Below are 57,671 nucleotides of genomic sequence, written 5' to 3'. Positions count from 1 at the left end.
TAAGCTCGCTAATTTATTAGAAAAGCACATAAACATAGAAGCTATAATCTTAGAAATGCAGTTAACATCATGATCTACGGACACGGCGATGATGGATATCGATATGCAACAGATTTTAAAGCTAATTTTAGTTCTAATGTTTGGTATGAAAGAACTTCTGAGAAACTCTTATCTCATCTTAGAGAACATCTGCCCGCTATAGCAAATTATCCAACTCCTAATGCAGATGAATTGGCAGAGAAAATAGCATCACATCATCAGTTGAAACCGGATAACATATTAATTACGAATGGAGCAACAGAAGCGTTCTATTTAATTGCTACTTTATTTTATGATAAGAAAGCAGCAATAGGCGTTCCCACATTCTCTGAATATGAAGATGCCTGTGCAAGGAACAAAATGCATCTTCGTTATTATAAACGAGTAGATCTACAGCACACAAATTTTGAAGACGATTTAGTGTTTGCTTGTAATCCGAATAATCCAGATGGTTTTAGTACTACAATTTTAGAAATACGAGCATTATTAATCAAATATCCTGATACAATATTTGTAATCGATGAAGCATATATAGATTTTACTGTTCAGATTACTTCTTGCATTCCTTTATTAGAAGAATTTGATAATCTTATTATCGTAAAATCGTTGACCAAATTGTTCTCTATACCGGGGTTAAGATTAGGGTATATCGTATGTAATCCAGAAACAAAAAATAGACTTCAACACTCTAAAATGCCATGGAGTGTTAATGCAATGGCGATAGAAGCTGGTAAATATATCTTTGATAATTACGATACAATATACCCAAATATGGAGATACTCCTAACATATAGTAAAACCTTGCAAAAACAAATTGACTCCCTAAATCATTTTACGGTTATACCTTCAGAAACAAATTATTTTTTAGTACAACTAAAAACACCAGATGCTTCAAAATTGAAAGATTATTTAGCATATACTCATCAATTATTAATAAGAGATGCTTCAAATTTTAGAGGTTTGGATAAGCATTATATTCGAATTGCAAGTCAAGATTCTAAAAAGAATGAACTACTGATTAATGCTTTGAAAGAATGGAGTATACATTAATAATAGTTCCTTTAATCATTGGATACGTGCTTGATTTAATACTTGGAGATCCAAGATGGCTTCCGCATCCAATACGGTTATTTGGAAACACTATTGCGATCGGAGAAAAAAAAATGAATACAGGCTCCTTTATTTTTGTCAAAGGAATGTTACTTACATTATTATTAGTAAGTATTGTATTACTATTTTTTTATACGGCTCAAAAATTGTTGCAACTTTTTCCGATAGGGTATTATATTTTTACCTCCGTATTTGTGTTTTTTGCTCTGGCAAATAAGAGTTTGATCGATGAAGGAAAAGCAGTTTTTAAAGCCTTAAAACAAGGGGTAAATCAAGGTCGAAAACGATTATCCTGGATAGTAGGACGAGAGACAGATCAGTTAAATGAACAACAAATAAAAACAGCCGTTTTTGAAACGATGTCAGAAAACCTTAGCGATGGTGTTATTGCACCACTTTTTTATTATGCGTTGTTTGGAATTTCTGGGGCTATGGGGTATAAAATGATTAATACATTAGATTCTATGATTGGATATAAAAGTGAACGCTATATCAATTTTGGAAAATTTGCGGCTAAGTTGGATGATGTTGTTAACTATCTACCGGCTAGAATCACTGCAATTTTAATGCTAGTGGTAACTGCTAAACTTCATAAGATTTCTTTTGTGCTTAAATACGGGAAACAACATGCAAGTCCAAATGCGGGATATCCAGAAGCCGCATTGGCAGCAATTCTGGATTGTAAATTTGGAGGACCAAACTATTATCATAAAAAACTGGTAAATAAACCTTATATAGGAACAAATGATAGAATGATAGAAGATCATGAGATAAAAGCTGTAGCAGAAATTAACCAAAAAGTGACTTTTGTTTTTGTTGCAATAATTTGTAGCATATATTTTTTCTTACCATGAACAGAAGATATATCATAACTGGAGCTCCTGGTACAGGAAAGACAAGTTTAATTAATGAGCTACAAAAAAATGGATATTTGTGTTATGAAGAAATATCAAGGAAAATAATCAAAGAACAACAACAAATAGGAAAAAATAAAACCCCTTGGGGAGATCTTTCTGGTTTTGTAGATTTAGTATATCAACAGACAATAAAAGAGTTACAAAACCCTGTTAATCAAACTACTTTTGTAGATCGGGGATTACCTGATACTATTGCTTATTTAAAAACAAAACTCTGTTCCACTCCACAATATCTGTTAGATTTTCCTTATACAACATATTACGCTAGTACTGTATTTCTGGCACCACCTTGGGGAGAAATTTATATTAATGATCCTCAACGTCCTCAATCTAGAGAAGAATCAATACAAATCCATAAACATCTTTTAGAAATCTATGAAGAATTACACTTTAATATAGAAATATTACCAAAAACAACTTTAACAAAACGTGTTGATTTTATAAGATCAATTATTTAAACAAAAAAAGTATCTTCGCTGTCGATTTATGGTTCTTTTAGAGATAAAAGATGAAAAGGGAATTTGGTGAAAATCCAAAACTGTTCCCGCAACTGTAATACATACTTAAAAAATTATGATCGGTATACCACTGTAGTAACCCTATGGGAAGGTGATTGTAATCGTGTAAAGTCAGGAGACCTGCCATAATATCATTTTAATAATAACTCTCGGGTAAAGAGTTAGATATAACTAAGGATCGTTCTTTAAGATTATAGAAGGATTCTTTTTATTTCTATAACTTTTCCCACTTAACTTAACTTTTTAATGAAAAAAATTATGTTTAGTGGCGTATTGGCATTTATGGGGCTTTCCGGCTTTTCACAATCCAACACTATTTTAAAAGGAATTATAAAAGATGCCAATACTGGTTCTAATATTCCAGACGTTTCTATTCAAATTGCAGAATACAATAATACAGTCAATAGCGATTTAGATGGACGATATCAAATAACCTTACCAAAAGGTCAACACAATATTCAATTTTCTGCCATTGGATATAGCACAATTACCAAAAAAATTAATTTAAAAGAAAAAGAGCAAACTTTAAATATTGGTCTTCCCCATTCTATTACAGAATTATCAGAAATAGTTATTCAATCTGATAAAAAGAAAGAGATTGGAGTAAATCAAGTATCCAAAATATCATTAAAACTGAGGCCTATTAACAGTGCTCAGGATTTATTAAAAGCAGTTCCGGGTTTGTTTATTGCTCAACATGCAGGAGGTGGTAAAGCCGAACAAATTTTTTTACGGGGTTTTGATAATGATCACGGTACTGATTTTGCCGTATTTGTTGACGATATACCTGTTAATTTAAGTTCGCATGCTCATGGACAGGGATATGCAGATTTACACTTCCTTATTCCTGAAACAGTAGAAGATGCAAACTATTATAAAGGTCCTCATGAGACATCTATAGGGAATTTTGCAGTTTCTGGAGCAGCTTCATATACTACAAAAAGAAGACTTAATAAAAATTCGATTAAACTTGAATATGGGCAGTACGATTTTGTTCGAGCATTGGGAATGGTTACACTGTTGGACAAAAAGAATTTTTTATCCAAAAATTATGAAAATGCTTACATAGCCATAGAAGGAACATACAACAAAAGTTTTTTTGATAGTCCACAAAACCTAAGACGATTAAATACTTTGTCTAAATATACTTTAGATATAAATGATCAAAATACATTAACTACTTCTATATCTACCTTTCATAGTAATTGGAATGCTTCTGGACAAATCCCTTTAAGAGCTATTCAATCAGGGAGTATTGATCGATTTGGTGCCATAGATGATACTGAAGGTGGAGATACTGAACGTATCCATATAAACTTTCAATTAGAGTCACTTTTATCAGATAAGGTATCCTTTAAAAATCAAATATATTACTTATCGAATCTATATAACCTCTACTCTAATTTTACATTTTTCCAAAATGATCCAATTTTTGGGGATATGATACATCAATTTGAAGATCGTGATATGTTTGGTTATAATGGGGAACTTTCTTGGAATACCAAAATCGGAAACCTGGGGAGTAAAACAGATTTTGGATTAAGTGTGTTATACAATAACAATAGGATTGGATTAAACAATAGTATTCGAAGGGAGACTTTAGAAACAGTCAACACATTCAAAATTAAAGAGACCAATTATAGTGTATATATAAAAGAGCAATTAAAATTGACTAATAAATTTTCGATTCTAGCAGGTTTGAGAGTCGATTATTTTACTTTTGACTTGGAGGAACTAGTTCCAGAACGGACTAAAGGTAAAACAGATGCTTTTAGATTTAGCCCTAAGATAAGTCTTTTCTATGACCTTACCGAAAAAATGCAATTATATGCAAAGGCAAGTTCTGGTTTTCATTCAAATTACTCTCAGGCAGCGGTAAATCAAAAGTCAATACACCCTTTGCCTAAAGCTGTAGGGTATGATCTTGGAACAGAATTTAAGATCGGAAATCGATTTATAGCGAATATTTCTGCTTGGTATCTTAAAAGTGATGCCGAATTCGTATTTGTTCCAGATGATGGCTTTGAATTCGAAAACAAAGGACGATCAGAAAGAGTTGGAGGCGAAGCCTCCTTTCGTTATCAACCATTATCATTTTTTTGGATAGATACTGATCTAAATTATAGTTATGGTACTTTGCTAGATGAACCTGAAGATGCCAATAAAATACCTTCTGCTCCTAGGTTCACTTCAACAGGTGGTGCTACTTTAAAACTTAAAAACGGGATTAAAGGATCTCTTAGGTATAGGTTTCTTGGAGAGCGACCGCTGATAGAAGATGAATCTGTAATTGCAGATGAATATTTTTTGATGGATGCAGTGATTAATTATACTCAACCCTCTTATGAGATTGGATTATCGGTAGAAAATATATTTGACCAGGAGTGGATAGAAGCATTGTTTTATGATTCTTCGCAACTTCAAAACGAACCTGCTCCGGTTGATGATTTTCATTTTACGCCGGGGAATCCTTTTTTAGCTAAATTAAGTCTAACATATTTCTTCTAATCATGGGAAAAAACATACCAAAAGTAACAACTACCTTTCAATTTTGTGATGGAGGTTCTTGTCAAAAAGCTAAGAGCGAAATAGCAGTGCGAGAAGCAAGAGCATATCTTCGTAATGAAGGGTTGTGGGATAATACACACACCATAAAAACCAGGTGTAACGGTAGATGTGAAGATGCACCTACCTGGATAGTACAACCTGGTAATTTTTGGTATAAAAACTTAACTCCTGAGAAAGCAGTAGCTATTATGAAATCTCATACCCAGGAGAATCAACCAACAGAAGAATATCTATTGTATCAGGAAGGATGGTCTGTATTATTAACAGAAAATGAAAAAACAGTATCCCCTCCCGTTTTTAAATGTAAAACTGAAGAGATACATGGTGAGATCTTAATAGCAAGAGCATTTGCTTCAGACCAACATTTATATCCATTATTTCAATATTTCTTTCAAACTCCCAGGCCAATAGCTGTACAAGTTGGAGAAGACTCTATGTTGAATATTGATCAACCTCATCAAGTAGATTATAGTGATAAATACGAAGTAAAAATAACAGGAGAACAATTAAAATTAACATTAGCTATTGCCGGCATTCCTAAAGATATTCCTGAAGAGATAGCGGATCGCAAAGTAAGCGTTGCAGAAGTGATCTGGCTGAAAAAAAAGGCTATCTTTACCAAGGCATTACGTCTTAAAAACAAAAAAGGAAAACATTTGGTGACCATGTGGATAAAAGAAGAAGACAATAAAACTTGGGAGCATATCCTGAAAATATATTTGTCAATGTCACCAGATCACATTAGAATAGTAGAAGATGATTCCTAAAAATATAAGCATATTAGGTTGTGGATGGTTAGGATTACCACTTGCTCTTGATTTAATTTCAAAAGGGAGTACTGTAAAAGGTTCTACAACAACCGCAAGTAAAATTTCAGAATTTCAAGCACAAGGAATTACAGCATTTTTACTGAAGTTAAGTGAAGCCTCTGAAGAAATGTATAAGGATTTTCTTTTAGATAGTGAAGTAGTTATTATCAATTTCCCACCTAAACGTATTCCCAATATCATAGAAATATACCAACAACAGATACAAAGTATACTTCCATACATTTCATCAACCCAGAAAGTTATTTTTGTTAGCTCTACTTCTGTATATCAGAATACAAATGATGAGGTTACTGAGACTATAGAAATTCAACCTGAAAAAGAATCAGGAAGAGCGGTTGCTATTGTAGAACAGCTATTACAAAAAGAATTAAGAGAAAGATTAACAATTATTCGATTATGTGGTCTTATTGGATATGATCGTTTACCTGGGCGATTCCTTGCGAATAAGAAGGAGGTTCAAAATGGAGATGCTCCCATCAATGTTATTCATAGAGATGATTGTATCGGACTTATTAATGCTGTGATAGAAAAAGATGCTTGGGGAGAAATTATTAATGGTTGTGCAGACCATCATCCATTGCGCAAAGATTTTTATACCTTGGCGGCAAATAAAATTAAACTTACCCCTCCAACTTTTGTCAAACAAAAAAACATCGCGTATAAAATTATCTCTAATACGAAGAGTAAAAAACTACTGGAGTATACATATATACATCCTGATCCATTAAAATTAATTTAGAAATGTACCCTGTATCTATTGTTGGCGCCGGTCCTGGAGATCCGGATTTATTAACTGTAAAAGCACATCGACTTATAGAAGAAGCAAATGTTATTCTTCATGATAATTTGGTTTCTGACACAATCATGACTATAAATACAGATGGAGAAAAAATATATGTAGGACATAAATTTGGAGATACTTCTGATCAAATAGAACGTCAACAAAAAATAAATGAGTTATTAGAAGCAAATTATCTTTTAGGTAAAAAAGTAGTTCGTCTTAAATCAGGAGATCCTTATGTTTATGGCAGAGCAGCTGAAGAAGCAAGATATCTTACATCAAAAAAAATTCCTTTTCAAGTTATTCCTGGTATTTCTGCAGCATTAGCAGCTGCTAATATTTTTAATATCCCAATTACAGAAAGGAATAAGTCTAATGCTATGCTTATTTGCACAGCGCATACCGCAGATTATTCTTTTGAGCAACTCACAGGAATAGCGCATATGCTCAAAGCTGGAAATACAATTTCTATATATATGGGACTAAAAAGCTTACATAGAATTATCCCTAAACTGTTAGAGGTATGTAAAGATGATACAATTCCTGTAAATGCGGCATCTAATGTATCCCGCGTTCATCAGGAAATAATCACAGGGACTTTGGGCAGTATAGAAGAACAAATTAAAAATAGCGCATTGCAAATGCCTGTTGTTTTAATTATTGGAGCAAATCCAATTTTATAAGTAAGTTTGTTATTCCAGGGTAGGCTGGAATCCATTTTCGATGTTGTTGAATATTTATTTTAATCAAGTGTATGAAAGAGGGTATATTACTTTGCGGACATGGTAGCCGAAGAAAAGCTGCCATTACTTCATTTAAAAAATTAGTAACGATTTTAAAAGATCGTTATCAAAATGATTATGAAGTTGATTATGGTTTTTTAGAATTTAATCATCCTACCTATGAAGCCGCCGTAGAACGTATGTATCTTAATGGAATTCGAAAAATATATGCGCTCCCGGTTATTTTATTTGCAGGATCCCATGCAAAAAATGATATTCCTTATGAACTCAATACTATACAAGGATATCATGAAGATTTAACCATTACCATGGGGAAACATATAGGTGTGAATTCATTTTTACTGGATCTTGCTGTAAAGCGAATTCAGGAAACTGAAGCCACATTAATTCCAATGGATAGAAAAGAAACCTGTTTGGTTGTTGTTGGTAGAGGTACAACTGACCCAGATGCAAATAGCGATGTATGTAAACTAACCAGTATGCTGTGGGAAGGAATGGGATTTGGGTTTGCTACCACAGCATATAGTGGTACTGCATATCCAAAGGTTGATGAATCTCTGCAAATGATCGAAAAGCTAGGTTTTAAACGTACGATTGTCATTCCTTTTTTCTTTTTTACCGGAGTTTTGTTAGAGCGTATTTATGGTCATGTGACCGATATGAATGAAGCCTCCGATCAAGAATATGTGTATACTGCTCCTTTTGGTACTGATGAATTATTGATGAAGGCTTTTGATGAGCGGTTGGAAGAAGCCAAAACAGGAACAGCCTTTATGAATTGTCAACTCTGCAAATACCGAAAACAAGTAGTAGGGTTCGAACAAGATTATGGCAAAGAACAAGTGGGGCATCATCTTAATGTAAAAGGAATTCTTTTTGAGGAAGACGAAAAACCAGGTGAGGTTAAAAGCTCTTTGGGTAGTAAAATTAAAAAGGTATTGGGGATTTGAGTCATAAAATTTGTATAGTTATATTAAAAACTCATGAGTGATTGTATATTCTGCAAAATTGTAAAAGGAGAAGCCAAATCCTGGAAAGTATATGAAACAGAGGATACCTATGCTTTTTTTGATATATATCCGGCAACTAGATATCATACTTTGGTCATTCCCAAAAAACATTATACTACTATTTTTGATATTCCAGAGCAAGAATTACGTAGCGTAATTACTTCTGTAAAGAAAGTTGCTAAGCTATTTGAAGAAAAACTAGGAATTCATAATATCCAAATTATTAGCAACTCCGGAGCAGTTGCACAACAAGAAGTATTTCATCTTCATTTCCATATTGTTCCCAGAAAAAGAGGAGATGGTCAAAATATTAAATGGAACAAAGACTCAGAATTAGTAAAAGATTTTGATGATATGCTGGATAAAATTAAATGAAACCTAAATTGTCGACAGTACGGGGATAATAGAAAAAAAATTTAAAAGTAAAGAACCTATTCTTTACAGCTATTTGTTACTGAATTCTTTAAACTAATATTTATCCATATATATATCTAAGGTTTCCAAAATTTTATTAATTGGTGTCGAAACATCAGGGTTGAGTACAGCATCTTCTAATATATTAGTCATAAAATAATATCCTTTATTTGTAGTAGGGTTAAAAAGACAAGATGTAACAATTCCCAGACCCCCTCCCGAATGCTCAATATTACCTTTGTTATTAATTATCCAAAATAATCCTCCTGTAGTATCCTTTATTTCTTCATGAGTTGTTTGAGGGGTAAATATTTCTTTATAATGCTCTGTTGATAATAATTTTCCTTTTCCATTATACCCTTTAATCATTTCTATAAAATACCTGTTAAAGTCTGAATTGTTTGTTGTTAACTCCCCAGATGCTACTGCTATTCTAGTATAGTTAGGGATTTCTAAATCTTTATTCAAATATAATGTAGCATGGGTATCAGCAGTTATGTTATCTTTTCCCCAACTGGTCGTATTCATTTCTAAAGGTTTAAATATGTATAGGTGGGTATATTCTTCATAGGAAATACCTGTTGCGTGTTCGATAACATATGCTGCTAAATTTGAAGCTATATTACTATATTCATATTTTTCTCCAGGTGCATTCATTGAAAAATTAGAGACGTCATACCATTCGCCATCTATAGCAAGTGCTTTTTCTAAATAGGTAGCATCATCTATATCAACATTTGCTTTTACAAAGTCAAAAAAAGGTTTAGATTCTGGAGGATAAATAGAAAGATCAATTTCAGAAAGATTTTCAAAAATATAAGACCTATAATCTATTTCTTGAACGCCTTTAATTCCTGAAGTATGTGTAGCTAAATGGCGGATTGTGATAGGTTTCTCTAAATAATGTGGATGTTTTACTTCAAAAGGTAAATATTGGTTAATATCGGTATCCAAATCAAGTTTTTCTTGTTCGACAGCTTTCATTAATGCTAACGCAATAACCGTTTTAGAGATGGATGCAATAGCTTGTGTAGTATATTCTGTATATTTTTTGTCTTCCTTTGTGTCAGCATATCCAAATGAATTTTGATATAAAACATCATTATTATCTACAATAGATACAGAAAACCCAACTAGAGGTGATGACTTGTATAATTGTTCTAATTCGAGATTTAATTCCTCATCCTTCTTTGAAACGATATCATCTGATTGACAAGATGGAATCATAAAAAGAATAGATAATAGTAATATTACCTGTTGTATCTTTTTTAGGGTATTATCAAACGGAATTGAAGTCCAATTTAGAAATTTAAAACTTAAAGAATTAGTATCGATTTCTTTTAAGAGAAAGTACATGATGATGTTTATTGATTTATTAAATAACAAATCAATAAAAAACTAAACTTATAAATGAACCAATAGAAGCATTGGTCTACCTTTCTTTAAAAAAAAATTATTCTACAATACCCTCACCTTTAAGATATAAATCTTCTAACTCCTGTTTCATCTCATCTGATGGGTTTTTCCACATGCCACGTTGTATAGCTTCGAGCAGACGCTCACTCATGTCTTTTAATGCCCAAGGATTATTTTGTTGTATAAACTCTTTGTTTTCTGGAGCTAATAGATAACTTTCGGTAATACCTTCGTACATAAAATCATCAATGAGATTGGTAGTCGCATCATAAGCAAATAGATAATCCAAGGTAGCAGCCATTTCAAATGCCCCTTTATATCCATGTCGTTGTACACCTTTAATCCATTTTGGATTAACCACCCGAGATCGATACACTTTTAGTAGTTCTTCTTTTAAGGTTTTTACTTTAGGAGTTTCGGGTCTGGAGTTATCCCCAAAATAAATCTCGGCATCATCTCCTTTTACAGTTTTCACCGCATTCGCCAATCCACCATGAAACTGGTAGTAATCATCACTATCCAAAATGTCATGCTCTCTATTATCTTGATTCTGCATTACGATTTGCATGGCCTGCAATCGATTCTGAAATGATTCATGAGCAGATACTCCCTTTTTAGAACTTCCATACGCATAACCACTCCAGTTAATATACACTTTGGCTAGATCTTCCTGAGTTTGCCAGTTTTTTTCATCAATCACAGCTTGTAGTCCTGCTCCATAGGCACCAGGTTTAGAGCCAAATACTCTATACAAAGCTCGTTGTGAGGCTTCTTTCTCTGGTAATCCTTGTGTTTGCCATTGTTGTTGCTCTGTTAAAAAACGTTTACGGATTGGATTATCCTCAACAGGCTCATCTAGATTTGCCAATCGTGTAACCACAGCATTAAATAGGTTGATCACATCAGGGAAAGCGTCTCTAAAAAAACCTGAGATACGTAAAGTTACATCCACTCGAGGTCTTCCTAATTTGATTAATGGAATTACTTCAAAATCAGTGACTCTACGGTTTACGTTTTTCCAAATAGGGCGGACACCCATCAAAGCAAATGCCTGAGCAATATCATCTCCTCCTGTTCGCATAGTCGATGTTCCCCATACAGAAATCCCAATAGTTTCAGGGTAATCACCATTTTCCTGTAAGTATCGATCAATAATCAATTGTGCGCTTTTTTTGCCTAATCGATATGCAGTTTCGGTAGGAATGGTACGCACATCCACAGAGTAAAAATTTCGACCGGTAGGTAATAAATCTAATCGACCACGGGTTGGAGCTCCAGAAGGACCAGAAGGTATGTATTGACCGTCTAATCCAGAGAGTAAAAAGTCTAATTCATCAGTTGTTTTTTGAACTTTTAGTAAGGTGTTAAATTTAATGTATTCTAACATCTGAGCAGTCAGAGGGTATTGTTTTGGGATGTTACTTTCTTCTAAATAAGAAATCAATAATCGTTTTACAATATCTTCTAATTGAGCAATAACCTGACCTGCTGTTTTACAAAATATACCTTCAATAGTTAGGTTCATCACCTCTGTATATGGGATCTCTAAGATATTTTCTGTAATATTGAAATCTTTGGCTAGTGACTGGGTAATACCTTCCTTTCCATATCCAGGGACACGATGCAAAGCGATTAATAAGTCAATCAACTGTTCGTCAATAGGTGCTTTTCCAAAAATATGCAATCCATCTCTAATCTGTGCTTCTTTCAATTCACATAAATACCCATCCAGCTTCACTAATAGTTCATCCACATCATCAGAAGCAATTCCTAAATCTACATTCAGTTTTGTTTCTTTAACCAGTGTTGCTATTTCTTTTTCTAATGCACGAGATCGTTTAGGGTCTAAGGAAGCAGCTTCATAATATTCATCTACCAAATGTTCTAACTTCATCAAACTACCATAACTTTCTGCACGAGTCATTGGCGGAATCAGATGATCTATAATCACAGCTTGATTTCTTCTTTTCGCCTGTGTTCCTTCTCCCGGATCATTAATAATGAAAGGATAAAAATGGGGTAATGCTCCAAATACTGCTGCTGGAAAGCAAGTCTCAGGATCCAACGACACACTCTTACCAGGTAACCATTCGAGGTTACCATGTTTTCCTAAGTGGATCACCGCATCAGTACCGTATGTTGTTTGTAACCAAAAATAATAGGCTAAGTATTGATAGGTTGGAGGCAAATCAGGAGAATGATAAATTGCTTGTGGATCCTGATTATAACCTCTGGAAGGTTGAATACTTACGAAGATATTTCCCAATAAAAACCCAGAAATGATAAACCCTTTTCCTGTATGATATGGGTCGTCTTCTGGTGTTCCCCAATGCTCAGTTATTTTGTTTCTGAGTTCTTCTGATAATGCAGAGAAACATTGTTGAAATGCTGTATGGTCAAATACCAAAGTATGTGGTCTGGTTATTGTTGTGGTTACATCGTTGGTAGTTACTTGTGTGATCCAATGCATTAACTCGGTTCCACTTTTGGGTAACTGTTCTCCTACGTTATATCCTTTCAATTTGAGAGCGTTTAGTAAAACAATACAACTTTCTGGAGTATCTAATCCTACACCATTAGCTAGACGGCTATCTTTATTAGGATAGTTGGGTAAAATAATGGCTATTTTCTTTTTACTATTTTTTTTATACTGTAGTGTTGTCCAATGCTGCGCCAATTCTGCCATAAATTCGCAGGCAGGAGTATAGGCTTCATATTTTAGAATAGAACTGTCAGTAAGCGTATCCTTTTCTATTTCTTTTTTAAAAGATACTGCACGGCCTATAATACGTCCGTCAATTTCTGGCAATGCAATATTCATGGCAATATCTGTAGGAGGTAATCCAAAAAGGCCATCCTTCCAAACATCTTTATTAGATGTAGAAAATATAGCTTGTAATACAGGAACTTTTAGATTTTCAAAAATAAAAGTGGATCCATCCATCGGTTTGATGGTAAACCCTGTAGTATTAATAATTGTATGGACTTCTCGCTTCCCTGAATGTGTCATTAATTGCTGCACTTGTTCTACTAGTTTTGCATCTCTTAAGTTACTGGCGAAAACTACAAAAGTATTCATTCCTCGAACATGTAATGCTTCACTCATCTCATGTATTGGAGCTACATTATCAGAAAGATAATGAGTGCGATATGCCAATATCACCACGTTGGGTTTGCCAGTATCCAAAGAAGTTTCTAAAGCCTCTTGGGTAAGCATTCCTTTATCCGCAGTATATAAGAAAGTATCGACTATTGATTGAGCAGGAGTGATAGTGAGTTGTGCATCAAAAAAGGTATGCCGTAGGTAATTGAAAAGCGCAATAGTATTTTCTTTTCCTCCTTCTTGTAAATATTGTCTGCACTGGTGCACAATATGAATATCTGCAGAGGATAATTTCATCAATTCAAAATCGGGTTCATGAGCGGGTAAAAATAGTACAGTATTACCAATTCGTTCTTGCAATGCAACCAGGGATTCTACCAAATATTTATAATAACTAATGCCTCCTAACATGCTGCATACAATTACCTTAGCCTTTTCAAGTACTTCATCCAGATAGGTGTCGATTGTTAATTCTTGTTTAAGATATACCAGGTTGGTCATACGCAAACTTGGCAAGGATTCTCCATCTATTTCGTATAATTGTTTATACGCTTCATTCAGCGTATGAATTTCGGTATCTCCTGCACTTAAAAATACAATATCGCCCGGTTGCTGATCTATATAAAAAATTTCATCATCATTTGGATTCCATCCACCGGGTATGGTTGCGACTAAATGCATAGGTTTTCTTGTTTTAACCCAAACTCTGTATTGGGATTTTGTAATGAAAACCAAATATACAATAAAGAGTGGTGCTCCAAATCTATTTTAATTCGAAAGCGCAGCCAATAGCTAAGGTGAGAATCAAAATTGGTTTATGTATCAGTATTTGAAGTAGATTTAGATTGGAATAAAAAACTTAATATAGAATTTGGGTTTATTGCCGCCCAATATAAATGAATATAGCTGGCATATACGTTTTGATAGGTATATATTTTTGTGGGAACTTCTTTTCCTCTTGCAGAAAATACTTTCCCCGTACTAAGAATGGTATCATCACCTGAGACCTTGGAATAGTGAAATTCATGTCCCCATATTTCCAAATCATTCCATACTACTTTTCGATACCCTAAAGACAACTTTTTGCCTTCCATAGAAGTATTCAATGGAAAAACCCCGACCATAGGGTATGCGACTGAATCCTCATCAATAATAGTATTTCCCAAATACATCATCCCTCCGCATTCTGCATAAATCGTAACCCCCCGATCAGCTGCTGCCTTGATCTGAGCTCTCATAGCTGTATTTTTAGATAACTTTTGAAGATGTAATTCTGGATACCCACCTGCTAAATAAATATAATCAGCATCAGGAAGTTTTGTATCGTGTATTGGGCTAAAATAGATGACATTTCCTATCGTTTCAAGCCATTTCAGGTTTTCTAAATATGTAAAACTAAAGGCTTCGTCTTTAGCAATAGCAATCGTTTTTGTTTTAGGAATTATCTCTTTTACTGGTTTTTCTTTCCTACCATTTTTAGTATCTTTTATAGATTCTAATAGTTTAGATATAGAGATGTTATTTGCTATATGAGAAGCTGCTTTCTCAATAACATTTTCAAAAGTATGATCAATATGTAACCCCAGATGACGAGATGGAATAGCAATTTCTTCGTTAGGAGGAATATATCCTAAAGATGGAATTCCAACAACATCACATGCCTCTTTAAGAAAGACATAGTGTGACTCAGTTTTCACAAAATTAAAAATTACTCCAGCTATGTTAACTTCGGGGTCAAATGTTTTTAATCCATGTAAAATAGGAGCAATAGTATAAGCCATACTACTCGCATTAACAACAAGAATTACGGGTATGTCTAAAAGTTTGGCAATTTCTGCCGAGCTTCCCTGATCTTTAACAGCACCATCAAACAATCCCATGACACCTTCGATAATACTAATATCAGAAGCTTGTTGATATTTGTTAAAAATGGATATCACATGCTCCTTTGGCATCATCACCGTATCTAAGTTAATAGCTGGTTTTTTGGCAGCAGTACTATGATGAATGGTATCGATGTAATCAGGTCCGCATTTAAAGGGTTGCACTCTATATCCTTGATTAAGAAACCAACGTAGTATTCCTAAGGTAAGTGTTGTTTTTCCTGAATTACTCCATGGAGCAGCTATTAAAAATGCTTTGGACATTTGTATAAATATTAAAAATCAGAAACGACCGAATAATTGAGTTTTAGTTGCTCTGCTAGTTGTTTGGCTTTACCTAATTTTAAAAAACCACGCTCTGTATCTATAACGGTAGTTTTTGGTATTTTACTAAGGTATGTTTTGTATGTAGTTATAGCATATTGAAATGGATCTTTAGCTCCTGTATTTGCTTTTCCGTCTGTAAAAATAAATAACTGTGTAGTCTGAGTATTTAAAGATCTCAATAATTCATATACTTTAAAAAATGCAGCACCCAAATTGGTTTTTCCACCAGTTTTTAATTGATAATTAGTTGTAACAATTTGCTTAGTATTAGATGTGAATTCTTGTAGAATTTTAGCGGTTGTATTGTGTAACCCCACAATAGCATATTGTATCTTTTGTAGTGGATATGATATTATTGTTTTTTCAATAATTCCTTTTAAATACCCCATTTGGTGATCTAAAGCCATAGAAGTACTGGTGTCGACCAAAAATACAATACGAGCCGTTGACTTTTGAATGAGTTGTTTATAAACAGGGTTAAATATTCCTGTTTTTAAATATGCTTTTACAGATTTTACTATAGCAAGTTCGGTATGTTGTTTTGCAGGATAAGAAGCTAATGAAACGGTATCAAGGGCATCCAATTTTATCTCTTGTTTTTTGTTATTTTTTGGTGCAGAGAATTGCAGGCCTTGTTGTACAGATTCGGGTAATTGAAATTCAGAATTGTTAGATGATTGTTGAGGTGTTGTTTCCTCTTGCGATTGCTTTTTTTCCTTATCATTATTATCGTTAGTACCTGGATCATTTGGTGGCGTATATTCCTTAGCTCTGTGTTGTAAAACGAAAGGAGCAATGGTATTTACCATTTCTGAAGTCACTTCTGAGAGATTATAATAAGCCGCATAGGCTCTGGCAGTTTTGAGTAACAAAATATCTGCGCGCATTCCTTCTACCTGGTTAGTAATTGTTAATGCTGAACATAGTTCTTGAACACTTTCAGGAATTTGGATGGTTCGTAATTGCTGTTTTGCTAAAAGGACCTGTTCTTTAATAGATTGTTCTTTTTTTTCAAATTGTTGATAGAATCCAACAGGATCACTATCAAAGGTAAGACGTTGCATAGCTATCTGAGAACGTATTTTTTTGTCTGTAGGGGTTTGAATTGTAACACTCAAACCAAATCGGTCTAATAACTGAGGACGTAACGAACCTTCTTCTGGATTCATAGTGCCTACCAGGCAAAAACGACTGTCCATCCATTGGGAGATTCCTTCTCGCTCCAGATGATAACCACCTGTTGCGGATGCATCTAGTAAAACATCCATTAAATAATCATTTAATAGATTAACCTCATCAATATATAAAAAACCTAGATGAGCTTGTGCTAATAAACCTTTATCGACAACGGTTGTTTTTTGATTAATTAAAGCTTCCAGATTAATACTCCCCAGTACTCTATCCTCTGTAGCACCAATGGGTAGATTCACAAATGGAAAATCACTTCCCATTAATTGACTCAATCCACGTACCATGGTTGTTTTAGCGGTTCCTTTATCACCTGTAGCCAGAACTCCTCCTATACTAGGATCTACTAGGTTGAGTAGTAAACATAATTTCAAATCTTCTTGAGCTGGTATTGCAGTAAAAGGATAACTATATTTTGATGGCATCTGTATCTTTATATGAAATGTAAAAATACGGATTTATAACAGTTATGAATTAAGGTTTTTTATAAGTTCAATCATTTAATCTTTCTAAAATCTTTGATGGAAAATAATTTATTCCTGTTTTGATAGAACTTTCATCAATTGAAAAGTTTGGTGCATAAGGTATAAGCAACACCCTTTTTTCAAAATTAGGGCCTTTAAGATAAAAATAAACACACCTGGCACCATACTCTTTCTGAAGAATATAGAACATCCATTATTTTTTGAATAGTTCGAATTTTCTTTCCTCTTCTTTTTTGTTAAACAAATTAAATTAAAAAAAAAGCTAGAGGACAAACATGACGCTGTTTTTCTGGTTAGCGCTTTAAAACCTGGGTATTCTTGATTAGGAATTTTACCTTTATTAAGAAATAAATTGAAACACATCTCTAATTTTGATTTAAATACGACAAAAATTAAGAAGTGTTTTATAAAATATAAATACTTTACAAACTTAATTCCCCAATAATTTCCTATTTTTAGAATAGTTATTACTTTTCTTTGATAACAAAGAGTTAGTCATTTCTTGTCAAAATGTAAACGAATACGGAAGTCGATAAGGTTCGTGTACGTTAAAATCCCTGTTTTTTTAATTACCCCTATTTAGTTTTTGAACAACGATATATTCTGTATTAATGTATAGGATGGTTATATCGTAAAACCTACTTTGAATGAAAAAAATTTTGGCAATAGATGATCAACAACTTGTTTTATTATCCTTAGAAAAACATCTGTCTGATATAGGATACACTATTAAATGTGCCAGTGATGGGCAATCCGGATTAGAACTTTTTGATAGTTTTAAACCAGATATTGTAATCGTTGATATTAATATGGATGGAATGTCTGGTCTTGAAGTAATTGAAAATATTCGTCAAGAAAAAAAGTCAGATGTTAAGATTTTGGTGATGTCTGGTAATACCAATGAGGATACTATCGTAGATGGATTTGATCTGGGGATAGATGATTATATGAAAAAGCCATTATCTCTGAATGAAATTTCGGCACGAATAGCGAGAATATTTGGTATAAAATCGAAAAAAAAGTTAGACAATAGTTCTAAAGGTCAAATGTTACAAAGACATTGTGTTGGTGTTGTAATACCTTGTTATAACGAAGAAAAAAGAATTTTAAGTAAAGAATTCATTGATTTTACCCATAGTAATCTAGGATACCATTTATGTTTTGTTAATGATGGAAGTACAGACAATACATTAGAAGTGTTAAAAAAATTATCTGAAGGTAGAGAAGATAACATTAGTGTCTATAATTGTGTTAAAAATGGTGGAAAAGGAGAGGCAGTAAGACAAGGGGTTCTTCATCTTGCCAAGGACTCACAGTTAGACTATATAGGATATTTGGATGCTGATTTATCAACAGATTTTAAAGATTTTGATGATTTGGTTAAAACTATAGAATCTTCCAAGTTTAAAATTGTAAGCGGCTCCAGAATGAGTAGGATGGGAGCAAACATTACCAAAGAGTCAGCACGAAAAATTATCAGTAAAACCATTAATTTGATTATTCGAAATATCTTAAGCATGTCTTTTAATGATACACAATGTGGAGCTAAAATCATGGATAAAGAAATAGCGAATGAAATGTTTCGAGAGAAGTTTATAACAAAATGGTTGTTTGATGTAGAGATTTTTATGAAGATGCGTAAATTTTATGGAAGAGAAAAAGCAATTTCCTATATATGTGAGCAACCTCTTAAACGTTGGATACATGCAGATGGTTCCAAACTATCTATGAAAGATTCTGTGAAAATTGTAGGGCAGCTTGCCCAAATTGCTTATTATTATAACTTTAAAGTCAAATCCAAGGTTAGGTAAGTGGTATGGCTAAAAGGAAATAGGTATAAATTATAGTGTATTTATATATTCTGTGATCACTTGTAGAGTTTTTTCAAAATCTTCCTTTAGTTTGTAACTTCCTTTTTTTAAATTGTTTTCATAATCAGTAGCAATTTCATAACTTTTTTCAAGTCCGAGAATACTGATCTTGTGCTTTAATTTATGGACGTCTTCTGCAGCTTTTATAAGGTTTTTATGCTCTAAATTACTGAAGTATTGATCTTTTTCTAACGGGAATTCTTTTTTGATAACATTAAAAATTTTTTCTTCAAAAATTTTATCCCCATTAGATAGCTTATTAATCTCTGATAAGTTTGGTTGTTCCATTGAAGTGATTTTTTGATTAGAACGTGATAAACAAAATTATTTGAATTATTAAAAAAGTACACTTTGTAATACCATCAATCCAACTAGTATAGAAATAATACCAATTACACCATTCATCCATTTAAAAACGGATATATTACGTTCTATAAAACGACTCATGGTAAAAATAAGGACATAGCTATAGACAGCCATAGAGAAAATAATACCAATAGACTCTACAATTAGGATTAATATTGCATCGGATATAGTATCAGCACTAATAATAAGTGCTGAGGTAAGTGCACCTCCAGTTCCAGCTAACCCATGGAGCATACCGATCCAAAAAGATCGATTGATAGGATTCATAGCTATTTCTTCACCGGTTTTACCATGTAAATGAATTGGATTATTAGCAAGATGTTCATGGGCTTCTATTTTTTTATGATCAGCCATCATTGCATTGATCTTATGATTTCTACGAATTGCCATTACGCCTAGCCAAATCATAATAGGACCAACAGAAAATTCTGCCCAGAAGGAAATACTTTCAACAAAAGTGAGCAACGCCGCTCTAAATACTAGCGCAATTCCACCAAACATTAACAAAGTAACAGAATGTCCTAATGCCCACTGAGATGCTGTAAATACAGTTTTGAAAGATACTTTTTTCTTCTTAATAGCATTTTCTGCTGCCAATACAGAAACCGCGGACATATGATCGGGTTCAAAAGAATGTAATACTCCTGCGATTAGAGGTCGGGCAAGATTCATTATGTTCATAAAGTATATGCTATATGGATTCCATCATTATTGATCAAATATATTTGAAGCTGCACTTTTGGAGCTATTTTCTGACAATGGTAATGGCATCGTTCTATTAGTTTTTGATAAAATTTTTCTTGGGTTGTAAAAGTAAAAATTTCCCTTAGACGTCCTGCCATATTTAGTGATAAAACTTTGTTGGCAATTTCTATTGGATAGCCTGCTTCTATCGCCAGTTGATGGATGAAGTTTTTATCCCAAGTTGTTTTTCCGCTATGGGTGTTGGTATTACCTTGTGCTAATTTTGCTGCTTTACCTAACATTATACCCATAAATACTTTAGTAATCTGCGGGGATTTGTCAATTTTCTCAAAAGTTTCTTGTATCCAATTACCATAGTGCACACATGAAATATCATCAATTTCAGGAAATAATGCTTTCAACATTTTTTCACTACGTGCCCCCGAATTAATTAACAATTGAGTTTTTCCATTAGCTATGGCCACATCTATTCCTTGTCGAATACTAGCAATGTAAGAGGCAGCAGAAAAAGGAGTCACAATGCCGGTGGTTCCTAAAATTGAAATTCCATGTAAAATCCCCAGACGACTATTAAGTGTTCTTTTTGCTAATTGTTCGCCGTTTTTTACAGATATTATGATTGTCACACCATTAGTTTCGAGTTGGTAATCAGATAGTATTTTTTTGCAAACGATGCTCATCATTTCCCTGGGTACAGGATTAATAGCAGGTTCTCCTACAGAGATTTCTAACCCGGGAAGTGTTACTAGTCCAACCCCTTCTCCTCTTTTAAAAATAATGTCCCCAGTGGTATTAAGATTGACAGTAGCCATAATCTCTGCCTGATGGGTTACATCAGGATCATCACCAGCATCTTTTATGGTAGAATATGTAGCTTCTTTTTGGGTGAGTGAAACTAACTCAACCAGAAATGTAACCGTTTCCCCAATAGGTAATTGTATTTGTGTTTCTTTGATTTTTTGTTGAGTGACTAAACTTAATAAAGCTGCTTTTGTACAAGCAGTTGCACAAGCTCCTGTAGTATAACCTCTACGTAATGGTTTATCTGGTATGTCTTTTAGTTCTCCCAAAAATTAAGTTACTAACTTGTTTAATTCATCTGCTGCATCAACACAAAGATACCGATTAGAAATTTCTGGTTTTTTTAAAATAACAATAGGAATGTTTATAGCCAATGCAGCTTGTATTTTCTCTTCTAATTTTCCATTATTTCCACTTTCTTTGGTAAAAATTACTTCTGGCGCTATTTTAGTAAACAAAGCTATTTCTTCATTTTTAGTTTGTGGATACCCAAATAGTAAATGAGTTTTAGGAAAGTTAGTTGCTGTAGCTATTGCTCGGGAAGAATCTCTATCCAAAATTCGAAACCAAGTAGGATAGGTTTTCCAATACATTTTTAACTTTATAATAGTTTGTACTCCAGATAGAGCAAGTAATGATTGATAGTGGTTTTTATTAAAATGATGTATGGCTTCTTCAAAGGTATCAACATAAGAAACAAGTCGATGTAAAGTTCTGGGAGAATGCTTTCTCTGAAAACGTATTAAAGGTAATTCCAGAGAAATATTAGCAATGGTTTGATGTAATTGTATCGCAAAAGGATGAGAAGCATTGATGATATGAGTAATATTCTGTTTCTTACAGAAAGCTTCTAATAACGTTGTAGTCATTTCACCAAATATCGGAATTCCTTTTCCAATATACTCTACTTTGGTTTTAGTAGAATAATAGTATTGAATATCTAGTTCATCCAATGTTTTAGCAACACATTTACCTTCTGTAGTTCCGCCAAATACAAGTATCATCAGGATTGAATTGTTTTTTCTTTTTTTCTAAAAATATGATGCCATTTATCATCGTACAACCAAGAGCGATTTTTTCGAGCTCCAATAGCTTCTCCTACTACAATCATAACCGTTCTAGTGAGTTTATTTTCTTTAATTATTGTAGTTAACTCTGAAAGTTTACCTGTCCATACCTGCTCATCTGGCCAGCTCACTCGATACAATATGGCTAACGGAGTGTCTTCTGGATAATGTTCTAAGAGTTGCCCCTGTATTTTTTTTGCAATACCTACGCTTAAGAAAATACACATGGTAGCTCTCAATTTTGCCATATCTGCTATTTTCTCATGCTCTGGCATTGGAGTATTACCTTCACCTCTGGTAAGGATAATAGTTTGCGCTATTTCGGGAATAGTAAATTCTGATTTTAGATGCGCTGCCGCAGCCTGAAATGATGAAATCCCCGGAACGATATAATATTCATATCCTTTTTCGTCAAAAATAGTCATTTGCTCTTGTATCGCTCCATAAATTGAAGGGTCACCAGAATGTAAACGAACAATGGATTTTCCTTGTGCATAATATTGATCCATGATCGCTACTTGTTCTTCTAGGGTCATAGAGGCAGAATTGCGAACCAAAGCTCCTTCTTTTGCCATATGAGTTAATGCTTCTGGGACCAAACTACCTGCGTATAAAATACAATCTGCATTTTCTAAAATATATTGCCCTTTTAGAGTTAATAATTCTGGATCTCCAGATCCAGCACCTACAATAGCAATACTAGCTTTACGTTCATATACGCTTAATAAACTAAAAGCATAGGTGAATTTCTTACCTGATTGAGTCAACACTTTTGTTTTTTCTGTAAGCCAAGTTGACTGATCAGCAATCAAAGCAGCTGCTGCTTCAGAAACGCCATATACTCCAACTTTCTTTTTTACTACTTCTGATGGGTTAGCTACGGTAATAGTATTAAGTTCTTCGCCTGAATATGTTATAAATGGGATGTTATATTGTTTTGCAAAATCAAGGTAAGCCTGCTCTTTATTCTTGATTGTTGCAGATCCGATAGCATATACACTTTCTATAGCTACATTTTCTTTTTCTAATGCAGATTCTAATCCCTTGATTAATAATGAAGGTTCTATGTCTTTAGCACAACCACTTCCTATTGCAATACAAGCAGGATAATATGAGATTATTGGAGTTTTACTATCAAAAACTTCATACCCTATATAAATTAGTAACTCGTATTCGTTTATATCACAATCATCGAGGTTGTAAAATATGTCAACAAAATCTGGACATGTTTTTTCGAGGTATTGAGTTCCTTTGTCTTTGGTTTTTAGGATCAGTGCAGTTGATTTTCTATTTACAAACAAAGAGATAATTTCATTGGTGCTAATAGAACTTTTTACTTTCCAGCGATATCTTTCTGCAAGTGTATCTAATGCCCATAATTCTTGCAAATCACTCGAAGTAGATATCACAGCTTGTGCATCTAGTATTTTACTTATTTGTTTGGTAACAACATTTGCTCTACCAATATGACCACTTAATACCGACTGGACAAATTTACCTTGATCATCTATATTAATAACAGCTGGATCTGTAGTTTTGTCCTCGATATGATGTGCTATACTACGAACACAAATACCCAAAGCTCCTATAAAAATCCAAGCATCATAGTTGTGAAAAGAATTTTTCATTAGCTCGGCTACAGAATCAATCTGTTTGATATCCTTACTGGAAGTAGTATCTCTGGTTGTGAGAATTTTGGAACGATAAAACTCTTTTTGTAATGTTTTAGCGATAGATAATCCTTGATCTGTAAAACAGAGTATTGCAACTTTTATAATGGGTTCTGACATGCGTATGTTATTAGGACCTTTTAATTGTCAAAGATATTGGTTAAGGATATCTTAGAAAATGTTTATTTAAATTAAATACAATCGAAAATTGATGATTCCTTATTCTAGAAAAAGGGGTGTTATTTGTAGATATATTATATCCATAAAATATATTGGCATCACCAAATATACCTAAACCTATTTTTGGAGTGATTACAATATCATTTATTTTAAAATCTGTTTGATATTTTATTTCTAAGCCTGTAATTAATAATAAAGCACTTGTCTCGTAACCGATTTTTATGCCATAAATATCATTGTTTTGATCAGGCATCCATTCTAAAGCTGCATAATAAGCTTTAGAAAAATAACCTGTATCTCCATATCTGCAGGTATGTAATGCTGCTCCAACTTCAGAATAAAAATCATTTTGTAACCCTGCACCTATACGTACTGAAATTTGCCTTACTGTGGTGAAGTTTCCAGGTTGAAAATGTAGTGTATCTACTTCTTGTTTAAGAACTTCTTTTTTTACAATATCCTGCCCAAAAACTGTATATCCGATTAAAACACAACCCCAGAAGAATATTTTTTTTATCATTTTATTTCCCTTTTGGCTTTTAGTAAGGTAATTGTATTATGTAAATCCAAGCTTATTTTATGAGTATTATTGATACTGTATCCGATTTTTGAACAACCTTTTTTAAACAGTTCTATTGAGTTTTCTTTGACTGTATTAATGACAATATTGGTTTCTGGTTTTAGAAAAGGATGAATTTTGAGAAAGAGTTCTTCTAATTTACCACCATGTCCGCCAATAAAAATAGCATCTGGTTTTGGAAATTGACTAAGGTCTTGTTCAAAAAAATCTCCAATTATTATCTTAACATCAGGAACACCAAAACGTTTCTGGTTTTCTATGATAATACGTTCGCATTCTTGTCTTTTTTCGAAAGCAATGACTTCGAGGTTTGGATTTTTTAGTTTTGCTTCAATACTTATAGATCCGGTACAAAATCCGATATCCCAAAGTATGTTACTATTTATAACCTCTAAAAGATGTAATGTTGTTAGTCGAATAGGCATCTTAGTAATCATATTTGGCCTATTCGGCAAACCTATAAAATGAAGATCCTTTATTCCAAAATCAATAGTACGATGAAATTTCTTTTTGAGGAGCACACAGTTTAATGGATGAAACATTCTTTTTGAAGCTTCTATTAATGTCAACTCATGAAATTGTTCCCGATCTCCTTCAATATCTTCTCCTATAATGATTTCATAATTCGAATAACCATATTCTAACATGCGTTGCACAATGATGGCCGGAGTTTTTTCTGTATCGGTTAATACACCGATCAATTCTTTTTGCTGAATTAGAATAGCATCAAAAGCATTCCAGTTTCTTCCATGAACACTTACAGTTTGTAATTGATTACTATTTGTATTTGTTGCATTGGCAAGTAGTTGAATTGAACTAAAATACGGTGTGGTTATAATTTTTGCATTAGGAAATTTATGTTGTAATGTGTTTGAAAATCCATAAAATAAAGGGTTTCCAGAGGCAAAAATGACAATAGGTTCGTTTGCTTTTTGATAAGCATTAAATACATCTGCCATTGGTGATGCAATGTGAATCCATTTATGATTTTCCGGAAGTTTGTTTTTGACTAATTTATAATGGCGTTTTCCTCCACTGAATATTGCAGTGTTAAGAATCACCTGTTGCTGCTCTATCGTGAAACTGGGTGTCTTATTTGCGATACCTATTACATGAAAAATCATCATAATGTCAATATAATATTCTGTAATCTAAGGAGATTTATACTTTTCTTCAAAGACTACGTCTTTTTGGAGTTTTTTGCGATCCCATTTTTTGAGTTCTAATTCAGGTTGATTATAAAACATATCAGTATATCCAAAGCATAAATAACCGATTAATTGATTCTCAGAGGGAGCGTTAAGTACGATTTTTACTTTTTCAGGATCCAAAATGCTCACCCATCCCATTCCAATATTGAGGGATCTAGCCATGAGCCACATATTTTGTATTGCACAAACTACACTGTATTTACCCATATTAGGCATGCTAGTTTGTCCTAGTACAGGGCCATCTTTTGGTTTGTAAAATACAGCTATGTTTAGAGGAGATTCTACAATCCCTTCTAACTTAAGTTTGATATATTCTTTTTGTTTTTGGTCTTCAAACAACAGAGCTGCTCGTTGTGTCTCTTCAGAGAAAGTTGCTTTTATTGCTTGTTTTGTGGTTTGATCTTTAATTAATACAAATTCCCAAGGTTGTGAGAAGCCTACAGAAGGAGCTGCAAGCGCAGCATCTAAAATAGTGTCAATAGCGTTTTGAGGAATAGGAGTATTTAGAAAATGATTCCCTCGAACATCTCTTCGATGTGCCAAGATTTCTTCGAGTAACTGTTGCTCTTCTTTAGTAAATATGCGTTGTGGTTGTTCCTCCATAATACTTATAGTTTAGCTTCTTCAAGAGTAAAAGCTGCATTTACAATAGCTGCAGCAAAATTACTTCCTCCTCGTTTTTCTGTAATCAGAGCATATGGGATCTCTGTTATTGTTTTTAATCTTTCTTTAGATTCGATGACATTGATAAACCCTACAGGCGCTCCGATAACTCCTGTTGGAGATAGGGTGCCTTCCTGGATTTGATCCGTGATTTCAATTAATGCAGTTGGAGCATTGCCAATAACAAATAATGCCTTTGGATATTTTTTCGCTGCTAGTTTTATACCAGCTTGTGTTCTTGTTAAGCCTTCTTCTTCAGCTAATTTTAATGTTTCAGGATCATTTAATAAGCATACTACTTTATTGTTATATTTGGAAATATACCCTTTTGTGATACCAGCTTGAACCATAGTAACATCGGTCACAATCGTACCTCCAGACTGAAGATATTTATGCCAAATTGTTATTGCCTGTTCTGAAGTTTTCAAATACTTGATGTACTCATAATCTCCCGAAGTGTGAATGCATCGTATAGCCGCCCAAAGGGCATCTTTTTCTAGTGTGTTTTGAGGTATATTATTTGTTATTTCAGAAAAACTAGCTTGTTGAATTTCTGATCCTGTTTCTGGTTTCCTGTTTAAATAGCCTCTTGGAGTGATCAAATGATCTCTATAGTTAAACGTTTGACTGTTCCCTATAAGTACTACACAAAACATATCCACATCATTGACATCAAAATCTCCTAAGGTTGTGATCTTGATTTCTTCTTCTGTTCTTCCTAATTGTTTACAGATAGCAACTGGTGTTTCAGTGGAGCGATACTCCAGATAAATACGTTGCAAAGTTTGAAGTTGCCAGTATCGTTTTTTGCTTTTAGGATTATATAGCCCTGTTACAAAATCACCCATTGCCGCAGCGCGAATACGTTTCTCAATAGTTGTCCATGGTGTCATTAAATCAGATAATGAGATACAACAAAAATCGTGACCTAGTATTGCACCCAGTTTACTCCCTGCTGTAATAAAAGCAGAAATCCCAGGTACTGTTTCTATAGGAATATCTAATGCTTGCTCAGCAACTTTTTGATATACGATAGATGCCATTGCATATATACTAGCATCTCCAGAACCAATCACGACCACATGTTCTCCTTCTAAGGCATGTTGTATTGCAATTTCTGCTCTTTTTTCCTCCTCACTAAGTTCTTTTCCGATGCATAAAGCATCCGGATGAACCAGATGTTGTATGAATTGAAAATAATAGTGATACCCAATTACTACCGTAGCTTCAGAAATTGCTTGTGTAGCCATCGGGATAATATAGTCTGAATGTCCAGGGCCAAGCCCTACAACTTTGATCATTTTTTAATAATTAATAAAGAGAAATATGGTATTTCTCTATGAGTCAGTGTCGTTAAATCTGTTGTTATATATTCCTGCTTGGTTCCTAAACGTTCACAATAGTAACATTTCCAATCTTTTTTTGCTAATTCTGATTGAAAATTACTCCACCCAGATCTTATTTTCATTAATATCACGGTATCAAACTCTAAAAAATATGTAGTGATTTCTGTGATATGTTTAACTCTGGGGATAACAACTATTTTATCATTGAGCAAACTTAACGGAATCTTATGTTGCGCTGCTCCTAAAGAAAAAGAATTGATTCCAGGGACTAATGATACAGGTAATTGTAAGTTTTGAAGTTCGGCCAATATATAGGAGAAAGAGGCATATAAACTAATATCTCCTTCACAAACAATGGCTATTTTTTTTCCTGAATGATACGCTTCCTGAATTTCTTTTGCTGTGGAGTCATAAATTTCTGAAGCCTGTTTTCTATCATTCGACATTTTTAAAAAGAAACCTCTTAGTTCTTTGTTTTCTAACTTGTGGTATTGTAGAATAGGAAACACAAAACTTTTTTTTATTCCGTCTGTGATTGATCCGGGATAAAAAATAAGATCTACTTCTTTTAATATTCGTAAAGCTTTTAGGGTAAGGAGCTCTGGATCTCCTGGCCCTAAGGCAATTCCGTATATACTATTCAAAATTATGTCGTTTTTTTCTTTTTTCGCTTATATAAGAAGAGTTGCCATTTTTCTTCTGCAACACCTGCTTTATCCATTTCGGCTCTGGCCATGGTGAAGAACAAATCTGACAATCTGTTAATATAAGCGACTACATATTCTTCTACAGATGCAGGATCTTCGTGCATTAACGTTACCAATCTGCGCTCTCCTCTTCTAATCTGTGTGCGACATACATGGCATAGTGCTGAAATTTCGTTTCCACCTGGTAGTAGAAAATAATCTGAAGGAGAGCTTATTTTAGATTCCATATCATCCATCCATTGTTCGCAAAAATCGGCTCCATCTATAGGTTTTGGATTAGGGTTTTCTTTTTTAGAATCAGAGGGTCTTGCCAAATGAGACATCATATCCATTAAATCCTTTTGGATTTTATGCAAGTTTTGTTGCCATTCATGATCATTGCCTAATTTTGATCGCAGTAACCCGATAGTAGAGTTGACTTCGTCTAATGCTCCGTTACATTCAATACGAGCTGAATCCTTAGATTCTCTTTTTCCTCCAAAAACACCTGTCATGCCAGTGTCTCCTTTTCGTGTATATATTTTCATAGGACTAGGCTTCTATAGTTGTCATTAGTTTTTGTTCTAACGCTTGCTGTAATTTTTCTTCTTCTATTTCTTCTCCTATTATTACTAATCGTGTAGCTTTTATTTCATCATCAGCCCACTTTCTGTCAAAATAATTCTCAAATCTATCAGCTACTCCTTGAACTATCATACGCATAGGTTTTCCAGGAACATGAATAATCCCTTTGATTCGATAGATATGATGCTCAACCACTAGTGATTTTAACGTATCAACTAATTGTTGGGGAGTATGTGGGGCTTTCACTTCAATTACTATAGAATTGATGGTTTCGTCATGATCGTGATCATGGTGATGGTCATGATCATGATCATGGTGATGATGATTTTCATGGTGAGAATGTTTACTATCCACATGATCTTCTGCCTTAGCATCGATTCCTAATAATACTTCTACAGGAATATCTCCTTTTACAGCAGAAATTAATTTTATGTTGTCTCCTACACGATTCTGAATAATATCATGTACTTGTGTATATGCTGAATCATCAATCAAATCAGATTTGGTCATTACAATAAGATCTGCACAAGAAAGTTGGTCTTCAAATAATTCTTCGATAGAAGATTCGTGATCTAAGTTTTCATCATCCAAACGTTGAGATTGTACTTTATCTCGATCACAAATTTCTCCAGTCGCTTGTCCTACACAATCTACAACTGTAATTACTGCATCTACTGTTATTTGAGGTTTTAAATCCGGCCAATTAAACGCTTTCAATAATGGTTTAGGCAATGCTAACCCCGAAGTCTCTATAATGATATGGTCAATATCTTGTTTACGCTCCATTAACTGAAGCATTGTGGGGAGAAATTCTTCTTGAACTGTACAGCAAAGACATCCATTACTCAATTCGAGTATATTTTCCTCTTCACATCCACAATCATTTCCTTTTAGGATCTCACCATCCATTCCTAATTCTCCAAATTCATTAACGATAATTGCTAATCGTCTACCATTGGCATTTTTAGCGATTTTATGTATTAACGTTGTTTTACCAGATCCTAGAAAACCAGTAATTATCGTTACTGGTATTTTTTGAGTGTTTAAAGCCATAAATTTTGTCAAAAATGATTCCTAACAAAACTATCTATTATAACTTAAATGAAAAAGGAAATTCTAATATGTTTATGATAACAATTTTGATGTGCTCGACTTCTACATATCAAGTCTCATAAAAACTAAACTTGCTTCAAACAGTTGGCTTTTTTTATTCTGTGGTATCTAAAATATAATAGGTGTTAGAAATATTTAAGATTTAATTTGGAAAATAATACTAGAATCATTAATATTTGTAGAACACAATGAAACCAAATAGTATACATATCATAATAAAGTCACTGTTTAATACAGGTGATACTCGATGGATTACTGAAGTATCTATCGATGATCGGACGCTATGTAGCTATTTTAATCATTTTTTAGAATGATATAAATTAGAGAACTAATACAGAATAGCAAGCGTCCAATATATTGGACGCTTTTTTTATGGAGTATTTTTTGATGCAAAGTAAAATAAAACCTTAAGATCTATTCTAAATCATGAAGTAGAATAGTAAGTATACTATAAAAAGAATTGAAATGTCAATTATAATTAAATGAATTAAAACAAAATTGTAAAACTTTTTAAATGAATGAATAAAGATTGATTAGTACATAAAAAATAGAAATTGGAAAGTAAGTATCATATATACAGATAATTACCAAAACACCCAAAATTCGTTGTAAAACGAACAGGGATTTCTATGCTTAATTTGTAGTTTAACTATTTGATTTTCAGTAAAATAAACTCAAAAAATAGTTGCGTATATTAAAAAATATTCGCATCTTTGTAGAACAATTAACAATAACAAAAAAAGACAAAAACAATGAAGTATAATAAATTTTATAACAAGGAGCAGGAGATCAGAAATTGCCTGTTAGCCGATGTATTCGGAAGCATCCTTGGAATGGGTTTATATACTTCGGTTGTAAATCCTCTTCCAGAAAAGATGACCCAATCTGATGGTAACAAAGAACTGGAAAAAACACTTCACTTTATAAGTAAGAATTTCCATGAAGATGAAGTAGTAATCAAAGGCAGTTACACTTCTTGTAAAGCTATAGTTTCATAAGCTTTATAAGAGTAATTATTATAAGCGATTGAGTTTGTCTCCCAAGACAAATTGAAAAATAGTAATAAAAACAACGATTTCTTTAGGAGCAATCAATAGATCATATTAGCATGCTAATTTGAAGAACGAACCAAGATAATCAATGATATACCTACTATTTAGAATCACTTAGTATTTGATTATGTACTCTAACTGTTACCGACATCAATAGTCAGTATTTTTTATAGCAATGTAGATTTTTTAGATCTATATAACGTTTTCTTGGGATAAATGGCCCCTAAAAACGGAGTATATCTAAAAATCGATACCCACAGTATATGTGAGCCTAACAAAATGTTTGGTTTACACCTGGATTGTATAGAGAATACAGAAAACTGACCCACCAAAAAATCCAACTACAGCTCGCTGCTACCCAACAGGGGAAAGTAGGGTATGGTGACTGTATAGGATTTCACTTTCCCAAAAACGATCAATTAATTCCCATAGGTATGGGTATACAGTAGTATATCAATCTGGGGTTGACACCTATGGGCGTACCCCAAACAATTGGAAAACAAAAAATTTAGCACAATGAAAACCTTAAAACACATATTATTAATAGCTCTACTCCTATGCGTTAACCTTACTTCTTGTACACCCGATGATAGTGTGACAGAAAATGAAAAACTACATACTGAGGTGTTAAGTACTAAAGGAGATCAAGACGTATTGGAAGATGATGGCGATATAGATTAAATTCAAATAATTTAATTTAGTACTTTTGAGGGATGAAACGATATACGTTTACGTCCCTCTTTTTTTTAGGTGTTTTTTTCATAATACTTTGTTATTCATGCCGTACTGATACTAAACCTAATAATTTATCTTCAATACCAATACAAAAAAAAATTGATACTTTAAACACATATTTTAATCGAGCTTCTCAACGATCCAATACGGAAACTGAAAAATTAGAAGCGATTGATAGTTTTTTAAATGCTGCTAATAATCTTAATATGGACTCATTAGTATATAAAGGACTTAGATTGAAATCAAACATTTTATTCAAATCTGGTCATTATCAAAAAGCAATTGGACAAGCTAATTTGATGGTAAAACTCGCTCAAAAAAATACCGATAGTAATAATCTGGGAAAAGCGTATTATAAAATCGGGTATTTCTATAAAGAAACTGACAATTACTTGGAAGCTTTTAAATATTATAACCAATCGTTTAAGATTCTTAGAAACCTTAAAGACAGTATCAATGCAGGTAAATGTTTAAAGTCTATGGCTAATATTCAGATTGCTTTAGGAGATTATAATGCCAGTAAAACAACCGCTACAGACGGTTTAAAGTATGTAGAAAGTTCTTCTCGACATAGAATTATATCTGGATTATATCAAAGTATAGGTCTATCTTTTTATGAGCTAGGAAATCAAGAGGAAGCTTTACTTTGGAATTCTAAAATTTTAAATCTATTTAATGATTCAATTGCTAAAAATAAAATAGGGGTAAAAAATTTACCAATTTTTAGAAACTCCCGGGCTAGTATTTTGGCAAAACAAAAAAAATACAAGGAAAGTATTGATATTTTACAAACCTTACTAAAAGATGAAAATGTAATTCAAAAACAAACACAATACGCACAAATCCTAAGTAATCTTGGTCATGTCAAATTTTTAGATAATCCTGAAAATTTTGAAAGTGAAGAGATGCTTATAGAAGCCTTAAGCATTAGACAAAAAGAAAATAATCAGTTCGGTCTATTTGCTAGCAATATACATCTCACTAAATACTACAGAAATAAAGATCTAGAAAAAGCAAAATATCATGCTCATGAGGCTTATCAAACAATAAAAGATTTTGGTGATTATGAAGCATCATTAGAAGTGTTGACTTTGATTACAGAACTGGATCCAGATTCTTTAGAAGACCATCAACGTTTTAAAGAAGCAAGCCTTCAGCTCATGGAGCTTAGAAAAAAGACACGAGAAATCTATGCACCCACACGGTTTGAGAATGAAAACCTACTAAAAGAGAATGAACGGAAAAACAGGAAAATCTCCAGAGTTCGTAATCAAAACGCAATATATCTACTTGGGATTTTATTATTGCTTACTGGTATTGGGTTTGTGGTTTACTTTTTTAGACAACAAATGCGTCATCTCAACCAGCAAAATAAAATAGCACAATTTGAAGCTAGTTATGAAACAGAGACTCGTATTTCTAAACGCTTACATGATGAGCTGGGGAATGATATTTTCCAGGTGATGTTGCAATATCAGAATGATCCACATGACCCCCAAATTAAAGATAAACTCAATAGTACTTATATAAGGGCACGAGATATATCCCGTGAAAATAATGAATTCGAAACCGGAGAGGCCTATGCTGAAGAATTGAATAACATGCTACAAAACTATGCGCAGAATGGTATTCGATTGATTGTTATTGGGTTTGACAAAATGGATTGGAATGATATGGATAAAACCATAAAACTAACTGTATACAGAGTGCTACAGGAATTAATGACGAATATGCAGAAGCATAGTCAAGCGAGTTTAGTTAAATTAATGTTTTCTAATACAAATAATACATTACAGATTAAATATTCAGATAACGGTGTAGGGATGGCAGAAGAACATGTAAAATCCAAAAATGGACTTCGGAATACAGAAAAGCGTATTGAGGCTATACGTGGAACTCTTATCTTTGATTCAGAAAAAGATAAAGGCTTCAAGGCCGTGATACAAATCCCTAATTAAAAAGTTAGCAAAATGTTTACTAAAGTATTGGTGGCAGAAGACTATGAAATTGCCAATCAAGGCATTATAAAAATACTTAATGATAAAATTGGAATTCATAATATCCAGGAGGCCAAATACTGTGATGATGCTTATCTAAAATTCAGAAAAGCCTATAATGACAAGGAAGCATTCGAATTACTAATTACAGATCTTTCTTTTAGAGAAGATCATAAAATTCAAACCAGAGCTTCGGGGATCGATTTGATAAAGGATATTAGAAGTGTACAACCAGATATCAAAGTGATTGTATATTCTCAAGAAAATAGACCAGACAAAATTAATATGTTATTCGAAAAACTGGACATCAATGGATATGTCTGTAAAGGTCAGCACGCAATAAAAGAATTAATAGCATGTGTGAATGGAGTATATAAGAATAATACTGTACGACCACCAGAACTAACTAATAATACAGCAATAAATACAATGATTCATCTTGATGATTTGGATATGATGTTGCTAGAAGAATTATCACAAGGGTTTACTAAAAAAGAAATCAGAATCAAGCTTAAAAAACAAAAAATATCTCCGAATAGTGAAAGCGCTATCGACAAAAGAGTCAGTAAACTTTTTGATGATTTTAAAGCCAAAAACACTACTCATTTAGTGGCTATTGTAAAGGATTTAGGATTGTTATAGCAGTGTAAACAATACTAATTAAATTCTAGAATAGACAACGAGTTGTGTAAATGATTTCTACAACAATTATTTGATACTTTGGATCATTAGGTAAAAGAAATTCTTCCTTCTTACCAATTTTTAAAATTGATTGATAAAGTATTAAACATGATTAATAAATGTATAGGGTACGTTTTTTTTCAAAAAAATAGACCATATTACAGAAATCTGTAAGGACATATGTTATAGTCAATTTATGTTTGCATCGTAAAAGCAAGTGAATGATCAATGGTGAAGAGCTTATCTATAATCTCGAAACGGTATAAACTAACTATAACGATGAACAACGATCAAGTAATCATAGCTGGAATTATTGAAGGAGATGAAAGAATACTAACTTGTTTTTACAGGGATAATATACGATATATCCAAGGGTATATTCTTCGTAATTATGGAAACCTGGAAGATGTAGAAGATGTTTTTCAGGACGCTTTGGTTGTATTATATCAGAAGTTAAGATCAGGTCTTTTAGAAATCAGAGTACCTATAAAAACTTATTTTTATGGTATTTGCAGAAACCTTTGGAGAAATCGGTTAAAGAAAAAAGAAAAACTTATTATCGATGACGGACAAAATCGTTTTGAAGAAGGAATTAATGATCCTTTAATAGCTAATATTGAAAATCAAGAACGAGAACACCTCTATAGAAAACACTTTCAGAAGCTGAGTGCAGATAATAAGAAACTATTATATCTTTTTTTTGAAGGGAAATCAATGAAAGAAATATCGATAATCACAGGATATTCTGAAGGGTATACTAGAAAAAAGAAATTCGAGGCAAAAAGACAATTATTAAAAATGATCGAAAAAGACCCAATGTATGAAGAGTTAAGGGCCATATGTTAATTCAGATTAAAATTATACTACCCTTAAGTTTATTTATATTTAAATAGTACTATTTTAAACAAAAAGAAAACTATAATGTAATGGTGATTTTTAATTGAATCATTTTATTTTTTGTTGCTTTCTTGACTTTTCATTGATTCCAGAATTTTTACAGTCGTTTCAGAAAATACTACAAACTCATTATCTTTATCCTTATAAGCTTCGCATAGTTGTATATAGCTAAGAATGATGTCTACAGGAGGTTTGCGTAATAAGGCTAAAAGTTCTGGTTTATCATTATATTTCTCAATTAATTTAATCATATGATATCCTACATAATACATTGGACTTTGGTACATTCCACTAAGACCAATATTGTAAAGCAAATCGATGTTTACAGTAGCATCATGTTTTGCCCGGAATAGAATTGTCTCCAGAAGAGCAAAGTTAGTTTCCATTCGTCTAAAATTTCTACTATATTCCTTTTTACTAAAATCAATATACGGTCCAGAAGATGAGATTTTTGAAAAATCGGCTACATATGTAGCAGTTCCTTCTCTTATCATTTGATCCAAAAGAGAATTCACTTTATCAGAACTTTGTTCTGGAGATTCATTCATGTATTGATATTGGACTAAATGAAATAGTTCATGTGTTGATAAGTATGATAATCCATTATAATCACCTTTCATAGAAGCAAAATCGACATAAAATGAATTAGGAGCATCATCAAAAGTCCAACCACCACCAATAACACCTAAAATCATATATACAGTAACATCCAACTTTACATTTTTAGGAGAATATTCTTTTAATAGAAATACTGAATTTTTGGCAAGTTCTTTTTCTTTTTGAATCACTTCTGCAAGGAGTTTTTGTGCATGTGGAATAAGAGGTGTCAGTTTGCTAAACATAAAAGGGTCTTTGTCCAGATATTCTCCTTTTAATGCAGCTGTTAAACTTTTTTTAAAGCTAGATTCATTAATCCCTGGAAAAAAAGTAGACAACTTTCTTAAATAAGCTTTGGTACCATGCAGTGCAACCAGTTCTTTAAAATCCTTTTCATTAAGCTCATCACTATCCAATATCTCTATTAGTTTTTTCACAGAAGAATAATCATATGAAATATTAATCTCTTGCGTATATAGTTTTGGAAGAGATAAAAGAACCATCAGGATAAGGTATATCTTTTTCATTACTTTTTTTGAATTGAGTGTTATAAAGTATAGATACATATAAATAAGTAAGGTTACAGTTATAGACTGGTTTTATTTTATAAAAAGGAAAGCAGGGTGGTTTTTATTAAAGGGATTGATCCTAAAAATACATTTAACATGCTTTGGTAGATGAGTAATTTGATACCTCTTTTAGTATCAACCTGCAGGGTCATTCATTATTTGGACGAGCACCATTTTGGATTGAAAGAGAAATGTTACGATTCAAGTGGATTTAACGACGGTTGAACTTAAACTCATTTCATTTTCTGTCAAACCATTCCATATTTGAACCATCAACTAATCAAATTATACCTTTTTTAAAAATAAATAAATATGACACCCACAGAAGTTTTTTCACTTGCAAATATGACTGCTATGCCCATGTGGATCTTGATGATCCTGTTACCTAAATGGAAAGTCACTAGGTTTTTAATTGATTTTAAAGTAATTCCATTGCTGTTATCTGCAGTATATGCCATCTATATTTTTCTAGCGATACAGATAGGTGGGATGATGGATTTTGGTAGCCTTAGTTCGGTCATGGCATTATTTACAGAAGAAAATGCCGTTCTCGCCGGCTGGGTGCATTACCTCGCTTTTGATCTTGTAGTAGGTATGTGGATGCTAGATCAAAATAAAAAACTAGGTATTCATCAATTAATAATGGCTCCCTGTCTTTTTGCAACATTTATGTTTGGTCCGGTTGGGTTCCTACTTTTTATGATTATCAGAGCATTTAAACAAAAACAATCATGATCTACATTAAAAAAATATTTAGCACAGTAAAAGAAGAAAGTCCAATATTATATTGGATAGTAATTACCCTTCTAATTTCTGCTATTGGATGTATAATAGGACTTCTGGTAGATGATAGAACACTAATGGGAGTGAATGTTTGGATTAAACCACTGAAATTCTCAATTTCTGGTAGTATTTATATCTTGACGGTAGGATACCTTATGACATTATATCCTTTTTCTAAAAGGAAGAAAAATATCTTAAATAATATCAATTCATGGACCTTATTATTAGAAATAGGTATTATCATTTATCAGGCATCTCGAGGGGTACAATCTCATTATAACCAATCTTCCTTGTTCGATGGTTTGCTTTTTGCAGCGATGGGTATTTTGATTGGAATAAATGTTTTAATCATGGTATTGTTTATCTTCGAAACTATTAGGTTAAAATTAAAAACTACCGCATCGGTACAATGGGCAATATTACTAGGTTGGATAATTATAGTTATAGGCAGCTGGATAGGTGGTCAAATGATAAGTCAATTGTCTCATAATGTTGGTGTAGCAGATGGTGGAGCGGGGCTGCCATTGGTTAATTGGAGTACCGTTGGAGGGGATTTAAGGATAGCGCACTTTTTTGGATTGCATGGCATACAAATAATTCCGTTATTCGCATTATGGCTATCTAAGAAATGGAATACAAAAAGTAGAAATCAGATTATTGCTGTAACTATTTTTGGATTATTATATGCAACATGGATTGGGTTTACTTTCTATCAAGCCAAACAAGGTATGGCTTTAATTAAACTGTAATTAAATTATAATGCTAATCAACAGGGAGAAACGTATAAAATATTTAGGTTTTAATGATTTTTGGTTTGTTGTGATTGGTATTTTAGTCCTAAGTTTTATTACAGACTTTCTCTTTAATAATTCATTTGTTCATTTTCCTTTTGCAGAAGCTGTTATGAATTGGAGTACATCGCTATTCATGACCATTTGTGATTGGTTTATTATACGTGCGATAATCATTCTTTTACGAAAGAAATACCCTGATTTAAAAGATGACTTAAAGCGACTTATACTATTGTTTATTGCCATTGTTAGTACCGTAATATTGGTGGATGTATTAGGAAATAGACTGTTGTCATTTATTTTTGATAAAAATTATAATCCTATTAGCGCCTCTAAAGTATTATTACCTATTATTATAATTAGTACAATGACTATGGCAATATATGAAGCCATTTATTATAATTTAAGACTTAAAAAGTCTATTCGAGAAGAGGAAGAGGCAAAACAAATAATTGTACAAGTGCAATTAGACACACTAAGAAATCAAGCACAACCTCATTTTTTGTTCAATACACTCAATACACTTCGAGATATTATTGATCAAAACTCTAAGAAGGAGGCAAAAGAATTTGTAGATAAATTATCAGATGTATATCGTTTTATATTAGAATCTGGAAGGATTAACCTTACCTCGCTACGAGAGGAATTAAAATTTGCTCAAGCTTATATCCATATACAATTAGAAAGGTTTGGAGACAATTTAAAACTGAATTGGAATATTTCTGAAGTTTCATTAGATGAGATGATTGTGCCAATGAGTTTGCAACTTTTATTAGAAAACGCAATTAAACACAATGTAATTTCTAAAGCAAAACCATTAGTAATCAATGTAGGAGTAAAGGATAACCATTTAATAGTTGATAATAAGATGCAACCAAAATCTACTCAACTACCATCAACCAAAGTTGGGTTAAAGAATATTAAAAAACGATACGCATTAATTTCTAGTAAAACACTTGAAATCAAAAATGAAGGAAATCGATTTATAGTATCCCTTCCGTTATTAAAATTGTCTAATCAAAAAAATAACTATGCATATACTGATCGTTGAAGATGAACCAAGAGCAGCAAATCAATTACAGAACATGCTAAAAGTATGTAATTTCGATTATCAACTGTTAGATATAATTGATACGGTTGAAGACGCGGTATTATGGTTTCAAAAACATGTTACCCCGGATTTAGTATTCATGGACATTCAATTGGCTGATGGATTGAGTTTTGAAATCTTTCAGAAAATTGACGTAGAAGCACCAATTATTTTTACAACAGCTTTTGACCAATATGCGATTCAGGCTTTTAAAGTAAATAGCATAGACTATTTACTAAAACCTATTCAACAAAATGAATTAGGTATTGCGTTAAATAAATTCAATAAATCAAATAAACCAAATGTATTAGAGCCTGCTATATTAAAACAACTCTTGGGGAGTATACAATCAACCAGTATACGAGAAGGGATTCTTGTTAAAGATGGAAACGGATTTGTACAAATTAGAATTTCAGATCTTTTATATGTTTATTCTCAAGAAAGCATCACTTTTGGAGTAACTTCTGGTAAAAGATATATTATTGATGAGACCATGGATCAATTATTTAACTCTTTGGATCATGATCAATTCTATAGAATTAATCGCGGACAAATTATTTCTAAAAATTCAATTCAGAAAATAGAACCATATTTTAATCACCGAGTTAAGCTTTCTGTTTTGAATCCAAGAGATCAAGGGTTTATTGTTAGCAGACAAAAGACAAGTGATTTTAAAGAATGGATGAATAAATAACCATTATTTTCATATTAAAGCAATTCTTCACTTTTAAAAATTGAGTCTCCATATTTATTTTTTAAAGAAAAGGTATTTATACTTCTAAGCTTTGTAATGTTGATACGACTAAGATGTTTTCAACAAGAAAGAATATTAGCTAAAGGTTAAAAAATAAAATAATAATGGAACAAAAACATCCACTTCCTCCATTTAATGAGGAAACTGCAAAACAGAAAGTCCAAATGGCAGAAGATGCCTGGAATAGTAAAGATCCTGTAAAAGTATCTATGGCCTACAGTAAAGATACAGAATGGCGAAACCGTATTGATTTTATCAATGGTAGAGATGAGGTACAAGCGTTTTTAGCAAATAAATGGGATCATGAGTTAGAGTATAAACTTAAAAAAGAACTATGGGGATTTAGAGAAAATAGAATCGCTGTTCGGTTTGAATATGAATATCGCAATAACGAAGGTCAATGGTTTAGAGCATACGGAAATGAAAACTGGCAGTTTGATGAAAACGGACTGATGGAAAAACGTTATGCTAGTATTAACGACCTCCCTATTTCTGAAGAGGATAGAAAATTGTAGTTATGAGCATTAAATGTATACTATAAATTATGAAAAATCCTTATGTATCCAAAATTCGTATTTATCCAATAAAATCTCTTGACCCTATTGAAGTTTCTGAAGCAGAAATAGGAATACGATCTCTTAAGTATGATAGAGCCTATGCAATGGTTGCTGAAGATGGTCGCTATGTCAATGGTAAACGCACAGGTAGGGTCAATGAATTAAAAGCTACATACGATCTGCAAAAAGGAATTGTACAATTATCCCATCGAGAAGGCGGTGATATAAGTGAATTCGAACTTAGAGAAGGTAATACAGATCTGGATGCTTATCTATCCAATTTTTTTGATCTAAAAGTAATTCTAATACATCGAACTGAAGGAGAGCTAATGGATATTCCTTCAGCAAGTAGTGTAACTATAGTGAGTAAAAAGTCTTTAGTTTCTATACACAAAGACCTAAATAGCTATTCACTTGAAAATATTCGACTACGTTTTAGAGCAAATATAGAAATCGAAGGTGTTGCCGAATTTTGGGAAGAAAAACTATTTAAAACTCCAGGAATTGGAATGCGTTTTAAAATAGGTGATGTCGAAATGATAGGAGTAAGCCCAAGAGCGAGATGCAATGTCCCTCCACAAGACCCTTTTACAGGAGAATCAGATCGATCGTTTGCTAGAAAAATGATGAAAAGCAGAGCCAAAAGTTTACCAGAAAATAGTGATTTGGCACATTATGGAAGTATGTATCATTTGACTGTGAATACATATTTACCAGATACAGAAAAAGGAAAAAAGATTATATTAAGAGATACCATAGAAATATTAGAACCTGTAAACCTTAGATACAATGATTCACAAACTCATTGATATGAAGATAAAAAGGTGAGAATTAAATAAAAAACACTTCATTTAGGGTATAAATAAATACCGTAACGTAAAAAGCAATTAGTTAAGACAAATATGCTGTAATAGAAGTACTGTATTTGCGAGATGAAATATATTCTTCTCCATTTTTTAGCACAAATCTAAACTCATTGTTATTGACATATGTGCATTGTTTTATATAGATTTTATTTAATATTATGGATCTGTGAATTCTCAAAAATTGATTAGTATCCAGGTTTTTATATAAAGTGTTCATTGTAATTCTATGAAGATGAGTTTTGGCTTCGGTGATTATCTTAACATAATTTCCATCGCTTTTAAAGCAGATAACATCATCAATAAAAATAGTTACATCTTTACCTCTGGTTTTAAGGGTAATTTTATGTAAGTAATTTGTTTGAGTAGATTGGTATGTGGAGAGAAGTTTCTTGATTTGATCTTCTAAAAGAGAGGACTCTTTTCTTTTTTTTAGCTGGATAATACGCTCTATTGCGATACTTAAGCGATCTTCATCAAATGGTTTTAAGAGATAGTCAACTGCATTAATTTCAAATGCTTTTAATGCAAAAGTATCATAAGCAGTGGTAAATATAACATAAGGTTTTAAATGTAATTTTGATAAAACAGTAAACCCATTCATATCAGGCATCTGGATATCTAAAAAGATCAAGTCAGGCTCCTTCAACGTAATTTTTTCTAAAGCGTCTTTTCCATTTTTGCATGTCGCAACCACCAGAAGATCTTCAAAATTTTCAAGAAGTTTTAGTAGACGTTGTCTAGCCAAGTATTCGTCATCAATTATAATACATCTAAGTTTCATAATTGTTTGATTATAGGGACTATTATTTTTGCTATGTATACATCAGGAGTTTCAAAATGAGCATTGAAAGTATATGTATTGTCATAAAACTGTTGCAGTCTTTTATTAACATTTTTAAGGCCTAAGCCAGTTCCTTCGGGTTTTTTATAACCATTTTGTATATGTACGGTATTGGTTATTTCTAATATTAACCCTCGTTCTTGCAGTATATCACAGTATTCTAAATGTATATTGATGTTAATTTCCCCCTCATCTACAGTTGTAATGACCCCATATTTGATTGCATTTTCTACCAAAGGCTGGAAAATCATACTAGGTACTTTTAATGATAAAGTCTCTTCAGAAATATTATATTTTATAGTTATTCTGTCTTGATAGCGCACCTGTTCAAGATCCAGATAATCTTTAATAAAGTTGAGTTCTTCTTTTACGGTTACCATTTGTTCTGCATCATACTCTAACATATTGCGTAATAAAAGCCCTAATTTGCTTAACATTTTCTGAGCATTTTTGGTGTCAATATCGATCATTGCGGCAATAGAATGTAAGGTGTTGAATAAAAAATGAGGTTGTAACTGCATTCGTAAAGCATTAAGTTGGGCAGCTATAAGTGCTTTTTGATTTAATATGTATTTTTTTTGATAGTCCGAAGCCAAAAAAACGGCCGAAATCACAAGAAGTTCTATAAAACTTGAAAAACTACCAATCACAAGTACAACAAGGTTATTATGCCCCAAAAAAGATTTGAAATAACCACTATTAAGATAGTATATACCATCATTCAACCTCGAAATAAGTAATTGATGAAAAAAAGCAAGAAGCATTGCTCCTAATAAAAATTTAAAGATTTTAATACTAATATTCACTTTAGTATTTTGAAGAGTATTAGTTAGTTGATAGACTAAAGGTGTTAAAACCACCCAGATAAAATATGTAATCCCTGTTTTTAATGAAATTAGTACCCAGCTAAACTCATAATTGTATGCATTGATTAAATGGTTGGTATATGCTTTTAAAACAAAAAATATACTTGTCGCCAATGCTCCCCAAACTATTTTTTTTATAGATATAGGTAAATTTTTATAATATAACTTTTTAGTTAAATGCATAAATTGACATTAGCAATTTTGCCCTATCGAAGGTCATTAATTAGTATCCTTTAAAATTATCTATATATTTGTTATGAGTTCAATTTTAAATATTTCCAAATGAAATTTTACATTATTATACTCTGTCTTTTACCTTTCACAATTTTTACAAATTGTAAAAGTGATAAACAAAATTCAGATAAAATTAATGTAAATTCTACTGAAAAAGAACAGAAAGACATTAGTGAGTTATCTTATCTTGAAATTTATCATCAACTTTTTTCCAATAAAAGTGGAGGATTTGATGCACATGGTGATCTATACGGTCAAGAAGCAATTTCTAATCTATCTATAAGCGAACATCCCAGTGATTGTGGTAATGTTTTATTTTTATCGAATACTGCCGATAAAATTATAACATTAGCCATAGAAGCTAGTTTTAATTTTCCTGGAAACCCCAACGCAACTATGGTTAGAGCGTATACCATAAATCCTAACGAAAAAATCTCTATTGGTAATTCTATATTATGTTATGATAATAAAGAATATGATATTAAAAGAGAGATCATTTCTGCAGGGTTTACTACTAATTAACATAATTCTATTATTAATCCACAAAATTAATTGAAGTACAATCTTCAGGAAATGTAAATGTGACGTTCTGTTGGTTTTGTGATGGATGGTTAGTTTACTTAAATTAATCTATCAGAAGCTATACAATATAATCTTTATTTCTTCTTTTTTAACGGTTGATCACAAAACTAACCGTTGATCACAATTTTATGGTATGAACATATTCTGTCCAATACATTTGTGACATATATAAAACCATACAATCATGAAAAGTGTAGCATCAAAAATAGTATTAGTATTGTTTTTTACAGTAATAACTTCAATCACATATTCACAAAATATTAGCTTACCTCGTGTGAGTCAACAATCAACAATAACTCAACGTTTGGGGCTTTCTGATGTAACGATTACTTATCATAGTCCTAGTGTAAGAGGGAGGCAAATCTTTGGAAACATAGTACCCTATGGCACAGGTTGGCGTGCAGGAGCAAACGAAAATACAACGATACATTTTACACACGATGCTATGATAGAAGGCAAGCCTATAGCAGCAGGTACTTATGGGTTATATATGATTCCTGATAGAGATGAGGTTAAAGTTTTATTTTCAAAATTTTCAAAATCCTGGGGTACGAATATCCCTTTAGAAAAAGAGATTGCATTACAAGTAACTGTAAAACCAGAAACAATTCCTTTTCAAGAATGGTTAAACTATGATTTTACAGAGCGTGGAAATAAAAGTCTAACAGCTTCTTTGCAATGGGAAAAAACTAAAATACCTTTTAAAATAGAATTTGATGTTACTACCGTAGTATTGAATAATATTCGACAAGAATTAAAAGGATTGGCAGGTTTTGGTTGGCGTGGTCATATGCAGGCCGCAAATTATTGCTTGCAAAATGATGTCAATCCCGAAGAAGCAATGGCTTGGATTGACAAGTCTATAAATGCAAGTAAAGGATTTAGTAACTTACAGGTTAAAGCCGGTTTACTAATGAAAAAAGGAAAACCAGATCTTGCAGAAAAAATAATGGAAGAGGCCATTCCAATGGGGACTCCAAATCAATTGAATAATTACGGCTACCAGTTGTTAAACATGGGCAAAACTAAAAAAGCAATTGAAGTTTTTTCCTTCAATATCAAACAAAATCAGAGTCACCCTTTTATTTGGGGATTTACCGATAGTTTAGGAGAAGCGTATTTAAAAAGTGGAAATAAAAAAATGGCTTTGAAGTTTTATAAGCAAGCGAAACAAAAAGCACCTCAAAATCAATATGCATATTTAGATGGAGTTATTGCTAAAATTGAAAAAGAATAAAATTGTTATGAAAATGAGATTGCTATTCATACTTCTATTCAGTTTAACGTTATATGGTAATGCCCAATCAAAAATAATATTCTCAAGAAGCCTGGGAGGACTTAATACTGGAGAAACACCAGGGATAATGATGTATGATACAGAAACAAAGAGCACAAAATTATTATTAAAAGGAACGGTACCAAGGAGAGGAGAATATAATGCTGTAACTTCATTAGATGGTTCCAAAATAATTTTTAATACCTATCGCTTTAGTGGTTGGAAACTAGGAATTGCTGATTTTAAAAATGGAAAAATTCATAATGTAAAAAAATTAACGAATCGTTCTAACTACGAATACAATGCAATGTTTTCTCCTGATGGGGTACACATTGTTTACCACGAATACAATTGGAATACTCGTAATGCAGACTTGTTTATAGCCGATATCAACGGTAAAAATGTAAAGCAATTAACAAAGGCTTTGGGGAGTCATCGTACTCCTGATTGGAGCAAAGACAGTAAACAAATTGTGTTTGCCTCCAGAAGAGATCAATATTACAATATTTACAGTAAAGGTAGTGATGGCATGCATCTTAAAAGGTTAACTGATGATACTTCGCATCATTTTGCTTCTTCAACTTCTAGAAAAGAAGATAGAATTGCATTTTTATCAAATAGGAAAGGACAAATTCATTTATATGTGATGGACTTACAAGGTAAGAATATGATGAATTTGACTCCGAAATTAAAAACAGATGATTTTAAAACAAAAGAGTGTTGGGCTTATAAAACAAGTTGGTCGGCAGATGGTAAACAGATTGTTTTTAATATCATGTTAGAAGGTAATTTAGAACTTTTTATTATTAATAGCGATGGATCAGGTTTAGAACAGATAACTCATAATAATGATACCGATATGACACCCTATTGGATGAATTAAAATACTATGAAACAGCTTGTTTTAGGATGCTTATGTATACTATCATTTTATAATTCACAATTTGAGAATCATACGTCAGGAGACAAAATATCAGTATCATCAAAAATCCTTTTTTCTAAAAAAGACAAAAGCTATAGCGGTTGGTCAATATATATGATGAATCCTGATGGTTCAGATAAAAAAGTGTTAATCCCTTTTAAGTCTGGAATGGGAGAGTATAATGCCGAGATATCTCCAAATGGTAAAACCATCCTTTTCAATACATATCGTTATGGAGGTTGGAAACTAGCAACTCATGATATAGAAAATAATACAACAAAAAGAATTTCACCTAATTCTAATTATTATACTAATGGTGTGTATTCTCCAAATGGAGAAATGATTGCATATGAAAAAAATGTTCAAAGAAGTACTCATATTTTTATAGCTGATAAACATGGAAATAATGAAAAAATGCTTACTGGAACAATGGGGAATGAAAACAGAATACCCAGTTGGTCATCTGATGGGGAATCAATAGTATTTTATAGTGAAAAGAATAGGGTAAACGATATTTACCAAGTTACTATAAAAGATAATCAGATAACAAACCTGACTAATAATCTTTCTGGTAATGATTTTGCTCCTGCTGTATCTCCCGACGGAAAAAAAATTGCATTTTTCTCAGATAGGAATGGCTATCTGGATCTGTATGTAATGGATAGCACAGGCGCAAATCAAAAGAACATAACAGCTAACCTTCAAAATAAAAACAATACCTATAATTATTATAAAGATTCTAATCTATATTGGATAGTAAAAACATCTTGGTCACCCGATGGACAAGAACTGGTTTTTTCTAATATTACAAATGATAATTTTGATGTATTCACCATTGCAAAAAACGGATCGAATTTAAAACAAATAACAGAAACACCAGAATCCGAGTATACACCTGTTTGGGGAGCAATCCAATTGGATAAATAGTATCCTGGAGTTTTATAATAATCCTATCCAACCAAAATCATATTACAATCTTCTCAATTTTATAATAAGACTTCACTCTAAGTCTATATCCATCAATTATTCTTGGGGCTCATCAGAATTTTTTGGGACTCATCATATTTCATGTCATAATGATAAGTTATGACCATAGCTTTGTTTTAAATTATTTACGAAACCAGGTAAAATAATAAAAAAAACAACCATGTAGTATGAACAAAAGGAATCAATTAGAACGACACCTCAAGTCAAAGGAACATTTACAACTCAAAAAAAATAATAATAGTCATATCATAATTTGGGTAGATGCTACTGGGCGTGAATATGGTCGAGGCCAAGGAATGTCTGCAATTGAAGCTATCAATGATTTGTATACTAATTATTACAGCAATTTTTTATTAGAAACCTATAAATACAATTTAAACATATGAAAAAGGACATTGTGATTTTTTGGATAACCACTGGATTAATTTTCTTATTTGAAGGAGTATTGACTGCTATTACTGCAGATACCGAAATGGCCAAGGAAAGTTTTAGACATCTTGGGTACCCACAGTATTTTGGGGTTATGCTTAATGTATTTAAAGTTTTAGGAGCATGTGCTCTGATCATCCCTAAGGTTCCACATAGAATAAAAGAATGGGCGTATGCTGGATTTGGGATCGACTTTATAGCTGCTTTTGTAAGTGATTTATATGTAGAGGGCACATTCCCAATAGCTCCTTTAATAGCCTTTGCCATTCTAACAGTGTCCTATATATACTATCATAAAACTTATGCGCTGATTGAATTTAATACTAAAGGAAAAACGAATCATGGATAATAATCATATCACTTATGCCAACGAATTAGGAGAATTTCTAGCTCCATTTCTTAAACTTTTACGAGCTACAGGTTTTTTTGAAGCTTATGTTTTTATGCCTCTAATGACTATACTCTCTATTGTAATTTTTAGAAAACTAAGACAAACATTAAAAAGCAACGGTACATTTAATATGGCATACCATGCTCGTTTTAAAATTCTACTCCTTAGTATATATTATAGTTTGTGTTTCATGCTGACTAATGTTACTGCTGTGGCGTTTAAAACACTGATAATAGAAGAAATGGATTATGAAACTCCTGTTTGGTTTATGCATCTGGTAGGACCTTTACATTTTTATATCTCTAGTGTCGTATTAGCATATTTATGGTTGATTATACGTAATCAAAATCATTTGATTGATCGCCTTTTATGCTTGTATATACAGTTTGGCTTATTTGGAGGGCATTATACAGGGATCCATCGTTTGCTTAATGAACCTTTTGAACTTTTGGATGTAACAACAGGAATGAGTGGAATATTCTTCTTATTCTGGTTTGGTATTTTGAATGCAGACATTGCCTACCGTTTCTTTCGTAAAAAAATCCAGACTAATATTAATTTACAAGAGGTGTAATCGATCTGAGTAAATAAAACAAGTTGAGAAATCTTGAAAAATGATATGAATAAAAAGTGGTGGTTTAGTAAATCTAAAGGATATCAGAAAAGAGCGATAATTATTGTACTAATCATGGTTTTGCTGGGTATTATTAGTTATGATTTATCACAGCTTCAAGCTGGTTTAGAAAAACCTTCGAATGAAATTCTTCTAACTGTTTCAAAAAAAAGTGAACATCCATCAAGATATAAATCAATAACATCATACGATAATTTTTATGTTGAGGTAGAAGATAGTATTTCTATTCAGGTTTATAGTAGAGAAACAACGAATGCAGTAGGGAATGTTATCATGATTCATGGGGCCGGAGGAGGAGCATGGGCATGGGAAGTTTATTTTGAATGCTTACCCACAAAGTATAATCTTTATGCGCTAAGTTGGCGAGGTCATTTTGGTAGCACTCATGTTATTGATGCTAATACTCATGATTATGTAATAGATCAGAAAACAGTTATCAATACCGTTATGAGACGTAATTCCTTACCAATTCATATTATAGGTCATAGTTATGGTGGAGCAACAAGTGTAATGTTAGAGGCACAATCTGAAAATACAATTGCATCCTTGCATTTACTTACCCCGGTTGTTCCGCTTAACTATTCTTCAATTCAGAAAATATTGGTTCCCGTTATTGCGCCATTTTTTATCAATTATTCTAATGGAAATAATCCTAGCGGTACTTATGGTAATATGTTTATTTCGCAAAGACGAATGGAGTATTATCATGAGTTGTATGCGGGAGAAGAGTTTTCGATAGAAAAACCTGGTCTTATTGCTGGAGATGGAATCTCAGCTGATTGGCAGATACAACTGGATAAAGCTTATCAAGCTATAGGTGAGAAAACAATGCCTGTTTGGATGTTTATAGCACGTTATGATAACGTTGTTGTACCAAACCGCCAATATAAAACCGCTTTAGCTATAGGAGCTGAGGTTATTGAATTCGAAAGTGGTCATTATATTCAACTTGATATTGAAGCAGAAAAATCTGTAGCACATATTATTGCGAATCTTGACAAACTATATTCAAAACTATAAATCTTATAGTTTTAATCTTAAATCATCTGGTAAAATCCCTGATTCATCAGAATTTTTCGAGGCTCGTCAAAATATCGTATTCGTGCAGGGGATACTAATCTAATTTTGATCCTAGTATCAATTCCGCTAAAAAAAAGAATAATTATGAAAAAAAATGCTAATAAGATATTGCAACGACTCGGTAATTAGATGTTTCTGAATTTTATTTTGAGTATCTTTTCAATGACGTGGGCAAACTGAGAGTTAAGGTCATTATTTTGAAAAGCCCATTCTTAATTTCTAAGTGAAGAAATATAATTGCGGTAAATAAATGTAAGTTAAGGTGTTTTTTGAGGCAGATATAGGAGAGGAATTAATAACAATAACCCAATAAAAAACAATACATTGAATAACAATAGGTTTTTATTTTATTTACTAATCAGTATTCTGGCAAGTTTAGTCGACTTCTTAAAAGATCTCGGGAACGAAGCTCCCCTAGAAGCTCTTGAGTTTTTGCCAGTGGTTTTGCCTACTACTTTTTTGTTTATTCTAGCAGTTTATTATTTAAGAAAACTTATTTTTAAAACTAGACTATACAAGGCAATAAACGAAAAAAATAAATTATACAGAATAGGTTTTGATAGCTTTTTAGTAGTTTCAAAATCATTTGTTTTTGCATTTGTGGCAAAAATTATTGCAATACTTTTATTTTGGGATTATAATGAACCCTACTTTTTTGACTTATTGTTTTGGGGAAATTTTATTGCCATTTTTAGTATCACCTTATTTGTTTATGTGTTAGAAGCTTTTCTAGAATCAGAATCACAGAAACAAGAATTTAAAGTAAAGTTAGCAGAATTTGAAAATGAAAAATCGGTAGCAAAGTATTTAGCATTAAAAAAACAATTAAACCCTCATTTTTTATTTAATAGTTTTGATAGCTTGATAGGGTTGATCGGTGAAGATCCTAAAAAAGCAGAATACTTTGTTGAAGAATTATCTAATGTATATCGCTATAGCCTAAACCAAAGTGAAGAAATGGTGGTTACCCTGAAAAAAGAACTTCAGTTAATTAACTCGTATTTGGCATTACAAAAAATTAGATTTGGAGAAAGTCTGGAGTTAACCACAGAGATTGATTTTACTCAACATGATTTATTACTTCCTCCAATGACATTAGAATTACTGATAGAAAATGCGATAAAACATAATGTAGTTGAAAAAAATAAGCCTTTGAAGATATCAATTAAAGCTTCTGATAATTATGTAATTGTAACGAATAATTATCAGCCAAGGGCTAATGCTTTAAGCAAGAATTCTTTAAAAATTGGATTGTCTAATTTGGTTAATCAGTATAGATTTATTTATAAAATATTACCAACCTTCGAAATTAAAGATGAAGTATACATTGCTACTATTCCATTAATTGAACCAGAACTATGATAAAAGCAATAATAATAGAAGACGAAGATATTGTAGCTGCTCGATTACAAAAAACAATTGAGAAGATTGATAGGGATATTGTTATCACAAAGAGATTGTCATCGGTAAAAGAATCTATTGAGTATTTAATGAAAGAATCCCCAGATCTTATTTTTCTTGATATTAATTTATCTGACGGGTATTCTTTCGAGATTTTTGAGTCTTTGGATATTCAAACTCCTATTGTTTTCATTACAGCATATTCAGAATTTGCAATCAAAGCTTTTGAACAAAATAGTATAGATTATTTATTGAAACCTGTTTCTATTGATGCACTTAATAAGAGTATGGATAAATTTTATATGCTTAAAAATCAGTCTGTGCCCAACTATAAATCATTACTGGATGATGTATACCAGGTAAAATATAAAAAGAGATTTCTTGTTAAAATAAATCAAAGCCTGAAAGTTATCGAAGTAAAAGACGTTGCCTATTTTTATTCAGATAACAAATTGACATTTATTAAACACATTGATGGAAGTAGAATTCCTATTGATTTTTCATTAATAAAATTAGAAGAACTGTTAGATCCTGATAATTATTTTAGAATTAACAGAAAATATATAATTCATCATAAGTCAATAAAAGAAATGTTTTATGCTTCTACATCCAAAATTAAATTGAAGTTAGAGCCTACTCCAGAGGATACAAACATATATGTTGCCTTAGAGCGAATAGGAAAATTTAAGAAATGGCTATCAAAGTGATAAGAGCCATTATAAAATAATATTGTGCATCAAATTATTAGATATAAAGGCTATGACAACAATTAAAAAACCAATCATAAAAGAAGCGTATGCAATTTCTATATGATATAATGCTTTTTTGATTTGTGATTCAAAAATATAAAGTGTTCTTATTTGATTTCCCACTTGCAATTCCTGGCTGTTTATTAATTTGTCATAAGCCTCCTCATATTGTTCTAGAGTAATGTTATGATTCATTCCTATACCAAATATATTTTCTTCTAGTTTAGTGTACTTTTTTTCAACTTTTTCGCGATAACGTTTAAAAAATGAAAAAGTATGTGGTCTAGAAGCATTCATTGCGAACATCAATGAAATAAATGAACATATTAACATGGTGATCCCTATAAAATTTCCATGCTCTAATTTTGTCAGATATTCAGAAAAAATTATTACAGCAGGAATGATTGTAGCATTTAAGCGTATCATAATAGCTGCTTTTCGATCAATCATATTAAATGAATTGATACACATTTTATTTTGGTTTCGCAGAAATGCAATAAAAGTTTTTCTAGGCTCTTTTTTGGTATAGTATAAACCTTTTAGTTTTTCTATAGCGTTCTCGTCTTTCATTGGATTAGGTTGCCTTAATTACAGTAAACTACTATGTAGATCATTAATCGCTTCAATAAAAGAATTTCCAAAACCTCTAATGATTTCATAGCCTTTAGGATCTGTTAGTGATACTACATATTCATTATTTGACACTTCGAACCTTAAATATTTAAACTGATTTGTATTCTTGTATATTTCTTGTTCTAATTGCCTGGATATTTTCATAGGTTATATCTTTACTAGATAAATTTAAATTTCAATAAATCTTTTTGGTTATGTTCTTTTACAAAACAATTATGATCTACTGATCTTTTTAGGGTGTGTTTTGTTTTCCCTTGTTTAAGTTAATGCCTACTCCAAAAGAAAAATATAAATTATTTTCCATATCTAACTCAAAGGTCTCATCAGCTTTTTTATCGGTGATCTCGAATGTTCTATCTAAGGAATATCCAGCGTCGAGAGAAAAAGATAAAGCGTTTGATAGATTATATTTCACACCTAGCCCTGCAATAATTGCGTTATAATTGATTCGTTCAGCATTCTTACCATCAATGTTAAAATCATCACTTATGTTATAATTGAATCCATCAAATTTTACCAAAGTTTTTAAGGTTGTTTTTTGAGATGGCATATAGGACAAAGATGTTTCTGGGAACCCTAAATTAATTTCCATGGTCTCATTTATCTTTCTCCAATAGTTTATGATTGGAAAAGGAAAACTAATTCCAATATTTGGAGCAAATGCCAAGCCAAAACTTAATCGATTAGTTGGTTTGCTGCTATAGTTAAGAAGCGCTGCTCCATTAGGATTTAAATCTTCAAACGTTAATTCAGAGGTGAAATTAGAACTTAATTGAGGAGTTAATATTAAAGCAATACTCCATTTTTTATTCAGAATTCTAAAATAATTAAAATTAAAACCTATGTTATGAAAGTCATTAAGACTATTGTCTTCTATAAAAGGCGTATTAATTGAGTACTCTATATTTGAGTAATTGTATACTACTCCTAAACTCATTATTCCTTTTCGGTTTTTTAACGGTTTTTCATAAAGTTTGGCTTTAAAATCTAATGTTTTTATATCTGCTTCACTATCTCCCTCTAATATATATGAGGAGCCTATAAATATATCTTCTTCATAAATTTGTTGAGCATAAGTGTATACATAGCATAAAGATGTTAATAAGACTAAACCGATCTTTTTTTGTTTAAATAAATTCATTGACTTTTTTTAAAAATTAATATGTATGTGTTTTTAACTATTTTATTTACTTAGATAAACTGTTGTTGAAGTAACAAAAGGATACAAAAGACGAAGGATGATATCTGTATTTAAAAGCGCTAGCCATATGAGGATAAGTATTGTACTTATGTGTAATAGTCCAAAAGAAGGACTAAGAAGACAATAGAATCCTGCAATAAATCCAACTAATAATCCAATTTGGATATAAAAGCAAAGGAAATAATCGAGCACCCTAGAATAATTACGTCTTATCAACCAGATATGTGCTAACGCCACGCTAGATATGAAGAAATGTAAAGGTCCTATCAAATCCCTAAACCAGAGAGGAGTTGTATACTCTACTTCTTCCATAATCAATGCTTTTAGGGCTATTATCGTTGAGTTAGTAACTAAAAAACATAAACTATAAAGTATAATAAGGAACGCTTTTTTAAACCGATATCGGATTGCGGTATCAAATGTCTTATTGTTATCTAGACTTTTTAAAATATTTTTAAACCATAGAAAAGAGAGTAAAGTCATTATGGGTATGTAGATATACATATCAAAAAGCCTTATAGAGCTAATGATATGTTGTAATGAAACCAATACTGCTCCCAATTCATTCACATAAATGATATTTAATGTTTTCATGTCCAATTTTTTTGTTTGGAAATAATTGAAAACAAATCTATTTTAAAGAGAGGGGTATACCTTAAGAATAATGATGAGCCCTCGAAAATTCTGATGAGTTGTCGTTTTGCGTGATAGAATTGGTTTGTTTTAAAGTTTTAATCTAGTGATTGAGAATGTTATTTCTTAAAATTAGATGAACCTCATTTTTGCTAAATACAATTCAATTTTTGAGTATAAATGTTTTTGATTCGTATTTTGTTATTGTCTTGTAGGGCAGATTGTAATGAGGATAATGCTTATAACTTCTTTAATTAGCCTTATCTTAGTACTAAGAATACCCACAAAATAGTATACTATCAAAATGAAAAAATACCCCTCATATTGCTGTAGTATAATTTTTCTATGGATTACAATCACCATGTACTCTCAAGAAAAGGATACGTTACTGCTTCGTCTACAGCAAGAAGTTGAGTATGCAGATAAAGATGTCGAGAAAATCGATGCTCTATTATTGTTAGGGAATTATCAAATTAGCAGAGATTTTAGTAAAGCAGAACGTTACTTGTTAGAAGCTTTAGAACTTATAAAAAAGAATCCCGAACATAAACAATTACAACATTATGCAACTGTATATGAAGCTTTAGGGATAGTGCATAAACGAAAAGGTAATTATCCAGAAGCTGTTGACTCCTATCTAAAATCCAAAACATTTTATGAAAAGCTAAACGACTCTTCTAATATTGCAGATATATATCATAATATGGCTATGGTATATAGGGATCAAAAAGATTATAAAAAAGCAATAGATTATTTTAAAAGAACCATTATAATAAAAGACTTGCTCCAAGAAGACTTAGGTGTCGCTATTGGTTATAATATGCTAGGAGTAGCGTATCGACAAGCTAAACAAATGGATTCTGCATTTTACTGTTACCAGGTAGCGAAGAAAAGTTTTAATACATTAAAAGATAAAGAAAATATATATAGAGTAAACTCTAATCTGGCAGCATGGTATCATACTAAAAAAGATTATGAAAAAGCAATACGTATCTACCTTGAGAATTTGGCATATGATATTAAAACCAATCAGAAACTTTCTCAACAAAGGGCGAATTATAATATTGCAGGAAGTTATATGCAACTTAAAGAGTATGAAACAGCATTGACCTATGTCAATGAAGCATTAATAATAGCCAAAGAGCAAGACGCCAAGTCCAGGATTTCAAAATCATATTTAAGAAGGAGTTTTCTCAAGAAAAAGTTGAAGGATTATGAAAAAGCTTTAGAAGATTATCGAATGTATAAGAAGTACTCTGATTCTGTATTTAATATTGAAAATGTCAAAAAAATACAAGCCTTAGAATTAACTCATAAATTTAATCAGGAAAAATTAGCCGATAGCTTGCAGTTTTCTAAAGAAAAAAGAGAATTCGAATTAATTACTGAAGCTGAAAGCTCTAAAAAACAGATGTACTTCATACTGTTAATGATCACCTTATTCGCGGCAATAATAATAGGATATCTGATTAGGAGGATTTATAAGAATAGAGCAGTTATAATTTCTATAGAATTAGAAAAGAATAAGCAAGAATTGGCGGATTTTACAAAACAACTCATCGAAAAAAGTAATGCTCAAGAAGCCTTGCGTAATGAGTTAGAAGAACTAAAATCAGAATTTGGAGAAAAACAATCTATTAAAAACCTTCAGGAATTAACTACTACCAGGATACTTACCAAAGAGGATTGGTATATCTTTAGAAAAAAATTTATCACGGTATATCCCAATTTTTTTAGCACTATAAAAGATAAGGGGTATGAACTTACTAAATCCGAAGAACGCTTGGTGGCTATGGAAAAACTAGGACTAGATACAAACCAGATAGCTAATATGCTTGCAATTTCTGAAGATAGCGTAATGATGAGTCGTTATCGTTTGCGTAAAAAGATTAATGCACCCAAAGGAGCACCTATCCTCGAGTATCTTAAAGCTTCATAATTTTGAATATTTAAAAAGATAGTCTAAACACAGCATTTGGTGTAAAACCTAGAGAAAATCGTTGAATTACTTGTTCTAAGATTAATTCTAGTTCTTCGGGCGTAGATCCGGTGGTACCTTCTACAGGAATTCCACCATCGTCTAAAGGCTTTCGTTCTGCTTTATATATCAAATTTAAAGGTTTTACCCTGTTATAAATATTCAAGAATGATAACCCTAATTGTCCTTTTAGTGTTTTATTACCTGATTTAATATTTAGATCATATAATATAGAGGCATCTAACCTATGAAAATCTGGTAATTTGGCACTATTTACAGAACCAAAATTAACTACACCAGCATTTTCGCCATCAGCATCAATTTTAATTTCGTAACTATTTACAGGAGTAATAGGTTTTCCGGTTCTAAATTGCCATCCTAGTGAGAATTGCCATTTTTTGAGTTGCAATGTATTAGAAATTCTAAAGGAATGAGTTATGTCATTATTTCCGGGGAACTTAAAAGGGGTATCCTGTAAATTAGGGAATTGAAATGTAATATTATTATAAGTGTACCCTGCCCATATTTTATAATTATCCCATCTATATTTTACCAAAAGATCTAAACCTTGTATTGTGCTTTTTCCTTCTTCTAAATTTTCTAAGGGGTTACTAAATCCGTTAGTAAACGTCGTTAATCCATCTAATTCTTTATAATATGCATCAACATCAATATTTAAATTTTTATAATGATATAATATACCTCCAGAAATTTGATTACTACTTAACAAAGGAAATTGTTCATCATCTGATAAACGCCATAATTCATTTTCTAAACGCAATTCTGTGTGATTAAATTCTACCAATTGAGAAACGGGCTGATTTCTTCTTTCAATAGCTGTTTTAATTCTAAAACGATTGTTTAAAGGATATTCAAGGTTGATACGAGGCTCGATTAAAAAATCGTCTAAAGAACTATAATGTACGAGTCGAATACCGGTATTTATAAATCCATTATTTTTAAAATTGAAGGTATATTCCCCAAATACAGCATTTTTAAGATTATCATCATCTTGTTCTGAGCTTTCTATTTCGGCATCAATAGGGTTTTCTTTACTGATAATCACATTTAAATCGGTATATGAAAGTTCATATCCTAGCGTGAGTTTTTGTGTTTCTTTAATGCTAGAAGTAGAAGTAAATTTCATACCTAGATCTGTAATGTCATTTTTACGAATATTAACCTCTGCCAGGTCCAAAATACCATCACCAGTTTCATCTTTTATTTCATCGTTTTGATAAAAAGAATTGTATTCAGAAAAATATGCAGTAAGTTTTTCTTGTTGTTTT

The 57,671-nt window shown here is 32.1% G+C and carries 57 protein-coding genes and 1 riboswitch (2 of these 58 only partly in view); of the genes, 33 read left to right on the top strand and 24 right to left on the bottom strand.

Annotated features, from left to right (window positions below; genetic code table 11):
* The 10 genes from DK442_RS01415 to DK442_RS01370 all read left to right on the top strand — a co-directional run.
* Positions 1–73: the end of a cobyric acid synthase gene (locus DK442_RS01415; protein ID WP_109434057.1), read on the top strand. It extends 1,397 nt beyond the left edge of the window; the window shows 73 of its 1,470 coding nt (coding positions 1,398–1,470); its start codon lies beyond the left edge, outside the window; its stop codon occupies positions 71–73.
* On the top strand, positions 70–1,089 hold the full coding sequence (locus DK442_RS01410; protein ID WP_109434056.1) for a histidinol-phosphate transaminase: 1,020 nt from the start codon (positions 70–72) through the stop codon (positions 1,087–1,089). Before DK442_RS01415 ends, DK442_RS01410 begins: the two co-directional genes overlap by 4 nt.
* Positions 1,074–2,003 (top strand): adenosylcobinamide-phosphate synthase CbiB, encoded by a 930-nt coding sequence (gene cbiB, locus DK442_RS01405; RefSeq protein ID WP_109434055.1) that lies wholly within the window; start codon positions 1,074–1,076, stop codon positions 2,001–2,003. Before DK442_RS01410 ends, cbiB begins: the two co-directional genes overlap by 16 nt.
* Complete coding sequence (locus DK442_RS01400; protein WP_109434054.1) at positions 2,000–2,524, top strand: AAA family ATPase; 525 nt, start codon at positions 2,000–2,002, stop codon at positions 2,522–2,524. Before cbiB ends, DK442_RS01400 begins: the two co-directional genes overlap by 4 nt.
* Before the next feature lie 12 nt (positions 2,525–2,536).
* Positions 2,537–2,727: riboswitch (cobalamin riboswitch) on the top strand.
* Positions 2,728–2,830: 103 nt separating this feature from the next.
* Positions 2,831–5,092 (top strand): TonB-dependent receptor, encoded by a 2,262-nt coding sequence (locus DK442_RS01395; RefSeq protein ID WP_109434053.1) that lies wholly within the window; start codon positions 2,831–2,833, stop codon positions 5,090–5,092.
* A 2-nt stretch (positions 5,093–5,094) separates the two neighbouring features.
* Positions 5,095–5,919, top strand: a complete 825-nt coding sequence (locus DK442_RS01390) for a ferredoxin (RefSeq protein WP_109434052.1) — start codon at positions 5,095–5,097, stop codon at positions 5,917–5,919.
* Positions 5,909–6,721, top strand: coding sequence for an NAD(P)-binding domain-containing protein (locus DK442_RS01385; RefSeq protein ID WP_109434051.1), 813 nt, complete (start codon positions 5,909–5,911; stop codon positions 6,719–6,721). Before DK442_RS01390 ends, DK442_RS01385 begins: the two co-directional genes overlap by 11 nt.
* A gap of 2 nt (positions 6,722–6,723) precedes the next feature.
* Complete coding sequence (cobA, locus tag DK442_RS01380) at positions 6,724–7,446, top strand: uroporphyrinogen-III C-methyltransferase (protein WP_109434050.1); 723 nt, start codon at positions 6,724–6,726, stop codon at positions 7,444–7,446.
* A 71-nt stretch (positions 7,447–7,517) separates the two neighbouring features.
* On the top strand, positions 7,518–8,456 hold the full coding sequence (locus DK442_RS01375; protein WP_109434049.1) for a sirohydrochlorin chelatase: 939 nt from the start codon (positions 7,518–7,520) through the stop codon (positions 8,454–8,456).
* Between the two features lie 33 nt (positions 8,457–8,489).
* A complete protein-coding gene (locus tag DK442_RS01370) occupies positions 8,490–8,891 on the top strand; it encodes an HIT family protein (protein WP_109434048.1) in 402 nt (133 codons plus the stop codon).
* A 93-nt stretch (positions 8,892–8,984) separates the two neighbouring features.
* Here DK442_RS01370 and DK442_RS01365 read toward each other — a convergent pair whose 3' ends face one another.
* The 4 genes from DK442_RS01365 to DK442_RS01350 all read right to left on the bottom strand — a co-directional run bounded on the left by DK442_RS01365 (position 8,985) and on the right by DK442_RS01350 (position 17,272).
* On the bottom strand, positions 8,985–10,286 hold the full coding sequence (locus DK442_RS01365) for a serine hydrolase (protein WP_109434047.1): 1,302 nt from the start codon (positions 10,284–10,286) through the stop codon (positions 8,985–8,987).
* A gap of 97 nt (positions 10,287–10,383) precedes the next feature.
* Positions 10,384–14,130, bottom strand: coding sequence for a cobaltochelatase subunit CobN (cobN, locus tag DK442_RS01360; RefSeq protein ID WP_109434046.1), 3,747 nt, complete (start codon positions 14,128–14,130; stop codon positions 10,384–10,386).
* 134 nt (positions 14,131–14,264) lie between these two features.
* Positions 14,265–15,596 (bottom strand): cobyrinate a,c-diamide synthase, encoded by a 1,332-nt coding sequence (locus DK442_RS01355; protein WP_109434045.1) that lies wholly within the window; start codon positions 15,594–15,596, stop codon positions 14,265–14,267.
* 11 nt (positions 15,597–15,607) lie between these two features.
* Complete coding sequence (locus DK442_RS01350) at positions 15,608–17,272, bottom strand: AAA family ATPase (protein WP_109434044.1); 1,665 nt, start codon at positions 17,270–17,272, stop codon at positions 15,608–15,610.
* Positions 17,273–17,979: 707 nt separating this feature from the next.
* Between DK442_RS01350 and DK442_RS01340 the strand changes: the two genes are divergently transcribed.
* A complete protein-coding gene (locus DK442_RS01340; RefSeq protein ID WP_109434042.1) occupies positions 17,980–19,143 on the top strand; it encodes a response regulator in 1,164 nt (387 codons plus the stop codon).
* A 30-nt stretch (positions 19,144–19,173) separates the two neighbouring features.
* Here DK442_RS01340 and DK442_RS01335 read toward each other — a convergent pair whose 3' ends face one another.
* The 12 genes from DK442_RS01335 to cobW are packed head-to-tail and all read right to left on the bottom strand — an operon-like array spanning position 19,174 to position 30,116.
* Entirely contained in the window at positions 19,174–19,491 is a 318-nt protein-coding gene (locus tag DK442_RS01335) for a histidine kinase (protein ID WP_109434041.1), read from the bottom strand.
* 48 nt (positions 19,492–19,539) lie between these two features.
* Positions 19,540–20,250: a hypothetical protein gene (locus DK442_RS01330; RefSeq protein ID WP_109434040.1), complete on the bottom strand. Its 711-nt coding sequence runs from the start codon at positions 20,248–20,250 to the stop codon at positions 19,540–19,542.
* Positions 20,247–21,344, bottom strand: coding sequence for a cobalt-precorrin-5B (C(1))-methyltransferase (locus DK442_RS01325; protein ID WP_109434039.1), 1,098 nt, complete (start codon positions 21,342–21,344; stop codon positions 20,247–20,249). Before DK442_RS01325 ends, DK442_RS01330 begins: the two co-directional genes overlap by 4 nt.
* 3 nt (positions 21,345–21,347) lie before the next feature.
* Positions 21,348–22,079, bottom strand: a complete 732-nt coding sequence (locus DK442_RS01320) for a precorrin-6A/cobalt-precorrin-6A reductase (RefSeq protein WP_109434038.1) — start codon at positions 22,077–22,079, stop codon at positions 21,348–21,350.
* Entirely contained in the window at positions 22,079–23,932 is a 1,854-nt protein-coding gene (cobM, locus tag DK442_RS01315; protein ID WP_235010882.1) for a precorrin-4 C(11)-methyltransferase, read from the bottom strand. The genes DK442_RS01320 and cobM overlap by 1 nt, the downstream gene beginning before the upstream one ends.
* Positions 23,933–23,972: 40 nt before the next feature.
* A complete protein-coding gene (locus DK442_RS01310) occupies positions 23,973–24,512 on the bottom strand; it encodes a hypothetical protein (RefSeq protein ID WP_109434037.1) in 540 nt (179 codons plus the stop codon).
* Positions 24,509–25,699, bottom strand: a complete 1,191-nt coding sequence (gene cbiE, locus DK442_RS01305; protein ID WP_109434036.1) for a precorrin-6y C5,15-methyltransferase (decarboxylating) subunit CbiE — start codon at positions 25,697–25,699, stop codon at positions 24,509–24,511. Before cbiE ends, DK442_RS01310 begins: the two co-directional genes overlap by 4 nt.
* A 24-nt stretch (positions 25,700–25,723) precedes the next feature.
* Positions 25,724–26,386 (bottom strand): 5,6-dimethylbenzimidazole synthase, encoded by a 663-nt coding sequence (gene bluB, locus DK442_RS01300; protein ID WP_109434035.1) that lies wholly within the window; start codon positions 26,384–26,386, stop codon positions 25,724–25,726.
* Between the two features lie 5 nt (positions 26,387–26,391).
* On the bottom strand, positions 26,392–27,747 hold the full coding sequence (gene cobJ / locus DK442_RS01295) for a precorrin-3B C(17)-methyltransferase (protein WP_109434034.1): 1,356 nt from the start codon (positions 27,745–27,747) through the stop codon (positions 26,392–26,394).
* The gene (gene cobI / locus DK442_RS01290; protein ID WP_160114006.1) at positions 27,744–28,436 is read right to left on the bottom strand and encodes a precorrin-2 C(20)-methyltransferase; all 693 of its coding nucleotides are present in this window, start codon (positions 28,434–28,436) and stop codon (positions 27,744–27,746) included. The genes cobJ and cobI overlap by 4 nt, the downstream gene beginning before the upstream one ends.
* A 2-nt stretch (positions 28,437–28,438) precedes the next feature.
* A complete protein-coding gene (locus DK442_RS01285) occupies positions 28,439–29,026 on the bottom strand; it encodes a cob(I)yrinic acid a,c-diamide adenosyltransferase (RefSeq protein ID WP_109434032.1) in 588 nt (195 codons plus the stop codon).
* 4 nt (positions 29,027–29,030) lie between these two features.
* Positions 29,031–30,116 carry a cobalamin biosynthesis protein CobW gene (gene cobW / locus DK442_RS01280; protein ID WP_109434031.1) on the bottom strand — a complete coding sequence of 362 codons (1,086 nt, stop codon included), beginning with the start codon at positions 30,114–30,116 and terminating at the stop codon, positions 29,031–29,033.
* Between the two features lie 812 nt (positions 30,117–30,928).
* Here cobW and DK442_RS01275 point away from each other — a divergent pair.
* The 5 genes from DK442_RS01275 (at position 30,929) to DK442_RS01260 (ending at position 35,487) form a co-directional block, all read left to right on the top strand.
* Positions 30,929–31,174, top strand: coding sequence for a hypothetical protein (locus tag DK442_RS01275; RefSeq protein WP_109434030.1), 246 nt, complete (start codon positions 30,929–30,931; stop codon positions 31,172–31,174).
* A gap of 570 nt (positions 31,175–31,744) precedes the next feature.
* A complete protein-coding gene (locus DK442_RS28035; protein ID WP_160114005.1) occupies positions 31,745–31,909 on the top strand; it encodes a hypothetical protein in 165 nt (54 codons plus the stop codon).
* Positions 31,910–31,941: 32 nt separating this feature from the next.
* On the top strand, positions 31,942–33,921 hold the full coding sequence (locus DK442_RS01270; protein ID WP_109434029.1) for a tetratricopeptide repeat-containing sensor histidine kinase: 1,980 nt from the start codon (positions 31,942–31,944) through the stop codon (positions 33,919–33,921).
* A 12-nt stretch (positions 33,922–33,933) separates the two neighbouring features.
* Positions 33,934–34,602 carry a response regulator transcription factor gene (locus DK442_RS01265; protein ID WP_109434028.1) on the top strand — a complete coding sequence of 223 codons (669 nt, stop codon included), beginning with the start codon at positions 33,934–33,936 and terminating at the stop codon, positions 34,600–34,602.
* Between the two features lie 318 nt (positions 34,603–34,920).
* The gene (locus DK442_RS01260) at positions 34,921–35,487 is read left to right on the top strand and encodes an RNA polymerase sigma factor (protein WP_160114004.1); all 567 of its coding nucleotides are present in this window, start codon (positions 34,921–34,923) and stop codon (positions 35,485–35,487) included.
* 104 nt (positions 35,488–35,591) lie between these two features.
* Here DK442_RS01260 and DK442_RS01255 read toward each other — a convergent pair whose 3' ends face one another.
* A complete protein-coding gene (locus DK442_RS01255) occupies positions 35,592–36,662 on the bottom strand; it encodes a DUF5700 domain-containing putative Zn-dependent protease (protein WP_109434026.1) in 1,071 nt (356 codons plus the stop codon).
* 354 nt (positions 36,663–37,016) lie between these two features.
* Between DK442_RS01255 and DK442_RS01250 the strand changes: the two genes are divergently transcribed.
* The 6 genes from DK442_RS01250 to DK442_RS01225 all read left to right on the top strand — a co-directional run bounded on the left by DK442_RS01250 (position 37,017) and on the right by DK442_RS01225 (position 41,488).
* Positions 37,017–37,439: an ABA4-like family protein gene (locus DK442_RS01250; protein ID WP_109434025.1), complete on the top strand. Its 423-nt coding sequence runs from the start codon at positions 37,017–37,019 to the stop codon at positions 37,437–37,439.
* Positions 37,436–38,236 carry a hypothetical protein gene (locus DK442_RS01245; protein ID WP_109434024.1) on the top strand — a complete coding sequence of 267 codons (801 nt, stop codon included), beginning with the start codon at positions 37,436–37,438 and terminating at the stop codon, positions 38,234–38,236. Before DK442_RS01250 ends, DK442_RS01245 begins: the two co-directional genes overlap by 4 nt.
* A gap of 10 nt (positions 38,237–38,246) precedes the next feature.
* On the top strand, positions 38,247–39,329 hold the full coding sequence (locus tag DK442_RS01240) for a sensor histidine kinase (protein WP_235010881.1): 1,083 nt from the start codon (positions 38,247–38,249) through the stop codon (positions 39,327–39,329).
* A complete protein-coding gene (locus DK442_RS01235) occupies positions 39,310–40,062 on the top strand; it encodes a LytTR family DNA-binding domain-containing protein (protein WP_109434022.1) in 753 nt (250 codons plus the stop codon). Before DK442_RS01240 ends, DK442_RS01235 begins: the two co-directional genes overlap by 20 nt.
* Before the next feature lie 164 nt (positions 40,063–40,226).
* The gene (locus DK442_RS01230; RefSeq protein WP_200825072.1) at positions 40,227–40,637 is read left to right on the top strand and encodes a nuclear transport factor 2 family protein; all 411 of its coding nucleotides are present in this window, start codon (positions 40,227–40,229) and stop codon (positions 40,635–40,637) included.
* A 29-nt stretch (positions 40,638–40,666) separates the two neighbouring features.
* Complete coding sequence (locus DK442_RS01225; protein WP_109434020.1) at positions 40,667–41,488, top strand: MOSC domain-containing protein; 822 nt, start codon at positions 40,667–40,669, stop codon at positions 41,486–41,488.
* An 82-nt stretch (positions 41,489–41,570) separates the two neighbouring features.
* Here the strand turns inward: DK442_RS01225 and DK442_RS01220 are convergent, their stop codons facing one another.
* Both DK442_RS01220 and DK442_RS01215 read right to left on the bottom strand, forming a co-directional pair.
* Positions 41,571–42,326 (bottom strand): LytTR family DNA-binding domain-containing protein, encoded by a 756-nt coding sequence (locus tag DK442_RS01220; protein ID WP_109434019.1) that lies wholly within the window; start codon positions 42,324–42,326, stop codon positions 41,571–41,573.
* On the bottom strand, positions 42,323–43,435 hold the full coding sequence (locus DK442_RS01215; protein WP_109434018.1) for a sensor histidine kinase: 1,113 nt from the start codon (positions 43,433–43,435) through the stop codon (positions 42,323–42,325). The genes DK442_RS01220 and DK442_RS01215 overlap by 4 nt, the downstream gene beginning before the upstream one ends.
* Positions 43,436–43,534: 99 nt before the next feature.
* Here DK442_RS01215 and DK442_RS01210 point away from each other — a divergent pair, with 99 nt between their 5' ends.
* The 10 genes from DK442_RS01210 (at position 43,535) to DK442_RS01165 (ending at position 51,895) form a co-directional block, all read left to right on the top strand.
* On the top strand, positions 43,535–44,008 hold the full coding sequence (locus DK442_RS01210; RefSeq protein ID WP_109434017.1) for a hypothetical protein: 474 nt from the start codon (positions 43,535–43,537) through the stop codon (positions 44,006–44,008).
* Positions 44,009–44,252: 244 nt separating this feature from the next.
* Positions 44,253–45,305: a DUF2911 domain-containing protein gene (locus tag DK442_RS01205; protein ID WP_109434016.1), complete on the top strand. Its 1,053-nt coding sequence runs from the start codon at positions 44,253–44,255 to the stop codon at positions 45,303–45,305.
* Positions 45,306–45,318: 13 nt separating this feature from the next.
* Positions 45,319–46,227 (top strand): PD40 domain-containing protein, encoded by a 909-nt coding sequence (locus DK442_RS01200; protein WP_160114003.1) that lies wholly within the window; start codon positions 45,319–45,321, stop codon positions 46,225–46,227.
* A 6-nt stretch (positions 46,228–46,233) separates the two neighbouring features.
* Complete coding sequence (locus DK442_RS01195) at positions 46,234–47,193, top strand: DPP IV N-terminal domain-containing protein (RefSeq protein WP_109434014.1); 960 nt, start codon at positions 46,234–46,236, stop codon at positions 47,191–47,193.
* A 227-nt stretch (positions 47,194–47,420) separates the two neighbouring features.
* Positions 47,421–47,639 carry a hypothetical protein gene (locus DK442_RS01190; RefSeq protein WP_109434013.1) on the top strand — a complete coding sequence of 73 codons (219 nt, stop codon included), beginning with the start codon at positions 47,421–47,423 and terminating at the stop codon, positions 47,637–47,639.
* Positions 47,636–48,031, top strand: coding sequence for a DoxX family protein (locus tag DK442_RS01185; RefSeq protein ID WP_109434012.1), 396 nt, complete (start codon positions 47,636–47,638; stop codon positions 48,029–48,031). The genes DK442_RS01190 and DK442_RS01185 overlap by 4 nt, the downstream gene beginning before the upstream one ends.
* The gene (locus tag DK442_RS01180) at positions 48,024–48,647 is read left to right on the top strand and encodes a hypothetical protein (protein WP_109434011.1); all 624 of its coding nucleotides are present in this window, start codon (positions 48,024–48,026) and stop codon (positions 48,645–48,647) included. The genes DK442_RS01185 and DK442_RS01180 overlap by 8 nt, the downstream gene beginning before the upstream one ends.
* 45 nt (positions 48,648–48,692) lie before the next feature.
* Complete coding sequence (locus tag DK442_RS01175; protein ID WP_109434010.1) at positions 48,693–49,727, top strand: alpha/beta fold hydrolase; 1,035 nt, start codon at positions 48,693–48,695, stop codon at positions 49,725–49,727.
* Positions 49,728–50,111: 384 nt separating this feature from the next.
* The gene (locus DK442_RS01170; protein WP_160114002.1) at positions 50,112–51,149 is read left to right on the top strand and encodes a sensor histidine kinase; all 1,038 of its coding nucleotides are present in this window, start codon (positions 50,112–50,114) and stop codon (positions 51,147–51,149) included.
* On the top strand, positions 51,146–51,895 hold the full coding sequence (locus tag DK442_RS01165) for a LytTR family DNA-binding domain-containing protein (protein WP_109434008.1): 750 nt from the start codon (positions 51,146–51,148) through the stop codon (positions 51,893–51,895). Before DK442_RS01170 ends, DK442_RS01165 begins: the two co-directional genes overlap by 4 nt.
* Before the next feature lie 9 nt (positions 51,896–51,904).
* Here the strand turns inward: DK442_RS01165 and DK442_RS01160 are convergent, their stop codons facing one another.
* From DK442_RS01160 to DK442_RS01145, 4 genes are all read right to left on the bottom strand, one after another.
* A complete protein-coding gene (locus DK442_RS01160; protein WP_109434007.1) occupies positions 51,905–52,507 on the bottom strand; it encodes a hypothetical protein in 603 nt (200 codons plus the stop codon).
* Positions 52,508–52,525: 18 nt separating this feature from the next.
* Positions 52,526–52,714 carry a hypothetical protein gene (locus tag DK442_RS01155; RefSeq protein WP_109434006.1) on the bottom strand — a complete coding sequence of 63 codons (189 nt, stop codon included), beginning with the start codon at positions 52,712–52,714 and terminating at the stop codon, positions 52,526–52,528.
* A gap of 88 nt (positions 52,715–52,802) precedes the next feature.
* A complete protein-coding gene (locus tag DK442_RS01150; RefSeq protein WP_109434005.1) occupies positions 52,803–53,711 on the bottom strand; it encodes a DUF6268 family outer membrane beta-barrel protein in 909 nt (302 codons plus the stop codon).
* 42 nt (positions 53,712–53,753) lie between these two features.
* On the bottom strand, positions 53,754–54,365 hold the full coding sequence (locus DK442_RS01145) for a hypothetical protein (protein WP_109434004.1): 612 nt from the start codon (positions 54,363–54,365) through the stop codon (positions 53,754–53,756).
* 343 nt (positions 54,366–54,708) lie between these two features.
* Here DK442_RS01145 and DK442_RS01140 point away from each other — a divergent pair, with 343 nt between their 5' ends.
* On the top strand, positions 54,709–56,343 hold the full coding sequence (locus tag DK442_RS01140; RefSeq protein ID WP_109434003.1) for a tetratricopeptide repeat protein: 1,635 nt from the start codon (positions 54,709–54,711) through the stop codon (positions 56,341–56,343).
* A gap of 10 nt (positions 56,344–56,353) precedes the next feature.
* On the opposite strand, the gene DK442_RS01135 is transcribed toward DK442_RS01140, so the two are convergent.
* On the bottom strand, positions 56,354–57,671 hold the end of the coding sequence (locus tag DK442_RS01135) for a TonB-dependent receptor (protein ID WP_109434002.1). Its footprint extends 1,349 nt past the window's final position; only the last 1,318 of its 2,667 coding nucleotides appear in the window; its start codon lies off the right edge, out of view — the gene reads right to left on this strand; it ends in the stop codon at positions 56,354–56,356.

Source organism: Aquimarina sp. AU119, from assembly GCF_900312735.1.
In the GTDB taxonomy this organism is placed as follows: Bacteria; Bacteroidota; Bacteroidia; order Flavobacteriales; family Flavobacteriaceae; genus Aquimarina; species Aquimarina algiphila.
This window is presented reverse-complemented; position numbering and strand designations above follow the sequence as displayed.

Coding starts and splice junctions, on each gene's coding strand:
- DK442_RS01410 (WP_109434056.1), top strand. CDS start 70: ATGATCTACGGACACGGCGATGATGGATATCGATATGCAACAGATTTT.
- cbiB (WP_109434055.1), top strand. CDS start 1,074: ATGGAGTATACATTAATAATAGTTCCTTTAATCATTGGATACGTGCTT.
- DK442_RS01400 (WP_109434054.1), top strand. CDS start 2,000: ATGAACAGAAGATATATCATAACTGGAGCTCCTGGTACAGGAAAGACA.
- DK442_RS01395 (WP_109434053.1), top strand. CDS start 2,831: ATGAAAAAAATTATGTTTAGTGGCGTATTGGCATTTATGGGGCTTTCC.
- DK442_RS01390 (WP_109434052.1), top strand. CDS start 5,095: ATGGGAAAAAACATACCAAAAGTAACAACTACCTTTCAATTTTGTGAT.
- DK442_RS01385 (WP_109434051.1), top strand. CDS start 5,909: ATGATTCCTAAAAATATAAGCATATTAGGTTGTGGATGGTTAGGATTA.
- cobA (WP_109434050.1), top strand. CDS start 6,724: ATGTACCCTGTATCTATTGTTGGCGCCGGTCCTGGAGATCCGGATTTA.
- DK442_RS01375 (WP_109434049.1), top strand. CDS start 7,518: ATGAAAGAGGGTATATTACTTTGCGGACATGGTAGCCGAAGAAAAGCT.
- DK442_RS01370 (WP_109434048.1), top strand. CDS start 8,490: ATGAGTGATTGTATATTCTGCAAAATTGTAAAAGGAGAAGCCAAATCC.
- DK442_RS01365 (WP_109434047.1), bottom strand. CDS start 10,286: ATGTACTTTCTCTTAAAAGAAATCGATACTAATTCTTTAAGTTTTAAA.
- cobN (WP_109434046.1), bottom strand. CDS start 14,130: ATGCATTTAGTCGCAACCATACCCGGTGGATGGAATCCAAATGATGAT.
- DK442_RS01355 (WP_109434045.1), bottom strand. CDS start 15,596: ATGTCCAAAGCATTTTTAATAGCTGCTCCATGGAGTAATTCAGGAAAA.
- DK442_RS01350 (WP_109434044.1), bottom strand. CDS start 17,272: ATGCCATCAAAATATAGTTATCCTTTTACTGCAATACCAGCTCAAGAA.
- DK442_RS01340 (WP_109434042.1), top strand. CDS start 17,980: ATGAAAAAAATTTTGGCAATAGATGATCAACAACTTGTTTTATTATCC.
- DK442_RS01335 (WP_109434041.1), bottom strand. CDS start 19,491: ATGGAACAACCAAACTTATCAGAGATTAATAAGCTATCTAATGGGGAT.
- DK442_RS01330 (WP_109434040.1), bottom strand. CDS start 20,250: ATGAACATAATGAATCTTGCCCGACCTCTAATCGCAGGAGTATTACAT.
- DK442_RS01320 (WP_109434038.1), bottom strand. CDS start 22,079: ATGATACTTGTATTTGGCGGAACTACAGAAGGTAAATGTGTTGCTAAA.
- cobM (WP_235010882.1), bottom strand. CDS start 23,932: ATGTCAGAACCCATTATAAAAGTTGCAATACTCTGTTTTACAGATCAA.
- DK442_RS01310 (WP_109434037.1), bottom strand. CDS start 24,512: ATGATAAAAAAAATATTCTTCTGGGGTTGTGTTTTAATCGGATATACA.
- cbiE (WP_109434036.1), bottom strand. CDS start 25,699: ATGATGATTTTTCATGTAATAGGTATCGCAAATAAGACACCCAGTTTC.
- bluB (WP_109434035.1), bottom strand. CDS start 26,386: ATGGAGGAACAACCACAACGCATATTTACTAAAGAAGAGCAACAGTTA.
- cobJ (WP_109434034.1), bottom strand. CDS start 27,747: ATGATCAAAGTTGTAGGGCTTGGCCCTGGACATTCAGACTATATTATC.
- DK442_RS01285 (WP_109434032.1), bottom strand. CDS start 29,026: ATGAAAATATATACACGAAAAGGAGACACTGGCATGACAGGTGTTTTT.
- cobW (WP_109434031.1), bottom strand. CDS start 30,116: ATGGCTTTAAACACTCAAAAAATACCAGTAACGATAATTACTGGTTTT.
- DK442_RS01275 (WP_109434030.1), top strand. CDS start 30,929: ATGAAGTATAATAAATTTTATAACAAGGAGCAGGAGATCAGAAATTGC.
- DK442_RS28035 (WP_160114005.1), top strand. CDS start 31,745: ATGAAAACCTTAAAACACATATTATTAATAGCTCTACTCCTATGCGTT.
- DK442_RS01270 (WP_109434029.1), top strand. CDS start 31,942: ATGAAACGATATACGTTTACGTCCCTCTTTTTTTTAGGTGTTTTTTTC.
- DK442_RS01265 (WP_109434028.1), top strand. CDS start 33,934: ATGTTTACTAAAGTATTGGTGGCAGAAGACTATGAAATTGCCAATCAA.
- DK442_RS01260 (WP_160114004.1), top strand. CDS start 34,921: ATGAACAACGATCAAGTAATCATAGCTGGAATTATTGAAGGAGATGAA.
- DK442_RS01255 (WP_109434026.1), bottom strand. CDS start 36,662: ATGAAAAAGATATACCTTATCCTGATGGTTCTTTTATCTCTTCCAAAA.
- DK442_RS01250 (WP_109434025.1), top strand. CDS start 37,017: ATGACACCCACAGAAGTTTTTTCACTTGCAAATATGACTGCTATGCCC.
- DK442_RS01245 (WP_109434024.1), top strand. CDS start 37,436: ATGATCTACATTAAAAAAATATTTAGCACAGTAAAAGAAGAAAGTCCA.
- DK442_RS01240 (WP_235010881.1), top strand. CDS start 38,247: ATGCTAATCAACAGGGAGAAACGTATAAAATATTTAGGTTTTAATGAT.
- DK442_RS01235 (WP_109434022.1), top strand. CDS start 39,310: ATGCATATACTGATCGTTGAAGATGAACCAAGAGCAGCAAATCAATTA.
- DK442_RS01230 (WP_200825072.1), top strand. CDS start 40,227: ATGGAACAAAAACATCCACTTCCTCCATTTAATGAGGAAACTGCAAAA.
- DK442_RS01225 (WP_109434020.1), top strand. CDS start 40,667: ATGAAAAATCCTTATGTATCCAAAATTCGTATTTATCCAATAAAATCT.
- DK442_RS01220 (WP_109434019.1), bottom strand. CDS start 42,326: ATGAAACTTAGATGTATTATAATTGATGACGAATACTTGGCTAGACAA.
- DK442_RS01215 (WP_109434018.1), bottom strand. CDS start 43,435: ATGCATTTAACTAAAAAGTTATATTATAAAAATTTACCTATATCTATA.
- DK442_RS01210 (WP_109434017.1), top strand. CDS start 43,535: ATGAAATTTTACATTATTATACTCTGTCTTTTACCTTTCACAATTTTT.
- DK442_RS01205 (WP_109434016.1), top strand. CDS start 44,253: ATGAAAAGTGTAGCATCAAAAATAGTATTAGTATTGTTTTTTACAGTA.
- DK442_RS01200 (WP_160114003.1), top strand. CDS start 45,319: ATGAGATTGCTATTCATACTTCTATTCAGTTTAACGTTATATGGTAAT.
- DK442_RS01195 (WP_109434014.1), top strand. CDS start 46,234: ATGAAACAGCTTGTTTTAGGATGCTTATGTATACTATCATTTTATAAT.
- DK442_RS01190 (WP_109434013.1), top strand. CDS start 47,421: ATGAACAAAAGGAATCAATTAGAACGACACCTCAAGTCAAAGGAACAT.
- DK442_RS01185 (WP_109434012.1), top strand. CDS start 47,636: ATGAAAAAGGACATTGTGATTTTTTGGATAACCACTGGATTAATTTTC.
- DK442_RS01180 (WP_109434011.1), top strand. CDS start 48,024: ATGGATAATAATCATATCACTTATGCCAACGAATTAGGAGAATTTCTA.
- DK442_RS01175 (WP_109434010.1), top strand. CDS start 48,693: ATGAATAAAAAGTGGTGGTTTAGTAAATCTAAAGGATATCAGAAAAGA.
- DK442_RS01165 (WP_109434008.1), top strand. CDS start 51,146: ATGATAAAAGCAATAATAATAGAAGACGAAGATATTGTAGCTGCTCGA.
- DK442_RS01160 (WP_109434007.1), bottom strand. CDS start 52,507: ATGAAAGACGAGAACGCTATAGAAAAACTAAAAGGTTTATACTATACC.
- DK442_RS01155 (WP_109434006.1), bottom strand. CDS start 52,714: ATGAAAATATCCAGGCAATTAGAACAAGAAATATACAAGAATACAAAT.
- DK442_RS01150 (WP_109434005.1), bottom strand. CDS start 53,711: ATGAATTTATTTAAACAAAAAAAGATCGGTTTAGTCTTATTAACATCT.
- DK442_RS01145 (WP_109434004.1), bottom strand. CDS start 54,365: ATGAAAACATTAAATATCATTTATGTGAATGAATTGGGAGCAGTATTG.
- DK442_RS01140 (WP_109434003.1), top strand. CDS start 54,709: ATGAAAAAATACCCCTCATATTGCTGTAGTATAATTTTTCTATGGATT.